The sequence below is a fragment of the Modestobacter marinus genome (assembly GCF_011758655.1).
Taxonomy (GTDB): Bacteria; Actinomycetota; Actinomycetes; order Mycobacteriales; family Geodermatophilaceae; genus Modestobacter; species Modestobacter marinus.
This window is the reverse complement of the sequence record NZ_JAAMPA010000001.1, coordinates 3,191,125-3,248,619: the sequence shown is the minus strand read 5'-3', so window position 1 is coordinate 3,248,619 and position 57,495 is coordinate 3,191,125. Positions and strand designations below refer to the sequence as shown.

The following is a 57,495-nucleotide window of genomic DNA, read 5'->3' as shown; positions in this document are numbered from 1 at the left end:
GTCCTCGCGAAGCGGACCCGGTGGGTGAACTCGATCTCCGCCACGGAGCCACGGGCGCCGGTGGCGACGCCGATGACCCCGGTCGAGCCATCCGGTGCCAGCCGCGGGACGTCGCCGGTCATGAGGCTGATCCGCACCCGGTGGCCCTCCGCGAAGCGCCAGTGCGCCGGCTGGGTATCGATGACGAAGGTGGCCTCCTCACCGGGGGTGACGGGGACGCTCTGCTCGTGCCCGAAGCGGTGGCTGGCCCGGAGCCAGCCGGCGGCGACCTCGGTGACGCGACCGTCGGGGGCGACGTCCATCACCTTGGCCACGAGGTTGCCGTCGCTGTTGGGCAGGGTCGCCTCCAGCGTGACCTCGGCCTGCCCGGCCAGCACGGCGTCGTGGACCAGCGGGCCGGACGTGAACGTCAGCCGCCCCTCGTCCGCCGCGGCGTTGTCCGCCGCCGGGTCCGTCGGCCGCGGGCAGCCGACCAGGCAGGTGGTGGCCGGACCGTCGTCCGGGTCGATCGCGAGATCGAGGGTGCCCGGCTTGCCGGGCCGCCGGTCCAGCTCACGGTCGGTGCCGAGGGCGAGTTCCGTGCCCTCCCCGTCTGCCGGCCAGTCGGCCAGCTCGACCCAGCGCCCCCCGGTGGTGCCCTCGACCTCGTAGCTGGTCACCGGCGCCGCCGGCAGGGGTGCGTCGGGGTCCTCGCCCAGCCAGTGGTCGAACCAGGCGAGGGTCGCGCCGATCGGCAGGGGCTCGGCCTCCTGCTCCCAGGTGTCCGCATGGGTCCAGGGCCCCATGACCAAGCGGACGTCGTCGTTGCCGGCGTCCCGCAGGCCCTGGTAGTTGCCGATGGCACCGGCCCGGAAGACGTCGAACCACCCGCCGGTGAGCAGGACCGGCACCTCGATGTCCTCGTGCACGTTCGCCACGTTCTGGACGTCCCAGTACTCGTCGTAGGTGGGGTGTGCCCGGAACGCCTCGAGCTGCCGCTGCTCGAAGGTGGGGTCCGCCACGTCGGGGCTGCCGACCCAGAGCCAGTCCGCTGCCGCCGGCGCGCCGCCCGGGTAGAAGATCTCGGCGTAGTTCTCCATCGGCGAGACGTTGGGGGCGATCGCCGCGAGGTGCGGCGGTTGCTGTGCCGCGATCTCCAGGGTCGTCTGCCCGCCGTAACTCGTCCCGGACGCGCCGACCTTGCCCGTGGAGTACGACTGGTCGGCCAGCCACTCCACCGCATCGTGGCCGTCCCTGCCCTGGATCGGCCAGCGGGCCTCGAAGCCCGGCGCCGGGGAGATCCCGGTGCCGCGGATGTCGCAGGACATCACGTTGTAGCCACGTTGGCTGAAGAAGGTGGCGAACGCGCCCTCGGCCTCCGCCACGGCCCTGCCGTACGGCGTGTAGCTGCGGAGGATCCCGGGGAACTCCCGGCCGCCGGCTCACCGCCGACCGCGGGCCGGGCGATGGTGCACCCGAGCTCGAAGCCGTCCCGCATCGGCACCTGCAGCCGCTCCACGACGGTGTCGTAGGCGGCCGGCCGGTCGTAGTCGAACCAGTCCGGCTGGACGGCGTTGGTGGCGTCGGCGGGGCGGCCGGGGTGTGCGGCGGCCGGTGGTGCCAGCACCCCCGCCACGACCGCGCCGGTGATGGTGCCGATCACGCCGAGACGACGGCGCTGTCTGCTGAGCACGCTTCCTCCACGGGGAACTGGACGGCGAACGGGATGGAGAACGGCACGGCGCCCAGGGACGCCGGGAGTGTCGGCACGGGGCCGGGCACGCGGGGTGCCCGGCGCCCGTGCCGGACTGCGGTCGCGGTCAGTAGCGCGGTGGGCCGAACGCGCCACCGCGGTCGCCCAGCCACTCGGCCGGCCGGTAGTCGCAGAGGATCTCCGACGGACCGAGGCCGAGCTCCTCAGCCGCTGCATCGAGGGTGCGGGGATGGGCCGCAGAGCCCCAGCGCCCGGTGGCGACCCGCTCGTCGAGGGCCTCGACGGAGGCGACCAGCTCGGCCGGGGTGAACTGGCAGTGGCTCAGCCGGTGCACGAAGGCCTGGCGCAGCAGCCTGTTCGCACCGGCCTGGCGCACCGTCTCCGCGTACTCCTCCTCGACCTGCACCGGGGCCAGGACGTCGTGCGTGGTGTGCAGGCTGAGCACCGGGACCTGCAGCTCCCCGGTGAGCTCGGAGGTGGCGCGGGCGGTCTGCAGCGCCTGCTCGTCAGGCGTCACCGACGCCGTCGCGGTCAGCCGGTCGAGGTCGGCGTCGAGATCCAGGCCGGCCGCCCGGTACAGGGCCTCCACCTGCCCCCGCTCGTCCGCGTGCTGCAGCAACGTGCGGTAGTCGACGCCTGCGTTCCAGGAGGGGTTCCCCCCCACCGTGTTCTCGATGTCGACCCGCGCCGGGTAGGTGAAGCCCAGTGCGGACGTGAACTGGGCGACCTGCGCGTCGACCTGCGCCTCGTGGTCCCGCGGACCGGGCTCGGCCTCACCCGGGGCCCAGCGCGGCAGGTGGTAGAGCGCGGCGGCGAGCGCGATCCGCGCCCTGCCCTCGGGGTCGTCCTGCGCGGCCACCACGGCGTCGGTGAGGGTGCTCGCGGCCGCGTTGACGGCGGCGAGGTCGCCCTCGTAGTCGGCCAGCCGCACCTCGGTGCCCGCTGGGACGAGCAGCTGGGCGATCGCATGGGCACCGTCGAGCTGGTAGTTGAGCAGGTCCACCCCGCCGTGCACGAGCCCGCAGGTCGGCAGGGCACCGTCGACCGGGGTGCCCGGGAGCTCGGCCAGCTGACCGGTCACCAGGCCCCCCATGGAGGTCCCGACGGCGAGCACCCGCGACGGCTCGCCGACGGCGACGGAGAACGCCTCGAGGGTCTGCAGCTGGTCCTCCGCAGCGGTGTCCAGCGTCCATCCGCTGCGCTCGTAGGAGGAGCCGACGAGGGCGTACCCCCGGTCCAGCAGGGCCTGCCGGGTCACGTCGTCCGGCGCGTTCTCCGCGGTGTGCGGGATGGGGAAGAAGCTGGGCCGGTAGCCGTGGCTGTACAGGAGCACGGTGCCGTTCCAGTCGGCCGGCACGTCGGCGACCCAGGCGGTGGCCCCGTCGTCGACCGTCCCCTCGACGTGCCGCGGGCCCGAGGGCTCCCCGGCTGCGGCGGGTGAGGCGGCGGCGAGCGAGACGGCCAGCGCGCAGGCCAGGCCGGGGACGAGGGATCGGGGGGACATCAGCATCCTCACAGGGGCTCGGGTGCCGGTGACGCTAGGCCCGGACCGAACGGGCGTCAACGAGTTGCCGACCTTTTCTGTGAGCTGCGCCACGGCATCCAGCTCACCGTCTGGCGCGTGCGTCTCTCACCAGGTCGGCGAAGGCCGCCTGCGCCCGCGCCTCCAGAGCCGTCACGACGGTGCCGTACACGGCCGCCGACCGGCGCCCGGGCCAGTCCTCGCCCAGGTGGCGCTCGGGCAGCACCGGGTCGCTGCGGAGCAGTCGGATCCAGTGGGCGCCGAGGAGGGTGAAGAGGGCCAGCGGGTCCTCGCCCCGAGGGAGGGGCCGGTCCCACCTGCGGAGGAACTCCTCGTGCTCCCAGCGCAGGGCATCGAGGTCCCAGGCCCGCCGGACGAACCGGGCGACGTCCGTGCCGGCGGCCGGAGCGGCGACGAACCCGTCGATCGACAAGCCCCCCACGTCGGCACCCACGGCGATGATCGAGTCGAGGTCGACGCGGCCCGGCGCGATCCACAGCCCGTCGCGCAGGCAGCCGAAGCCGGCCCAGGTCAACCGGGACCGCAGCCGACTCCGGACGTCCCGCTGCGACTCCGGCAAGGAGAAGCTCAACAGCGTCCAGTCACTGCTCGCCTGGTGGAACGGGTCGGGCGTCCGCACCCGCCGCCGCCCCTCCCGCAGGACCCTCCGCGAGGTCTCGGTCAGCCCGTAGCTGGCCACTCTCCCGTCCTGGTGCCGGGTCAGCAGGCCGCGCTCGGTGAGCCGGGTCAGCACCGACCTGGTGGCGTCAGCACTGACGCCCACGGAACCGAGCACGTCGAGGAACACCCGGGTGGGCAGGGGGTCCTCGTACGTGTCGAGGATGAGCGCGCCGCCCAGCGCCAGCAGGAGTTCCTGCGGCTTGAAGCGCAGCTCGGTTGCCTGGTCTGTCATCTGCCCTCCCGATCCGGCCCGGCACCCACACCACCGGGCCCGGGGGCGTCTGCCCGACCCCCCCTCCGCGCCGACAGCCGCAGCACCGGTCGTGCGACGCCGGCGCCGCGACCCGCCTGCTCGATCGCGGCGCGCCGGCCCCCAGGGGCCCACGACGCCCTCACACTGCCAGGTCGGCTCACGGACGCGGGTGCTCGCCCGCAAGGCCCCGTCGACCCAGGGGACCCGGCGTCCTGGCCGGGACCCGGTCGCCGGTCAGGCCGATGACCGACCGATCACCGGCCCGCAGGACGACCGGGGACGCCGGTCGACCGGCGCAGGATGAGCTCCGAGGGCACGACCAGCTCCGGGGCCAGATCCCGCGGCTGCTCCATCGAGTTCAGCAGGATCTCCACCGCCGCCCGCCCGACGTCGGCGTGCGCACCGCCGAGCGTGGTCAGGGTCGGGGTGCACAGGTCGGCGGCGAAGATGTCGTCGAACCCGACCACGCTCACGTCCGCCGGCACCTGGACGCCGCGGTCGGCCAGGCGCCGCATGACCCCGATGGCCAGCAGGTCGTTGTGCGCGATGGCCGCGGTCGCGCCGGTGGTCAGCGCCGCATCGGCGGCCGCGCCCCCGCTCGCCACGGTGGGCGCGAACGGCCCCATCCGCTGTGCGCGCAGACCCAGCTCCGCCGCGGCTCCGCGGATGGCCGCCCAGCGGCTCGCCGCCATCCAGGAGCTGCGCGGGCCGGCGAGGTAGACGACCGACTCGTGCCCGAGGGACGCCAGGTGGGCGACCATCTGCCGGCACCCCTCGGCGTGCTCGAGCACCACGCTGGCCAGGCCGGGCACCCGGCGGTTGACCACGACCACCCGGTGGTTGGCCGCCAGCTGCAGGAGATCGTCGGCGGGCTGGCGACTCGCGGCCAGCAGGAAGCCGTCGACCGACCGGGTCAGCCGGTGGACCTGCTCGAGCTCGATCCGCGGTGACTCCTCCGCGTTGACCAGGACGAGGGTGTAGCCGGAGGCCTTCGCCCGCATCTCCGCGCCCCGGATGAGCTCGAAGAAGTGCGGGTTCGTGATGTCGGAGACCACCATCGCGACCGTCCGGGTGCGGCGGGACACCAGCGCCCGCGCGTGCGGGTTGGGCTGGTAGCCGAGCCGGCGGGCGACCTCCAGGACGTGCTCCCGGGTCACCGCCCCCACCCGGTCGGGGTTGCTGAAGGCCCGCGACACCGTCGAGGTCGCGACGCCGGCGGCCTTGGCGACGTCGTAGATCGTCGAGCTCGTCATCTGCACATCACGGTCAGGTTACGAGGGTTTGGCAACACATGGCAACCGTTTGCCGCCCGACCTCCGACCTTCGTACCGTCCCCCGTGCTGTGACCGGCAGCACAGAGGCGGAGAGAGGACGGCGATGACCGGAGCCCACGAGGCGACCACCGCACGGCGCAGACCCAGGTGGATCTCGGTGATCACGAAGGTCGAGCTCGGGCTCGCCGCGACGGCGCTGGCGGTGCTCTTCCTGCTGGTGCTCGTCCAGGCGGCGCAGCGCTACCTGCCGGTCGCCGGCTGGTCGTGGACCGGTGAGCTGGCGCGGTTCTGCCTGGTCTGGGTCACGTTCACGGTGGCCGGCGTGCTCGTCACCACCGACTCCCACATCGCGCTGCAGCTGGTCGACAACGTGAAGAACCCGAAGGTCGTCCGGTTCGTGCGGGTCCTGGCCAGCGCGATCGTCGCCGTGATCGGCGCCGGTTTCGCGGCCGAGGCGTGGGAGCTGATGTCCTCCCAGGGACAGCTCAGGTCGCCGTCCCTGCGCATGCCGCTGACCTTCCTGTACCTCTTCCCCTTCCTCGGTTTCCTCAGCACCGCCATCCGTGGCGCCGTCGCCGCCGTGCTCTTCGCCGTCCGCGGGGTGCCGGCTCCGGTCGGGACGACGGAGGTGCGGCCGGCATGAGCCTGCTGCTCCTCACCATCGCGATCGTCGCCCTGCTCTTCGTCCGGGTCCCGGTGGCCTTCGCCTTCCTGGGCCCCTCGCTGGCCTACATGCTGCTCACCGGGCAGTCCCTGGGCCTGAGCCTCCGGCTGATCGTCAACGCGACCGCGAGCTTCCCGCTGCTGGCCGTGCCCCTGTTCATCCTGCTCGGCGTCATCGCGAACCGCGGCGGCATCGCCGACCGGCTCTTCGACTTCGCCCTGGCACTGCTCGGCCGGGTGCGCGGCGGCCTCGGCTACGTGAGCGTGGGCGTGAGCCTCGGCTTCTCCTGGATGAGCGGCTCCGCGGTGGCCGACGCCGCCGCCCTGGGCAAGATCCAGATCCCGGCCATGGTGCGCAACGGCTACCCGCTCCGCTTCGGGCTCGGCGTCACCGGCGCCGCCTCGCTGATCGCCCCGGTGATGCCGCCGAGCATCCCGGCGGTGATCTTCGCCGGGCTGGCCGCAGTCTCGACCGGCGGACTCTTCGCCGCCTCCGTCGTGCCGGCCCTGCTGATGGCCTTCGGCCTGTGCGTCGTCGTCTTCTTCCTGGTGCGGAAGCAGCCCGACATCGTCCGCACCGACTTCTCGATGCGCCGGCTGGTGGTCACCGGACGACGGGTCATCGGCCCCATCCTCGCCCCGGTGATCATCCTGGGCGGCATCCTGGGCGGCTTCTTCACGCCCACCGAGGCCGCCGCCGTCGGCGTCGCCTACATGCTGGTGCTCTGCCTCGCCTACCGGAGTCTGTCCGTCCGGGAGCTGCCCAAGGTGCTCACCGAGACGGTGACGACGACCGGGGCGATCATGCTGATCGTCTCCTCGGCGTCGCTGTTGGGCTACATCCTGGCCCGCGAGCGGGTCCCCCAGCTGCTGGCCGAGAACGTCTTCGGGTTCACCGAGAACGCCACGGTGTTCCTGCTGATGACCGCGGTGCTGATGCTGGTCCTGGGCACGGTGGTCGACCCCACCGCCGTCCTGGTGCTGGTGGTGCCCATCCTGCTGCCGATCAGCGCGAGCTTCGGCGTCGACCCGATCGTGCTCGGCGTCCTCATGATCGTCGCGCTGATGATCGGGCTGCTCACCCCGCCGGTGGGCACCGTGCTGTACGTGCTCAGCTCGGTGGCCGAGACCAAGGTCAGCGAGGTCTTCCGCGGGTGCCTGCCGTTCATCGTCCCGCTGATCGTCATCCTCGGCCTGATCATCGCCTTCCCCGACGCCGTCCTCTGGCTGCCGGAGGTGCTGGGCCTGTGACCGCCTCCGCACCGCCGCCGGCTGCCCGCCGGTCCTTCCTCGCCGGGCTCCTCGGCCAGGGCATCGGGCCGTCGCTCTCCCCCGAGCTGCACGAACGGGAGGGCGCACGGCAGGGCCTGCGCTACACCTACAAGACCGTCGAGCTGCCGGACGACGCCCTGCGGCCGGACCACCTGCGGGGCCTGCTGCGCGCCGCGGTCGAGCTCGGCTTCGACGGCCTCAACGTCACCCACCCGGTCAAGCAGGTGATGGCGCCACTCGTCGACGAGCTGGCTCCGGAGGCCGCCGCCATCGGCGCGATCAACACGATCGTGGTCGAGGACGGTCGCACCCGGGGTCACAACACCGACGTGACCGGCTTCGCCGCCGCCCTGCGGGCCGGGCTGCCGGGGGTCCCGCTCGAGCGGGTCGTCCTGATCGGCGCCGGCGGCGCGGGGGGCGCCGTCGCGCACGCCCTCGCCGGCCAGGGCGTGGCGCACCTGTCGGTGGTCGACCGCGACGCGGTCCGCGCCCAGCAGCTGATCGACGCGCTCGCGGCAGCCGGCAACCAGGTGTCGACGACGGTCTGCGCGCCGGAGGAACTGCCCGACCTGCTCGCCGAGGCGTCCGGCCTGGTGAACGCCACCCCGATGGGGATGGCGGCCCACCCCGGCAGCCCGGTGCCCGCCGGCCTGCTGCGCGAGGACCTCTGGGTCGCCGACATCGTCTACCGGCCGCTGCTGACCGAGCTGGTGAAGGAGGCGACCGCCCTGGGGTGCCGGGTGATGACCGGCGCCGGGATGGCCGTGAACCAGGCCGCGGACTCCTTCGAGCTCTTCCTCGGCCGTGCGGCGGCCCGGCCGGCCATGTTCGCCGACTTCGACGAGCTCGTCGCCGCCGAGATCGACGGCGACGGGCTGCCGTCCGGCACCCGACCCGCACACCGCCCGACCGCCCGACCGACCGAGCACTGAGAATCCCGACGAAGGGAAAGACCATGACCCACCGTCCCCTCCCCACCCGCCCGCTCCTCGCGGCCTCCGCCCTCCTCCCGCTCCTGCTCGCCACCGCCTGTGGCGGCGACGACGCCGGCGGCGGAGAGGCCGGTGGCGGCGGCGGCGAGGTGGAGCTGACCCTCGCGCACAGCTACACCGAGCAGCAGCCGCAGCACCGGTGCGGTGCGCAGGTCATCGCCGACGAGCTCGAGGCCGCCGACGTCGGCGTGACCGTGGAGATCTTCCCGAGCAGCCAGCTCGGCGGCGACGCCGACCGCATCCAGTCGGTCATCTCCGGCGACGTCGACCTGGACATCCAGGGCGCCTCGGCGCTCGGGGCGGTGTACGAGCCGATGAGCGTCGTCGACGCGGCGTACGCCTTCGACGACGGGGAGCACCTGGCCACCTTCTTCGGCAGCGACGCCTCCGACGAGCTGACCCAGGGCTTCGCCGACGCCACCGGCGCCAGCGTGCTCGGTGCCTGGTCCGCCGGCGCCCGGCACTTCACCGCCGGCCAGCCGATCCGGGAGCCCGGCGACCTGGAGGGCCTGCGGATGCGGTTCCCCAACTCGCCGCAGTACCTGATGAACGCCCGCGCCCTGGGCGCGGAGCCGACCGAGGTGGCCTACGAGGAGCTGTACCTGGCTCTCCAGCAGGGCATCGTCGACGGCCAGGAGAACCCGATCGTCAACATCGACGCCCAGAACCTCGGCGAGGTGCAGGACTTCCTCAGCCTGTCCGCCCACCAGGAGAACTCCAACCTGGTGATCGCCGGCCCGGGCGTCGAGGAGCTGTCCGACGAGCAGCGCGAGGCCCTCGACGCCGCGGTCGCGGCAGCCGTCGAGCAGGTGCCCGAGTGCGTCGCGGAGGACGAGCAGCAGGTCCTCGACGAGTGGACCTCGGGCGGTGAGTTCGAGGTCGTGGAGGACGTGGACGTCGACGCCTTCCGCACCCAGGCCGAGGAGTACCTGCGGGCCAACCTGAGCGAGGAGCAGCTCAGCGTCTACGAGGCCATCCGCGACTCGGCCGAGTGACCGACGCCCTCCGCACCCAGCCCCGGGGCGACTCCGCACAGGAGCGCCCCGGGGCGGTGGTGCAGACCTTCCGCGGCCCGGTGCACCCCGAGCAGCTCGGGACGACGCTGGTCCACGAGCACGTCTTCGTCAGCAGCCCGGAGCTCGACCTCAACCACCCGCACCCGGAGTGGGAGCCGGCCACCGCCGTCGACCGGGCCGTCACCGCGCTGACCCGGTTGCGCGACCTCGGCGTCCGCACGGTGGTCGACCTGACCGTGCTGGGCCTCGGCCGGGACGTCGCCCGCCTGGTGCCCGTGGCCGAGCGGGTGCCGGTGCACCTGATCGCCTCGACCGGCTACTACACCGCCGACGTGCTGCCGCCCTACTTCGGCACCCACGGGCCGGGGCTGCTGGTCGGCGGCCCCGACCCGCTGATCGAGTTCTTCCTCGCCGACATCGAGGAGGGCATCGCCGGCACCGGCGTCCGGGCCGGGATGCTCAAGGTCGTCACCGACGAGGCGGGCATCACCGAGGACGTCGCCCGGGTGATGACCGCCGCCGCGGTGGCCGCCCAGCAGACCGGCGTCCCGATCACCACGCACAGCCGGCCGGCCCTGCGCAACGGGCTGGACCAGCAGGCGTTCCTGCGGAAGCAGGGCGTGCCACTGGACCGGGTGGTCATCGGCCACTCCGGGGACACCGAGGACCTCACGTACCTGCGGGTGCTGATGGACGCCGGGTCGACCATCGGCATGGACCGGTTCGGCATGGAGCACGTCCTTCCCGACGACCGCCGCGTCGCCACCGTGCTGGCGCTGCTGCGGCTGGGGTACGCCGACCGGATGGTGCTCTCCCACGACGCGGCCTGCTTCAGCCGCGTCACGCCACCGTCGTGGCGGGCCCGCCACGCACCGCACTGGCGCTTCGAGAACATCCCGACGCGGGTGGTCCCCCTGCTGCTCGCCGGCGGGGCCACCGAGGACGACGTCCACCAGATGACGGTGGTCAACCCGGCCCGACTGCTCACCCCGCATCTGACCTCGTGAGCCCGAGCACCCCTGGGCGTGACCGGCCTCGCCCGGCCGGGCCGGCCGCCGCGCCGGTCGCGGCCCCGGGTCAGCCGGCGGCCAGCCGGCGGGCGCGCGCCCGGGGGTGTTCGAGCATCTGGTCGACCAGGCCGTGCAGCCGGTCCAGCCGGGCGGTGGGGTCGTCGGTGAGCACGCCGACGGAGTCGTCGCCGCCGAGCGCGACCGGGACGTGCGGCGGGAAGGTGGCGAGCAGGCCGGCGGTGACCTCACCGGCCCGTTCGACCTGCCGCGCGCTGAGCCGGACGTAGCCGAGGGACTCGCCGAGCACGTCGACGGCCGCCTCGACCCCGGCCGGCGTGCAGCTGCCGACCGGCACGTCCAGGACGACGCCGCCCCCGCTGGGACGCACGACGGCCGCCGCGCCGGCGAGCAGGTCCGGGCGGTCGACCGGCAGCGGCGCGAGCAGCGGCAGCAGCCGGTAGGGGCGGGCCTGCTCGACCAGCCGGCCGAAGACGTCGACCTGCTCGGCCAGCTCCTGTCCGGCCGCGGTCGCCGGATCGAAGCGCGCCGTGACGTGGCGGGCACCGAACCGGGCGCCCAGGTCCAGCACCCGCCCGTGGGCGGCGTGCACGTGGTCGTCGGGCAGGGTGCCGCCGAGCTGCACCCGGCCGACGTCCAGCACCGTCACCCGCGTCTCGAGGAGCTCGTCGACGAGCCGCTGCAGGTTGCGCTCCCCCGCGCCACCGGACCACCACGGCTCGACCTCGGCCACGGCTCCGACGTGCAGGCCGATCGAGTCCCAGCCGGTGCCGGCCAGCAGCTCGGTGAGCTCGACGGGGCTGCGCGGGTGCACCACCGACTGGTGTACGGCCAACCGGTTCACGACACGTCCGTCCTCTCGATGTCGGCAGAGCCGGCCGGTGTCACCGGGACACCGCCGCGGCGCGCCGCTGACGGCGGTGGGCGGCCATCCGGACCGGCGCATCGGCATTGCCGTACCCGTCGTAGCCCCCCAGCCGCTGCACGACCACGACGAAGAACCGGTCACCGAGGACCTCGGTCGCCAGCTGCAGGCAGGCGCCGTGCACGTCCTCCTCGTACATCAGCCCGTGCTCGCGGATGGCGGCCAGCAGGTCGGCGGGGAGGTCGAACCGGGCCTCGAGGTCGTCGGCGTAGTTCTCCGGCAGCCGCAGCAGCGGGGCGCCGGCGGCCCGCAGCCGCTCCGCCGTCGCCACGACGTCGTCGGTGGCGAAGGCGAGGTACTGCGGTTCGGGGACCCGGGGAGCCCAGCCGCCGCGGCGCAGGGAGGAGGCGGAGAGGGTCAGCCGCACCGCGCGGTCGGGGCCGGTCACCGCCCGGGTGCGCACCAGACCGAAGGGTGCGGCCAGCTCGGTGACCTGCTGCGGCTCCAGGCCGAGCACCGCGCGGTAGAACAGCCCGGCCTCGTCGAAGGCGTCGAAGGGCTGCGCGAGAGCGACGTGGTCGATGCCGGTGAGCCCGGCACCCGCCGCGGGTGGGGCGCCGGTGGGCAGGAAGTCGGCCGGCCAGCCGTCGGGCCCGGTGCGGGTGAAGAACACCTCCGTGCCGTCGGGGGCCGCGACCGCGGACAGCTCGGCCTCGGTCGCCCCGCGGGTCCGCGGGAGCACCGGTGCGCTCATCGCCTCGGCACGGACGGCCGAGCGCTGCGGGTCGCTGCTCTCCAGCCCCAGCGCGGAGACCGCGGCCTCCCCCGGCGCGCCGGCCCGGACGACGGAGGCGTTGAGCAGCACCCGCGCCGCCTCCTGCTCCCACAGCTGCACCGGCTTGGAGCGGTGCTGGCCGGTGTGGGTGAACCCCAGGGCCGCGAGCGCCTCCCCGACCTGCGGGCCGGAGACGCCGTCGACGGCCAGCTCGGTGAACGACCACCCGGACAGCTGCGGTGCGGCCGGCGGCCGGTGGAGCCCGGCGGCGGGGTCGGCCAGGGCGAGCGCCTCCTCGAGCCACTGCAGCGAGCGCATGGCGTCCACGGCGGTGCGCGCCGGGTCGGACTGGCGGTACACGTCGTTGAACACCTCCAGCGACAACGGCCCGCGGTACCCGGCCGTGAGCACGGCGCCGAGGAAGCCGGGCAGGTCGAAGGCGCCCTGCCCGGGGAAGAGCCGGTGGTGCCGGCTCCACTGCAGCACGTCCATGGTCAGCTGCGGGGCGTCGGCCAGCTGGAGGAAGAACAGCTTCTCCCCCGGCACCGCGGCGAAGCCGGCCGGGTCACCGCCGCGGGAGAGGACGTGGAAGCTGTCCAGGCACAGCCCCAGCGCGGCCGAGTCGGCCCGGCGGACGGCGTCCCAGGAGACGTCCCAGGTCGAGACGTGCCGGCCCCAGGCGAGCGCCTCGTAGGCGATCCGCAGTCCGCGCAGCTCGGCCCGCGCCGCGGCGGTCGACAGCTGCTCGGCGAGCTGGTCGACGTCGGCCACCGCGTCCGGGGCGACGGAGGAGCAGACCAGCACGGTGTCGACGCCGAGCGCGCCCATCACGTCGAACTTCCGTTCGGCGCGGCGCAGGTTGGCGGCGAAGCGCACGGGGTCGGTCGAGTCCAGGTCGCGGAAGGGCTGGTAGAGGTCGATCGACAGGCCGAGGTCGGCACAGCGCACCGCCAGCTCGGCCGGCGACCACGGGGAGGCGATCAGGTCCGGCTCGAACACCTCGATGCCGTCGAAGCCCGCGGCCGCCGCGGCGGTGAGCTTGTCCTCCAGCGTCCCGGACAGGCACACCGTGGCGATCCCCCGGCGAGGCCGCGCGGCGGGCACGGCGCCGTCCGTCGGCTGCGGTCGGCGGGCTGGCGGCATGGACCCTGCTCTCGTATGTACCAAATGGTGAGTTACCGACAGCCGACCACATCGGACGACGGCGCGCCAGTCCCCCCGCCGGAGCCCCGTCCCGGTCCCGGGGCCCGCGCGGGCCGCGGTGTGCATAGGCTCCGCCGGACCGTCCGTCCACGCAGGAGGAGACCGTGACCGCGCGCCGCCCGGACAGCGAGCCCGGCACCGAGGAGCCCCCGGTGCGCCCGGTGGAGCGCACCCGGGACGCCGACCGGACCCGCGCGGAGATCCTGGCCGTGGCCACCGCGGAGTTCGCCGACCGCGGGTACGCCGGGGCCCGGGTCAACGAGATCGCCGACAAGCTGAGCACGACCAAGCGGATGATCTACTACTACTTCGGCGGCAAGGAGCAGCTCTACGTGGCTGTGCTGGAGCAGGCCTACGGCCGGATCCGCGCCCTGGAACAGCAGGTGGACGTCGAGCACCTCGAGCCGGTGGCCGCGCTCCGCGAGCTCGCCGGGCTCACCTTCGACCACCACGAGGCGCACCCGGAGTTCATCCGGCTGGTGAGCATCGAGAACATCCACCGGGCCGAGCACCTGGCCGGCTCACCGGCCCTGGCCGGGCTGGCCGCCCCGGCCGTCGACGTGCTGGGCGCCATCCTGCAGCGCGGCCGGGACGACGGGCTGTTCCGCGACGACGTCGACGCGCTCGACGTGCACCAGGTGATCAGCGCGTTCTGCGTCTTCCGGACCGCCAACCGGCACACCTTCCGGGCCATCTTCGACCGGGACATGCTCGACCCGGCGACCCGCGCCCACCAACGGGAGCTGCTGTGTGACCTGGTCGTCGCCCACCTCACCACGCGGTGAGTCCGGGTCGGTGCGAGGCTCCCGGGGACACGATTGACCACCCCGGCGACCACCTGCGCGGGCGCGTCAGCGCCGTGCGCCACCGACAGGAGACCCTTCCCAGATGACTGCACCAGCCCGGCCCCGGCAGGCCCTCGTCGTGGGCGCGACGGGGATCGTCGGCCAGAACCTGGCGGAGCGGCTGACCGCCCAGGGGTGGGAGGTCCACGGGCTCTCCCGCAGCGGGCGGGCGCCCGGCGAGGGCGTGCACCCCGTGCAGGCGGACCTGGCCGACCCTGCGGGGCTGTCCACCGCGCTGGCGGGCCTGACCCCCGAGCTCGTCGCCATCACCGCCTGGACCCGGCAGGCCACGGAGGCGGAGAACATCGCGGTCAACGGCGCCGCCGTCCGCAACGTGCTCCAGGCGCTCGAGCCCGCCCGGTCGGTGCGGCACGCGGCGCTGATGACCGGCCTGAAGCACTACCTCGGCCCCTTCGAGGCCTACGCGCAGGGCGAGATGCCCGACACGCCGTTCCACGAGGACGAGCCCCGCCTGGACGCGCCGAACTTCTACTACGCGCAGGAGGACGAGCTCTTCGCCGCCGCCGCCCGCGCCGGGTTCACCTGGAGCGTCCACCGGTCGCACACGGTGTTCGGCTTCGCCGTGGGCAACGCGATGAACATGGTGCTGACGCTGTCGGCGTACGCCGCGATCTGCCGGCAGACGGGGCGCCCGTTCGTCTTCCCCGGGTCGAGCACGCAGTGGGACAGCGTCACCGACGTGACCGACGCCGACCTCCTTGCCGACCAGATCATCTGGGCCGCAGCGACCGAGGCGGGGCACGACCAGGCCTTCAACACCGCCAACGGCGACGTCTTCCGCTGGCGCTGGCTGTGGCCGCAGATCGCGGACCACTTCGGCCTGCCGTGGGAGGGCTACGAGGGACGGATCCGCCCGCTCACCGAGAACATGGCCGGCACCGAGGACGTCTGGGCCGGCATCGCCGCCGAGCACGGGCTGGTCGAACCCGACCTCGGCCGGATCGCCTCCTGGTGGCACACCGACAGCGACCTCGGTCGGGAGATCGAGGTGCTGACCGACATGAACAAGAGCCGCCGGGCCGGGTTCACCCAGAGCCGGGACTCCCGCGACAGCTTCTTCCGCTACGTCGAGCGGTACCGGGCGGCGCGGATCATCCCCTGACCGGACCGGCGGGCGTGGCACGCAGCACGGTGCGGACGGCGGTGGAGACGAGGGTGCGCCGGGCCGCGGGTGGCAGCGCCCGGGCGACCCGCAGCATCGCGGCCGCGATGGACGTCGGGGCGGAGCCCACGTCGAGGTAGGCCACCCACGCGGACTCCGGGAGGCTGAAGAAGGTCTGGAAGAAGGTGTCGGTCTCCGCCTCGTCCAGCTCGAGGAGCACCTCCCGCCCGAGCCCGAGCAGGCCGAGGCTCGCGCGCTGCCGGGCGCCGCGGACCAGCGCCCGCACCGCGGCCGCGTCGGCGCCGGCCAGCAGGGCGTCGGCGACGGTGCCGCCGGCCCGCAGCGAGGCGGCGACGCTGTACCCGGTCGCCGGGTGCACCAGCCCGGCTGCCGCCCCGACGGGCACGCCGGCGGATCGTCGGACGGCGGCGTCCAGCGGGATGGCCACCCGCTCGGGTCGGTCGACGATGCGCAGCCCGGCGTCGGCGACCAGCCGGTGCAGGCGGTCGCGCAGGTGGGGCAGCGCCACCGGCGGGCGGGCGGCCAGGGAGGTGGCCTCCAGCAGGGTCGTGCCGTCGTCCAGGGCCATGCCGTAGAGGAAGGCGGGCGGCTGCGCGACGCCGTCCTCGCGCAGCGCCGCCCAGTCCATCAGCAGCGCGCCGCCGTCGGGGACCAGGCCGGCGAGGTCCCCGGTGACCTGCTCCCCCCAGGCCCGTTGCTGGGCGCTGCCCGGGCCGCCGCCGCGGGCGTCGACGACCGTCCGGCCGGTGAGGGTGGTGCCGTCGGCGAGCGTCACGACCTGGCCGGCGGCGTCCTGGTGGACGGCGGCGACCGATCCCCGGCGGGTCTCCCCACCACCGGCGCGCAGCTGATCGAGCAGGAGGCCGTGCACGACGTCGTTGTGCAGCCGGGCGTAGCCGCGACCGATGTCCCGCTCCCCGGCGGTGGTGCGGACCACGGTGACCGGGTACCGCCGGCCCAGCGGCGGCGTGCGGGAAGCGGGACCACCGAGCAGCGTCGCGGAGACGGCGTCGAGCTCGTCGGCCCACATGCCGTAGGTCTGTGGCCACGGCCTCAGGTGCGGGGCGACCACGACCACGCCCATCCCCCGTGCGGCGCAGGCGGCGGCCACCGAGAGCCCGGCCGGCCCGGCACCGGCGACGACCACGTCCCAGTGCGATCGCGGCGCGGTCACGGGGTCGGGGTGTGCGGCGACGCGACCGGGCGGGACCGGGCACATGCGTCCCGTCGCTCACGACGGTGGGCGGCACGGCAGGGCGGCCAGCGGGTCACGGGTGGTCTCGTCTCCTCGGGAGGAGGACACGGTATCCGCGCCGCACGCGCCCTCGGGTACGACCACCGGCGGCCGGACGGTGCCCCGTGCGTTCGCCGGACGGCGTCGGTCCGGTGAGCTGCTCCCTACGCTGACCGGATGTTCTTCCTCTTCGGCTTCGGTACCAAGCGCAAGGAGCTCGGCCCGGGCGAGACCCGGACCTGCCCGAACTGCCACAACACCTCCCGGTGGGCCCGCGTGCGGCAGTACCGGCAGTTCTCGCTGTTCTTCGTGCCGGTCGCGCGCTGGAAGCGCCGGCAGCTGGAGGTCTGCGGCATCTGCGGCACCGCCGTCGCGGTCTGAGGCCGCTGCCCACCCGGCCGGGAGCCCCGTACCGGACCGTCATCCCCCGGGCGCCGGGAACACGACCCGCACGCTGAGGCCGCCGTCCGGCGGCGCGGACAGCTGGAGGTCCGCACCGTGGACCTCGGCCACGCGGGCCACGATGGCCAGGCCGAGCCCGCTGCCGGGCGGAACGGGGTCGCCGCGCCGGGAGCCACCGGGCGACGTCCGCCCCACGCCCCGGACGAAGGGCTCGACCAGCGTGGCCACCAGGTGCGGGGCGACCACCGGGCCGGTGTTGACCACCCGCAGCTCGGCCGTGCCCGCCTCCGTCGTCCCGGTCGTGACGTGGACGCGACCGCCCGGTCCGGTGTTGTGCCGGATGCCGTTGAGCACCAGGTTGGTCACCAGCTGACGGACCAGCGCGGGCACACCGTCCAGGTCGCCCTCCCCCAGCTCCGTGGAGACGGTGAGCCCGGCCTCGTCGGCCAGCGCCCCCAGGTCGGACACGACACCGGCGGTGAGCTCGGCGAGGTCCACCGGGGTGCGGACCGGGAGCCGGCCCTGGTCGAGGGCGGTCAGGGCGAGCAGCGCCTCCACCGTCTCGGTGCCGCGGCGGTTGGTCTCGTCGAGCCGGCGCAGCAGCCGCCCGACGTCGACGCCATCGGGGTCCGCCAGCGCCACGTCGAGCATGGCCCGTTCGACGGCGTAGGGGGTGCGCAGCTCGTGGGAGGCGTTCGCGGCGAACCGCCGGTGCTCGTCGAAGGAGGCCTGGAGCCGGTCGAGCATGGTGTCGAAGGTGTCCGCGAGCTCCCGGAACTCGTCGCGGGTGCCGCGCAGGTGCGCCCGGTGCGCGAGCGAGCCGGCCGCGACCTGCTGCGCGACGGCGTGGATCAGCTGCAGCGGACGCAGCATGTGGCCGGCGAGCAGCCAGCCCCCCACCAGCCCGAGCACCGCCAGCAGCGCGAGCACCACCGCCAGCTTCGGCAGCAGGGCGTCCAGCAGGTCGCTGCGGTCGGGGACGGGGCGGCCCCGCTCGTCGCTGAGGTTGCCGTCGGGGACGAAGTGCAGGACGTAGGCCAGCAGCGCGACGGTGCCGCAGCCGGCCACGAACAGGTAGCCGGCGTAGCTGAGGGTCAGCCGCAGCCGGGCGCTCACCGGGACCCGGGACCCCTCGTGCCGTCGGCACCGGTCGCCGGTCCGCCGACCCGGTACCCGGTGCCCGGGACGGTGTGGATAAGCCACGGGTCGCCGAGGCGCTTGCGGAGGGAGGAGATGGTGATCCGGACGGCGTTGGTGAACGGGTCGGCGTTCTCGTCCCAGGCCCGCTCCAGCAACGACTCCGCACTGACCACCCCGCCCCGGGCGGCCATCAGCACCTCGAGCACCGCGAACTGCTTGCGGGTGAGCCCCACGTACCGGCCGTCGCGGTACACCTCCCGGCGGAAGGGGTCGAGGGCGAGGCCGGCGAACTCCACCACCGGCGGCGCGCCGTCCACCGGGCGGCGGCCCAGGGCCCGCAACCGCACCACCAGCTCCCGCATGGCGAAGGGCTTGGTGAGGTAGTCGTCGGCGCCGAGCTCGAAGCCGGCGACCTTCTCCTCCAGCCGGTCGGCCGCGGTCAGCATCAGGATCCGGCACGGCCGGCCGTCGGCGACGATCCGCCGGGCCACCTCGTCCCCGGAGGTGCCGGGCAGGTCGCGGTCGAGCACGACGACGTCGTAGCTGTTGACGGCCAGGTTCTCCAGCGCACTGTCCCCGTCGTGGACGACGTCGGAGGCGATCGCCTCCAGCCGGAGACCGTCCCGGACGGCGTCGGCCAGGTAGGGCTCGTCCTCGGCGATCAGCACGCGCATGGGGCGAGGGTAGGGAGCCCGCCGTATCGGCGGCGTATCGCCGCGCGTGCCGGGTCGGGGGCGACCGCGCCGGGCGGGCACCCGGCGGCGTTCCCGGGCCTCGACGGCCAGTTGCCGGGCGGCGACGACGCTGGCCGGCTCGCTGTGCGGGACCACCCGGTCAGCCGGCGGTGGGGTCGGCGGCCGGCGCGGGGCACTGGCCACCGCGCTCGACGGCCAGCTCGAAGTGCCACATCTCGTTGCCGTAGGTCTGGCACAGGCCGTAGTCCGACCCGTGCTGGGCGAGCCAGCTCATCGCGTCCGTGGGGCCGATGTCCACGGCGTCGCCGGTGACGTGGGAGGACTCCTCGGGCGTGAGCACCCACTGCCGGGCCGCCTCGGCGCTGCCGTACTGCGCGACCGCGGCGTCGAACAGCGACTGCTGGTAGGCAGCACTGCGCCACCCGCTGGAGACGTGGAAGTCCACCCCGTCGGCCGTCGCGTCCCGGGCGGCGTCCTGGACGGCGGTGCGCAGCGCGCCGTCGAGCCCGGTGACGGCCGGGACGTCGGCGAACGCCGACAGCTCCTCGCCGTCGGCCACGTAGCCGTCCGCGACGGTGACGGCGCCTCCGGCCCGCGTGCCGGTGTCCACCCGGTCGGGGGGACCGGCAGCAGCGACGGGGCGACTGGACGAACAGCCGGCCACACCCACCAGCAGGGGTGCGGCGACCAGCAGGAGGAGCAGCCCCCGCCGGAGACGCCGCGCCCGCGCCCGCCCGGGACGGCGCAGCGCAGCCAGGGCCACGGCGGTGAGCGCGACCCCAGCGACCGTGCCCGTCGTGTTGGCGGCCACGTCGACGACGTCGGGCACCCGGCCGGGCAGCGCGGACTGCACCAGCTCGACCAGCACCGACCCGGCGGCGCCGAGCGCCACCGGCAGCACGGGGCCGCAGCGCCGGAGGAACAGCGCGGCCAGCGCACCCACCGGCACGAAGAGCAGCACGTTCGCCAGCGCCTCGATCTCGGCCCGGTGCACGCTGCCCGGCCACGGCGCGGCGAGCACCTCGACCCCGGCCACCACCGCGCGCCGCGCGTCGGCGACGAGCCAGGCCGGGCCGAGCGTGGCCCAGCCGACCGCGAGCAGCACCGCCACCGTGGCCAGCCCGAGGCGTCCCGGTCGTGGCGTCCCGGGTGCCCGGCGGTCTCGGAGTCGAGTCGGGTGGTGGGTGGGCGTCATGGCGGACTCCTCACCGCCCGGCGGCGCCGGCGCGGGTCGGGGACGGGTGGACGGGTCCACTGCAGCCGGCCGCCGGTTGCCCCAGCGTCTCCGCGTCCGCATACACGGACGACACGTGCACTCCGCCGGGTGCCACCGCAGCCCCTCGGCCCGGGACGCGCCGGGGCGGCGTCCCGGCGTGTCCGCGCGAGCACTTGCCGAGCGGCGGGATGGGGTGCACGTTGTGTCACACCTCGGTGACGGGCGTTCCTGCCGCCGCCGGGTCGCTCGACGCGGAGACCGGGGCGGGGAGAACCGGACCCGGCCGTCCCGCCGTCCGGCCGTGCCGCACGTCGTCCGGGAAGGAGCCGTCCGCACCGCAGCGATCCGGACGCCAGCGCCTCCGGGTCGGCGGGCCCACACCGCCGTGGGCCCCTGGAGAGACCCGGGGCAACGACGCCCCGGACCGACCACAGGATCGAGTCGCCATGCACCGCACCACCTCCTCCCCACCACGCGCCCGGGCCGTCGGACGGGGCCTGCTCGTCGCGGGTCTGGTCACCGCCTCGTGGGGCGCCACCGCCTCCGCGGTCGCTGCCCCCGCCCCCGAGCCGGTGACCACCCCGGCCGAGGGCGGCGTGGAACGCACCGAGGGGCCGCTGCCGCAGGTGAGCGACCCGCTGCCGGTCAGCGACGAGTCGCACCCCTTCGGCGGCGCCGCCTACCAGGAGGTGCCCGAGGACCTCGGCGCCGTCGGGTACACCGAGGAGGAGTTCCTGGTGAGCGGCACGTCCAACGTCTACAGCTGGCCGGAGGACGCCCCCGCCGTGGTCCGCACCGCGGACGCGCCGTACACCACCCGGGTGCTGGTGCGCCGTCCCGCCGACGCCGGCGAGTTCAGCGGCACCGTCGTCGTCGAGATGCTCAACCCCTCGAACCTGTTCGACCTCAACATCGGCTGGGCGCTGGCCCGCGAGGAGATGATCGACAACGGCGACGCGTGGATCGGCATCACCGCCAAGCCGGTCGCCGTCGACGCCCTGAAGACCTTCGACGCCGAGCGGTACGGGTCCCTCTCCTTCGCCAACCCCCTGCCCGTCGACGACCCGGCCAACTGCTCCGTCGTCGACGCCGACGCGGACCCGGCCACCGAGCCGACGCCGCTGCCGGCCGACACCACCCAGGCCACCGAGAACGGGCTGGTGTGGGACATCTACACCCAGGTCGGCAACTGGCTGCGCAGCGACGAGGCCTCCAACCCGCTGACCTACGGCACCGGCGGAACGGCGGTCGAGCGCGCGTACGGCTTCGGCTACTCCCAGACCGGCGGCTACCTGGTCAACTACATGAAGGCGATCCACCCGCTGGTGGTCGCCGAGCAGGGTGCGCCCACCTACGACGCCTACCTGGTCGGTGTCGCCGGTGGCGGGTTCGCCGGCGCCTACCCGATGAACCAGTGCGAGCCGGCGCCCCCGGTGGACGACCCGCGGCGCGACCTCTACGGCATCGGCGTGCCGGTCGTCCAGGTGATGTCCCAGTCGGACTACCTGCGCGGGATCGGCTCGCGCCGCCCCGACAGCGACGTCGCCCCCGACCAGTTCCGCCACTACGAGATGGCCGGCGCCGGGCACGCCACGCCCTTCGAGCTGTACTACTCGGCGTCCTCGGCGGACATCGTGGCCGCGGGTCGCGAGGTGCCACCGCAGGCCTGCAACGAGGGACCGCGGAGCCGGTTCCCCAGCTCCATCCACTTCAACGCGGCGCTGGACAACCTCGACCGCTGGGTGCGTGACGGCGTGGCACCGCCCCGGTCCAACCCGATCGTCGTCGAGCGCGGCGAGCCGGTGCTCGACGAGTTCGGCAACGTCCTGGGCGGGCTGCGCTCACCGTTCGTCGACGTGCCCACCAGCACGTGGTTCGGCACGGCCACCGGCGCCTCGTTCTGCTTCATCGCCGGCTACGAGGTGCCCTTCGAGCAGGCCCGGCTGGACGAGCTGTACAGCAGCCACCGCGACTACGTCACGCAGGTGACCGACAACGTGGTCGAGCTCCAGGCGGCCGGCTTCCTGACCTACTACGACGCCTACGAGCTCATCCGCCAGGCGAAGGAGGCCGACATCCCCTGACCCCCGCGCTTGCCCGGCGATCCCGGTGGCCTCCACCACCGGGACCGCCGGGTCACCCGGGAACGACCACAGCCGGCGTCACCGGCTCACCGCCGGGCCGGGAAGCGGGGCAGAGTGGAGCACCATGACCTCTGACCCGGAGTCGGCCGCGGACGGCGGGGAGCGCCGCGCCGTGACCTACGAGGACTGCGGCCACGTCGCGGGCCCCTTCTTCCACGGCACCAAGGCGACGCTCGACCCAGGCACCGAGCTCGTGCCCGGCCGGGGTTCGAACTTCCAGCAGGGGCGGGTGTCGAACCACGTCTACTTCACCGCGGCCGTCGAGACCGCCGTCTGGGGTGCGGAGCTGGCCACGGCGCTGGCCGGGACCGAGGAGCGGGGGCACGTCTACGTCGTGGAGCCGCTGGGCCCCTTCCAGGACGACCCGAACGTGACCGACAAGCGGTTCCCCGGCAACCCGACGCGCTCCTACCGCACGCGTCACCCGCTGCGCGTCGTCCGCGAGCTGGAGGACTGGACCGGGCACGACCCGGCGACGCTGACCGGCATGCTGGAGAGCCTCGCGCGGCTGCGCGAGCAGGGCCTGGACGTCATCGAGGACTGAGGCCGGGAAACACGGACGCCCGCGGCGGTGTTGTGGCAACGACGTCCGAACGAAGAGGAGAGACACGTTGAGCACTGAGACCGCGATCCTCGCCGGGGGCTGCTTCTGGGGCGCCCAGGACCTGCTGCGCAAGCGCCCCGGGGTGATCTCCACCCGGGTCGGCTACTCCGGCGGCGACACCCCCAACGCCACCTACCGGAACCACGGTGACCACGCCGAGGCCGTCGAGATCGTCTTCGACCCCGCGGTGATCTCCTACCGCGAGCTGCTGGAGTTCTTCTTCCAGATCCACGACCCCTCGACCAAGGACCGGCAGGGCAACGACGTCGGCCGCAGCTATCGCTCGGCGATCTACTACACGTCCGAGGAGCAGCAGCGCGTCGCCCTGGACACCATCGCCGACGTCGACGCCTCGGGCATCTGGCCGGGCAAGGTCGTCACCGAGGTGGAGCCGGCCGGCGACTTCTGGCAGGCCGAGGAGGAGCACCAGGACTACCTGCAGAAGATCCCGTTCGGCTACACCTGCCACTTCGTGCGGCCGGACTGGGTCCTCCCCCGCCGCGAGGCGCACACCGCCTGAGCACGGTGACGGCGGCCGACCCGACCTCCTCGTCGGGTCGGCCGCACTGTCACGCGTGGACCGCCACCCGTGGCCCGGCGGGGCGGCGCGGGGTCAGGCCAGGGTCGCGGTGTCGATGACGAACCGGTAGCGGACGTCGGAGGCCAGCACCCGCTCGTAGGCCTCGTTGACCTGGTCGGCCGGGATGACCTCCACCTCGGCGCCGATGCCGTGCGCGGCGCAGAAGTCGAGCATCTCCTGGGTCTCGGCGACGCCGCCGATCATCGAGCCGGCGTAGGTGCGCCGCCCGCCGATCAGCGACATGGCGTTCAGGCTCAGCGGCTCGGCCGGGGCGCCCACGTTGACCAGGGCGCCGTCCACGGCCAGCAGCGACAGGTACGCGTCGACGTCGATCACGGCGCTGACGGTGTTGACGATCAGGTCGAAGCGGCCCGCCAGTTCGCTGAAGGTGTCCGGGTCGCTGGTGGCGAAGTAGGCGTCGGCACCGAGCCGCAGGCCGTCCTCCTGCTTCTTCAGCGACTGCGACAGCACCGTCACCTCCGCACCCAGGGCGTGCGCGAGCTTGACCGCCATGTGCCCGAGCCCGCCCAGGCCCACGACGGCGACCTTCTTCCCCGGGCCGGCGCCCCAGCGGCGCAGCGGGGAGAAGGTGGTGATGCCGGCGCAGAGCAGCGGTGCCGCGGACGCCGAGTCGATGCCCTCGGGCACCCGCAGGACGAAGCCGGCGTCGACCACCACGTGGGTGGAGTAGCCGCCCTGGGTGCTGCTGCCGTCCCGGTCGGTGACGGCATAGGTGCCGACCATGCCCTCGAGGCAGTACTGCTCGTCGCCGGCCCGGCAGTTGGCGCAGTGGCCGCAGCTGTTGACCATGCAGCCGACCCCGACCCGGTCCCCGACCCGGTGCGTGGTGACGTCCGGCCCGACCTCGGCGACGGTGCCGACGATCTCGTGGCCGGGGACGACGGGGAAGGGCTGCGGGCCCCAGTCGCCGTTGACGGTGTGGATGTCGGAGTGGCAGATGCCGGCGTGCGTGATCGCGATCAGCACGTCGTTCGGGCCGACGTCCCGGCGCTCGATGGTGGTGGGGGCGAGCGGCTGTCCGGCGGCGGGGGCGGCGTAGGCGTTGACGCGCATGACGTGCTCCTTGTTCAGGTGGGTGGGTGGGTGGGTCAGGCGACGGCGACAGCGACGACGCCGGTGGACCAGTCCGCCGGGCCGGGAACGGTGTCGACGGAGCTGCGGGTGATCTGCACGGACGTCCTCCTCGGTGCGCAGCGGGTGTCGACGTCCACCGAACGCCTGCGGGCGTGCACGTGGGAGGGCGGGCCTGTGGGGGGTACCAGCTCGACCCCCCACGGCAGCGGCCCGCACGTAACGTCGGGTCCGTGGACAACCGCTCGGACATCCGCGACTTCCTGACCAGCCGCCGGGCCCGGATCACCCCGGAGCAGGCCGGGCTGCTGCCGGGCGGGGGCCGGCGGCGGGTGCCGGGCCTGCGGCGCGAGGAGGTCGCCGTCCTCGCAGGGGTCAGCACCGACTGGTACACCCGGCTGGAGAAGGGCCACATCTCCGGCGTCTCGGAGGACGTGCTGGAGGCAGTCGCCCGGGCGCTCCGGCTGGACGACGCCGAGCGGACGTACCTGTTCGACCTGGCCCGCGCCGCGCGGCCGGCCCGGACGCCGCAGCGCCGGAGCCGCGCGCAGCTCCCGCCGTCGGTGCAGTGGATGCTGGACTCGATGACCGGCTCGGCCGCCTTCGTCGCCAACCGCCGGCTGGACATCGTGGCCAGCAACACCCTGGGCCGGGCCCTGCACGCCCCGCTGTTCGACCCGCGGGGAGCGGCGAACTTCGCCCGGTTCCAGTTCCTCGACCCGCGGGCGCACGACTTCTACCCCGACTGGTCCGGGGCGGCCAACGTCACGGTCGCGCTGCTGCGCGCCGAGGCGGGCCGCCGGCCGAACGACACGCAGCTGCGCGAGCTGGTCGGTGAGCTGTCGACGGTCAGTGCCGAGTTCCGGACCCGGTGGGCCGCCCACGACGTGCGCATCCACCACGAGGGCGCGAAGCAGTTCCGCCACCCCGTCGTCGGCACCCTCGACCTCACCTACCGGACCTTCGAAGTCCCCACCGGTGACGCGTCGGACCCCCGCCTGACCATCTACACCGCCGAGCCGGGGTCGGCCTCCGAGGACGCCCTCAAGCTGCTGGCCAGCTGGGCGGCCACCGCCACGGCTCCGACGGCCGAGGCCCCCGCGACCGACCGGCACTGACGAGGCCGGCGCCCAGCGGGAGAGACGGGCTCAGGTCGCGACCAGCACGAAGAAGACGAAGCTCAGGAACGACGTGCGGCCCTCGAACTGCGGGGGCAGCAGCTCGGCCGGGGTGTCCGGCGACCACGGCGGCTCGCTGATCCGGGCGAGCTGGAAGCCGGCGGCGGAGAAGGCGTCGGTCATGGCGTGCAGCGGCCGGTGCCAGTAGGTCAGCACAGCGTGCTGACCGGCGAAGTCGTACTCGTCGGACCACTGGGCGAGCGCGAAGTAGTCGGTCTCGGGGTGCAACATCTTGTACAGGCTCGGGTGGTTGACCGACAGCACCAGCCGGCCACCGGGCCGCAGCACCCGGCGCAGCTCGGCGAGCGGCGCCGTCCAGTCGCGCAGGTAGTGCAGGACGAGGGACGCCGTCACGTCGTCGAACCCGCCGTCGGGGAAGGGCAGCGGCGCGGACAGGTCGGCGACCTGCACGTCGGCGTCCTCGCCGAGCCGCTCCCTCGCCAGGTCGACCATGACCGGGCTCGAGTCGAAGCCGGTCACCACCGCACCCCGGTCGCGCAGCGCCGCAGCGAGGGGGCCCGAGCCGCAGCCGGCATCCAGGACCCGGCGGCCGCCCACGTCCCCGAGGAGGTCCAGCATCGCGGGTCGTTCGTAGTGGGCGTTGAGGAGGTTGACGTCGTTCTCCGCCGAGTACGCAGCGCCGAAGCCGTCGTAGTCGTTGACCGTCACGTGGGCCTCGTCTCCGGTGACCGAGCGAGCGGTCAACGTAGCCCGGACCACCTACGCGGACCACCCAGGAGGACGACGAGCCGATCCCGGTGCCGCAGCGGGCAACGCCCTCGGCAGCGGTCGGCGAGCTGGGCCGTGCAGCTGGACCTGTCCTGCGGCGGGACGGTCGAGGAGTGGACTCCCCCGCGGGGAGAGGGTGCAGAGTGCACGCGTGCTGTCGATCGGTGAGTTCTCGCGGCTGACCCACCTGAGTGTCCGGACCCTGCGCCGCTACCACGACGCCGGCCTGCTGGAGCCGGCCAGCGTGGACGACGCGACCGGCTACCGGTACTACGGTGCCGAGCAGATCCCGACCGCCCAGGTCATCCACCGGCTGCGCCAGCTCGACGTCCCGCTGCCGGACGTCGAGCGGATCCTGCGCTCCCCCGACCCGGGCACCCGGGCAGCGCTGGTCGCCGAGCACCTGCAGCGGCTAGAGGCCGAGCTGGACCGCACCCGCGCCGCGGTGGTGTCGCTGCGCCGGCTGCTGCACCCGGAGCCGGCCCGCCTGGACGTCGAGCTGCGGGCGGTGGCAGCGACCACCGTGGCCGCCGTCGAGAGCGAGGTGGGCCACGACGACGTCCTCACCTGGTACGCCGGCGCCATGGCCGAGCTGGACGCCGTGGTCGAGGAGCGCACCGGCGCCCCGGGCGGGCTGTACGACAACGCGCTGTTCGAGGACGGCCGCGGGCACGTGCTGGTGTACCGGCCGGCGACCGACCCCCCGCGCAGCGGCCGGGTGCACCCGGTGACGCTGCCGGCCGTCGAACTCGCCGTCACCGTGCACGCCGGGGAGCACGACGACATCGACGTCACCTACGGCGAGCTCGGCAGGTGGGTGGTGGCCAACGCGCTGGCGGTGGCCGGCCCGGTGCGCGAGACCTACCTGGTCGGACCGCGCGACACCCCTGACCCGGCCGCCTGGCGCACCGAGATCGGCTGGCCCGTCTTCCGGATGGCCAGGCGGTGAGTCAGCGCAGCTGACCGGCCGTCGCGGCAGGCCGGGTCGCGGCCCGGGACGTGAGGGCACGCAGGGCCTCCCCCAGCGTGGCGACGTCGGCCAGTGGCGTGGCCGGGCTGCAGCTCACGCGGACGGCGCCGGGCAGCCGGTCGGCCCGCCCTGCCCGGGCGTCGTCGTGGAACTGCTGCACCTCGGCCGGGGTGAGCCCGAACAGCCGGCTCAGGTACGGGTGGGCGCAGAAGCACCCGCTGCGCACGCCGATGCCGTGCTCCTGCGCCAGCCGCTCCGCGACCTCGCCGTGCGGCATCCCGTCGAGGACGAACGCGGCCACGGGCAGGCGGTCCCCGGAGGTGGGCCCCAGGCGGCGCAACCCGGGGACGGTGGCGAGCTCGTCGTCCAGCGCGCGGACGAGCAGGTCCTCGTGCCGCCGGTTCCGCTCCCCCGCCGCGAGCAGCTCCGCCGCGGCGGCGGCCAGCGCCACGACGCCGATGACGTTGGGCGTGCCCGCGTCGTCCCGGTCGGGGGTGTCGGCCCAGACGACCTCCTCGTGCGAGACCGCCTTCACCGCCCCGCCCCCGACGAGGAACGGCTCGCCGTCGGCGAGCAGCCGTCGGTCGACGACCAGGCCGCTGGCGCCGAAGGGTGCGAACATCTTGTGCCCGGACCACGCCAGCACGTCGATGCCGAGCGCGGTCATGTCCACCGGCCGGTGCGGCACCAACTGCGCCCCGTCGACCACCACCAGCACCCCGCGGTCCCGTGCCGCCGCGGTGATCGCGGCGAGGTCGGGCAGCCAGCCGGTGACGTTGGACGCCCCGGAGACCGCCAGCACGCGCGGCGTGGGCCGCTCGTCGAGGGCGGCGACGACGGCGGCGGCGTCGTAGGTCCCGGACTCGTCGACGTCGACGACCCGCAGCTGCGCGTGCCGCTGCCAGGGCAGCAGGTTGGCGTGGTGCTCCACGGCGGTGGTGACCACGACGTCGTCCCGGGTGAGGCCCAACCGGAAGGCGACCAGGTTGAGGGCCTCGGTGGTGTTCCGGGGGAAGAGGGCCACGTGCGTGGCCGGGTCGGCGCCCACGAACCGGGTCAGGGTCTCCCGGGCCTGCTCGTACCGGGCGCTGGTGACCTGCGACTTCGCGCCGGCGCCCCGGTGGACGCTGGAGTACCACGGCAGGAACTCCTGCACGGCCCGGACCACACCCGCCGACGCCGACGTGGTCGCCGCGGCGTCCAGGTCGACGTACCGGCGGGGCTCACCGCCGACGGGGACGCGCAGGTCGGCCCCGACGAGCGGGTGCAGCAGGGACAGGTCCCCGGTGCCGAACGAGGACGTCATCGCCTGTGAGCTCCCGTCATGGCCGGTCACCACTCCGGCGACCGCACGGGAGCCTCTCACCGCCGACCGGCCACGACGGACGGCGACACGGCCTCGGTCTCCGTCCCGGGTCGCCGGCCTGCTCGTCGGGTCGACGGCGACCGCCTGCCGGCGGACCCGACCCGCGCCGTGCTGGACGTCGTCCAGCACAGCCGGACGCGTGCGCCGGCCCTGTCCGCGCACCGTTAGCGGCGCGGCGGGACCACCGCCGACAGGCCGGCCGTCGCACCCCCGTCGACCACGAACTCGCTGCCGGTGGAGAAGGTGGCCTCGGCCACCACGAAGGCGACCATGCGGGCGACCTCGTCCGGTTCGCCGAAGCGCTCGATGGGCTGCCCCGCGATGGTGTCGGCTCCCAGCCCGGCGGTCATCGGGGTGCGGATGGGACCCGGGTGCACGGAGCAGACCCGGACGCCGTCCGGCGCGAACTCCAGCGCCGCGGCCCTCGTCAGCCCCCGCAGCCCCCACTTCGCGGCGACGTAGGCGGCGATGCCCGCGTAGCCGGTGAGGCCGGCGGTCGAGGAGATGTTGACGACCACCCCGCCGCCGGCCCGCCGCATGCCGGGCAGGACGGCCCGCATGCCGAAGAAGGCACCGACCAGGTCGATGTCGAGCACCCGTCGGAAGACCTCGTCCGACGAGCGCTCGATGGAGGCGAACTCGACGACGCCGGCGTTGTTCACCAGCACGGTGACCGGGCCGAACGCCGACTCCGCGGCCATGACGGCGGAGTGCCACGCCGCGCTGTCGGCGACGTCCAGGTGCTGGTACCGGGCCGCCGCCCCCAGGGTCGAGACCAGCTGCTCCCCCTCGGCGGCCAGCACGTCGGCGACCACCACCTGCGCGCCGCGGGCGACGAGCACCCCGGCCACCGCGGCACCGATGCCCCGGGCACCTCCGGTGACCAGCGCCACCCGCCCGTCCAGCTGCTGTCCTGACTCCACGGCTGCTCCTCCTCGTCGACGCGTGCCCCGCCAGCAGAGTCCGGGCCGGCCCCGGGGACGACGGTCCGAAGAGCGCGGTGGACAGGGTCGGACGTCCCTCGCGCAGCGACCGGCGGTCGACCGCCCCCCGTCGACGTGCCGCGACCGGCCGTCCAGTCGGCCCCCGGGCGCGGGTCGCCAGGGTCCGCTGGTGCCCGGCCGCAGCAGGCCCGCCGGGGCGCTCCGCGGCCACCATGCGGTCGCCCGGCCTCGGGCGGACCTGCCCCAGCCCTCCCCGGGCGGGACCTCGGTCCCACTCCGGTCGAGTGCGCCCCACTGCAGCCGAGCGCGCCGAAGGTCCCTCCCGTCAGGGCCGATGGCCCAGGGACCACGGCCCCCGGCCGACCTAGCGTCGGCATCGTCCCCCGTGCGGACGAGCGAGGAGGTCCCGATGACACGCACCGGAGTGCTGTTGGTCCTGGCGCTGGCGCTCTCGGCGGTCGGCGTCGTCGACGCCGTCCGCGCCCAGGACGACGACCTGGCGGTGTTGCTGGCCGCCGTCGGGCTGCTGGTGGCCGCAGCGCTGGGCACCGAGACCCGGCGTCGGTCCGCGGTGCTGCTGCGCCCGGACCTGGCCCGGTGGCTGGAGCTGCGGGCCGCGACCACCGGTGAACCCGTCGACCGGCTCGCCGACCGGTGCGTGGCCGCGTGCCGGGCCGGGCTCGTCGAGGACGGCGCCGCCGCGGACGGCCGGCGATGAGCGCGCCGGTCGTCAGCGCCGACGTCGTCCGGCTGACGCCCGGTGCGCCGTGCCCGCGTGAGGAGCTGGGCGGCAAGGCGGCTTCGCTGGACCGGATGGTGCAGGCCGGTTTCCCGGTGCCCGACACCGCTGTGGTCACCGCCGCCGCCTACCGGTCGGTGGCCGGGCAGCCGGAGCTGGCCGGCCTGCTGGCCCGGCTGCAGGCCGGCGACGTCGTGCCGGCGGCCGAGGTGGACGCGGCGTTCGACCGGGTGCCGGTCCCCGCCGCGCTGGCCGACCACCTGGTGTCCGCCGCCCGCGAGGTGGGCGGCGGTGGCCGGATCGCGGTGCGCTCGTCGGCGACCGTGGAGGACATGGCCGGGGCGTCCTTCGCCGGGCAGTACCGGTCCAGCCTCGACGTGCCGCCGGACCGGGTCGTGGCCGCCGTCCGCCGCACCTGGGCCTCGCTCTGGCACCCCGCCCCCTGCGCCTACCGGCGCGCCTGGGGCATCAGCAGCGACGACGTGGCGATGCCGGCGGTGCTGATGCGGATGGTGCCCGCCCGGTCGGCCGGGGTGGTCTTCACCGTCGACCCCGGCGGCACCCCCGGCGCCCTCCGGGTGGAAGCAGTGCCCGAGCTGGGCGAGGCGCTCGTCTCCGGCGACCGCACCCCGGAGGTCTGGCTGCTGCCCCGCGGCGGCGACCCCCGGGCCGACGTCCCGCCGCAGGTACGGGAGGCCGCCGCCCTGGCGCTGCGGGCGGAACAGGCGGTCGGCGGCACGCCCCAGGACGTCGAGTGGGCGTGGGACGGTGCGACGACGTGGCTGGTGCAGGCCCGCCCCATCACCACCGGACCGGCTCGCACCGACGACGGCAGCGACACCGAGCCGGACGGCGCCGAGCTCACCACCGCCGGCATCGGCGAGACGCTGCCCGGGCTGCTGCCCCCGCTGGTGTGGGACGTCTCCTCCTTCCTGGTCGAGGAGGCGCTGCGCACCGGGCTGAGCAGGCTCTGGGAGCTGCCCGGCGACCGGTGCGGTGCGCACGAGTTCGTCCGGCGGGTGCAGGGCCGGGCCGCGCTCGACCTGGACCTGCTGAAGGCCGCGGCGAGGGCCGTGCCCGGTGGCTCGGAGGCAGAACTCGAACGCCAGTACTTCGGCGCCGCGCTGCCCGGGGCGGACGAGGGCGTCCCGGCCCGCTGGTGGCGCACCGGGCGGGTGCAGCTGCGGGGCGCCGCGGCCCGCCGCGCGGCCATCGCCGAGGCAGCGGTCGTGGTGCCGGCGGTCGACGCGGTCCTCGCGGCTCCCCCGGAGCTGTCCGAGCTCGCCGACGGTGCGGTCCTGGCCTACCGGCAGCGGCTGCTCGACCTCGGTGCCCGGGCGATGACCGCGGAGTTCGCCGTCGCCTCCGCAGCGGTCGCGGCCTACCGCGAGCTGGAGCGGACGCTCGCCGGCCACCTCGGGGAGGAGCCTGCGGCCGCAGCGGTCCAGCGGGTGACGACCGGAGCGGGGCGGGCACGGAGCCGGTCGGCCACCGCCAGCGCCGCCGTCTTCGCCGGGCCGACCTGGGCCGAGCGCGGGGTGGCCGCGCTGCCGGCCCAGCCCGGTCGGCGGGACGAGCGGGACCGGGCCCGGCGGGACCTGGAGGCGGAGCTGCAGTCCCGGCCCGCGTGGCGGCGGGTGCGCATCCTGACCGGCCAGGTCGTCGACGTCCGGGTGCACGTGCTGCGCCGGCTGATCACCGACGCCACCGACGGCCTGGCCCGCCGGGAGCAGGTCAAGGCGGCGGTCCTCGCCCTGGGCGGTGAGGTGCGCCGGGTCCATCTCGAGCTGGGGAGCCGCCTGGTCCGGGCCGGGGTGCTGGAGACCGCGACGGACGTCGACCTGCTCAGCGCCGCCGAACTGCCCGCCGCCCTGCGCGGCGGGCCTCCCCCACCGGCCGTCCTGGCCCGCCGGCAACGGTGGCTGCGCCAGCGCGCCGGGGACGTGCCGCTGCCGGTGCGCTTCACCGGCAGCCCGAGCACGAGCCCCGCGGAGCCGCCGTCCGGTGACGTCCTCACCGGGTGGGCGGCCAGCCCCGGCCGGCACACCGGCCGCGCCCGGGTGGTCCGCGAACCGGTGCCCGACCGCCTCCAACCCGGTGAGGTCCTGGTGGCCGCGGCGACCGACGCAGGCTGGTCGCCGCTGTTCCTGCGGGCCGGCGCCATCGTCGTCGAGCGCGGCGGCCCCCTCTCGCACGCCGCCATCGTCGCGCGGGAGCTGGGCCTGCCCGCCGTGCTGAACCTGGCCGGGGCGACCACCGTGCTCGACGGGCGCTGGGTGACCGTGGACGGGGACACCGGCGTGGTCACGGTGCACGCCGACGGACCGGGGCGGCAGGCATGAACCGCCGGCGGGTCAAGGAGGACTGGTGGGCCGACACCGACGTCGACCGGGCGCAGATCTTCGTGCCCGCGATCGTCGGCGTCGGCGTGCTGGTCTCCGGGTTCACCCTGCTCCGGGACGCCGTGCACGGGCGGCAGCGGCGCGGCCGGGACCGGCGGACGACGCTGGAGGCCCGCGCGACCGCCGCGTTCGTCGCGACCGGTGCGCCGCCGGACGCCGCACTGCTGGCCGGCCTGCGCCCGCGGGTGCACTACCTGCTGCTGGCGCTCAGCACCGGCTCACTGGCGGTCTACGGCGCCCGCGGCGCGACCAAGAACTACGCCCAGCCGGCGGCGCTCTTCGGCGGCGAGGTGGGCTGGCTGTACGCGGTGCTCCTGCTGGCCGCCGCGGCCGCGGCCGTCGTCGCCGGGGTCTCCGCTCTCCTCACCGTCACCTGGCCGGCGCCTCCGCGCGTGGTGCGGCCGCTGCTGGCCCGCACCCCGCTGGGCCAGCTGCCCCCGCCCGCCGGCGGGGAGCGGCGGCGGCTGGCCGTGCTGCTGCTGGGCTGGGCCGCGGTGCTGACCGGTGCCGCGGCCGCCCAGTTCACCTTCACCACCGCGGGGGCACCGCAGCTGCTCGGCGAGTTCGACGACGAGGTCACCGCCGCCAGCGGCACCGCGTTCCGCTGGGAGCTGCTGGGCCAGGTGCCGGTGGCCGTCGCGGTCTCGGCCGTGCTGGCCCTGCTCACCGTCCGCTGCGCCCCGTTCGCGCTCGGGCAGCTCGCCGTGGTGCTGGGCTCGCTGATGGCGACCGCCTGGTTCACCGACGTCGTCCAGCGTGCCCACCCACCGGACGGCCCGCTGGCCGGCCTCACCGACTCGCTGCCCAGCGGCCCGGTGCTGCAGACGACGCTGGCCGCCGGGTTCGTCCCGCTGGCGGTCTGGGTGCGGACCCGGCGGCGCCGGCCGGCCCTGACCACCCTGGCGCTCACCACGACCGTCCTGCTCGTCGTCACCGTGGGCACCGTGCGAGCCCGGGTGTCCTGGCCCTCCGACGTGGTCGCCGGGTCCCTGGCCGGGCTCGCGCTCGTGCTGACCACGTGGTGGGTGCTGGAACACCGCCGGCTGCACGAACGCTGCGCCGGGTGCCCGTGGGCACCGGCCGGACGCGCGGAACCCCTCGGCCTGCTCCCGCTGGACCCGCCGCTGCTCGCCGGGATCCGGCGGGCCAGCCGGCTCGGCGTGGTCGCCGTGCTGGTGGTCTTCGTCGGCCTCGCGCTGGTCGAGGGGCTGCCGGTGAGCCCGGAGGGCGAGGCCATGGGGCCCACCACCTCACGGACGGTCCAGCTGGCGCTGCTGGGCCTGGCCGCCCTCGCGTGGCTGGTCGCGTTGCGCTGGGAGGCGACCGGCGCCGCACTGGTGGCCGTGGCCGGCCTGGCGCTGGCCGTGTTCGCCGCGGTGGCCTACCAGCCGTGGGTCAGCGTGCTGGTCGCCGTGGCCTTCCTCGCCCCGGCGGTCGGGCTGTGGCTGCACTGGCAGCACCGCCGGACGCTGCGGTCGGTCACCGTGCTCGCCGTCGTCACCGCCACCCTGCTGGCCGGCACCTACACCGCGGGCGCCGCGGTGCACGACCGGCTCTACGGGCCCGCGTCCCCGCTGTCGGGGCAGGTGGCGCTACCGGTGGACCGGGTGAGCTGGGTCTGGACCGGCGGCGTCACCGACCGGTCGGCGCGGGCGGTCGCCCAGGTCGAGCCGGGCAGCGCGGTCCGGTGGCTGCTCACCGGCCCGGACGGCGAACGACACCGGTCGGCGACCGTGGCGACGGCGGACGACGGGGTGGCCCGGCTGTCCGTCGACGGGCTGGCACCGGCGACCCACTACTCCTTCGCCGTCGAGGTCGACGGCACCGCCGACCGGGAGCGCGGCGTCGGCGGCTTCTCCACGATGCCCGACGGGCCGGCCTCCTTCACCCTGGCGGTCGGCGGCTGTGCCCGCACCGGCTCGAGCAGCGCGGTGTTCGACGCGATCCGCGCCGTCGACCCGCTGCTCTACCTGCAGACCGGTGACCTGCACTACGGCAACGTCACCCGGTCCGACGTCGAGGTGTTCGGCGACCGGTACGCCGACGCCCTCACCGCCCCGGCCCAGGCAGCGCTGTACCGGCAGGTACCGGTCGCCTACACCTGGGGCGACCACGACTACGGCGGCAACGACTCCGACGCCACGTCGCCGGTGCGCGCCACCGCCCGCGCCGCCTACGGCATGTACGTCCCCTCCCATCCCCTCGCCGAGGGCCGCCCGGGCACCATCAACCAGGCCTTCGACGTGGGCCGGGTGCGGGTGCTGCTCACCGACACCCGCTCCGAGCGCACCGCGGACTCCATGCTGGGGGCCCGGCAGCTGGCCTGGCTGGAGGAGGAGCTCGTGCGCGCCTCCCGTGAGCGGGCACTGGTCGTGTGGGTCAACCCCGACCCCTGGGTCGCTCCGGACGAACCGGGCCGCGACGACTGGGGCGGCTTCGCCGCCGAACGGCGGCGGATCGCCGACGTCATCGCCGCGAACGACATCGAGGACCTCGTGATGGTCAGCGGCGACGCGCACATGGTCGCCGTCGACGACGGCACGAACACCGACTACAGCACCACCGGCGGCGCCGGCTTCCCGCTGCTGCACGCGGCGGCCCTGGACCGGCCGGGCTCGGTGAAGGGCGGCCCCTACAGCGAGGGCGCCTTCCCCGGCGCCGGGCAGTTCGGCACGCTCCACGTACGGGACGACGGCGGCGCCACGATCGGGGTCGAGCTGACCGGCCGCAGGTGGGACGGGGAGGTCCTGGTCTCCTGGGCGACGACGGTCGCCGCCGGCTGAGGACGCCGGGACCACCGGGCCGCGCGCGGGGGCCGGAAGACCCTGCTGACCACGGCCCGGGGCGCGGTGCACTCAGGGCATGGACGTCCACGTGCTGCCTCGACGGCAGACGCCCGCAGCGGAGCTCCCGGCTGCCCCGGCACCGCCCCGGCCGCAGCGGCACGTCGGCGACCTGGTGCGGGTCGGGCTCGGGCTCGCCGTCCTGGGCACCGGCTTCCTGATCGCCCGGCGAGGCGAGATCTCGCTGGTCGAGCGGGACCTGTTCCGCCTGGTCAACGACCTGCCCACGCTGCTGCTGCCGGTGATCTGGCTGGTCATGCAGATGGGCAACGTGGTGGCCGTGCCGACGCTGGCGGCGGGAGCCGCGCTGGCCGGGCGGTTCCGGCTGGCCCGCGACCTGGCGATCTCCGGTGGCCTGGCCTACGTGGCCGCGGACCTGGTGAAGGGCGTGGTGCAGCGCGAGCGGCCGATCGGCCTGCCGGTGGGCGACGTGCTCAACGAGCAGGTGACCGGCCTGGGGTTCATCTCCGGTCACTCCGCCGTCGCGGGGGCACTGGCCACCGCTGCCGCCCCCTACCTCGCCCGCCGCCCCCGACGGGTCGTGTGGGCGCTGGCCTGGACGGTCGGGCTGGCCCGCATCCACGTCGGCGCGCACCTGCCGCTGGACGTCGTCGGGGGCATCGCGGCCGGGTGGGCCATCGGCTCGCTGGTGCACTGGGTGCTCGGCGTGCCGCGGTGGGACCCCCCGGTCGCCCGGGTCGCCGCGCTGCTGGACCGCTTCGGGCTGCCGGTGGCCGACCTGCAGCCCGCCCGGGTCGCCGCGCTGAGCTCCCACCCGTTCACCGGCACCGTCGAGGGACGCCCGGTCTTCGTCAAGGTGCTGGACCCCGACCGGTACGAGCGGGACTGGCTGTTCCGGGTGTTCCGCTGGGTGGCCGTCCGGGACGTGAAGGACGCCGACGCGCTGGCCCCGCTGGGGCAGCAGGCCGAGCACGAGGCGGTCGCCGCCCTGACCGCCCGGCAGCGCGGTGCCCGGGTGCCGGCGGTGCTGCTGGCCCGCGGCGACGACCGGGGCGCCGTCGTCGTGCAGGAGCGGCTCGCCGGCCGGCCGCTGGACGAGCTGACGCCGGCCGAGCTGACCCCCGAGCTGCTGGGCCGGGTCTGGGAGCAGGTGGCGCTGCTGCGCCGGGCCCGGATCGCCCACCACGACCTGGTCGCCTCCAGCGTGCTCGTGGACGGCGACGGGCAGCCGTGGCTGCTGGACTTCGGCAACGCCGAGGTGGGCGCCGGCGCCGAGGCGCTGGCCGGCGACGTCGCCGAGCTGCTCGCCTCGCTGGCCGGCACCACGGACGTCCCGGTGCTGGTGTCGGCCGCGGTGTCCGCGCTGGGCGCCGAGGCGGTGGCCGACGCGCTGCCCGGCCTGACCCCGCTGGCCCGGTCTGCCGCCACCCGGCACCAGCTGCACCGGCGGGGCACCGGGCTGGCCGAGCTGCGGGCCGCGGTGCGCGCCGAGCTGGACCTGCCGCACCCCGACCGGCCCGGCACCCTGGTCGCCGGCACCCCGGCGCGACTGGCCGCCATCGGCTCGGCCGTGGTGGTGTTCGTCGGGCTGACCCTCATCGCCGGCCCCACCGGCGTCTTCGAGTCGGTCGAGCGGGGCGGCTGGCGGTGGCTCGGCGGGGCCCTGGCGTTCGCCGTGCTGGGCCGGGCGGCGATGGCGGCCGCGGTGCTGGTCAGCGTGGAGCGGCGGATCGCGCTGGGCCGGGCCTTCGGCGCGACGATGTCCAGCGACTGCGCCAGCGTGCTGCGTGGCCGGCCCGGCGGCCGCCAGGTCGCCTCCCGCTTCCTCGAGGACGCCGGTGTGCCACCCGCGACGGCGGAGCGGGCGACCGTGCGGGCAGCCCGGGGGGCGGCGCTCGGGTCGGCGCTGGTCGCCGTCGCCGCCCTGGTGCTCGGGCTGGTCGAGGGCCGGCTGTCGCAGTGGCAGGCCCCGCAGTCCTCGCTGCCGGTCGTGCTGGTCGGGGCGGGCGCGCTGCTGCTGGTGGTCCTCGGCCAGTTGCTGACCCGGCACGGCGTCCGGTCGGCGCCCGGACCTCGCGTGCTGGGCCGGCAGGCACCCCACCCGCCGGGCAGCGCCCCGGAGGCGGTGCGCTGGGTCGCCCTGACCGGCTGGTCCGCGGCGGGGATCGCGCTCGAGGGGGCCGCGCTGGCCGCCGCGCTGCACGCCGTCGGCGCCGACGTGCCACTGCTGGCCAGCACCGCGGTCTACGCGGTGCTCCGCCTGCTCTGGGTCCTCGTGCCCGAGCTGTCCCTGCCCGGGGCCGGAGAGGTGCTGCTGCTGCTCGCGCTGACCTCGCTCGGGGCGCCGCTGGCCGATGCGTGCGCCGCCGTGCTGCTCTACCGGTTGCTCGCCTTCTGGCTGCCGGTCGCCGGTGGTGCGCTGGTCATCCGGTCCGCGCGCCACCACGCCGTGCGGTGAGCGGCCTCCGGCGGGCACTCACCGGCCCCGCTGCCCGGGCGACGCTGAGCCTGCTGGTCGTCGCCGTCGTCTTCGCCGGGGTGCTCCCGCACGTCGGCGACTACTCGGCGGCCTGGGGCCTGGTGCGGGACCTGACCTGGGCCGAGACGGCGGTGCTGGCGTCGGTGGCCGTGGTCAACCTGTGCTCCTACGCGCCGCTGTGGGCGATCGCGCTGCCCGGCCTCGGCTGGGGACGGGCGCTGCTCACCGACCAGGCGTCGACCGCGATCAGCAACACGGTGCCGGCCGGCTTCGCCTTCGGGGTGGGCACGACGGCGGCGATGTACCACTCCTTCGGGCACGCCCCGGCGGAGATCACCCGGGCGGTGGTCGTGACCGGCGTCTGGAACAACTTCGTCAAGCTCGGGACGCCCGTGGTGGCGTTGCTGGCCCTGGCGATCACCGGCGATGCGACCCGCGCGCTGATGCTGGCGGCGGTGGCGGGCACGGTCGTGCTGGCCCTGGCGGTCGGCGCGCTCGCCGCCGTCCTGGTGCACCGGGAGGCCGCGATCGGCCTCGCCGGCACCGCCGAGCGCATCGCCGGGTGGTCGGCGGACCGGTTCCACCACCGGCCGCCGCACCGCTGGGTCGAGCGGGTCGACCGGTTCCGGGCGGACTCCCGGACCCTGCTGCAGCGGCGGTGGGTCCCGCTGACGCTCGCGGCGATCGGCAGTCACGCCGCCCTGTTCCTGGTGCTGCTGACCGCGCTGCGCTGCGTGGACGGCGGCACCGTCCCCTGGGCCCGCGTGCTGGCGGTGTTCGCGCTGACCCGGCTGGTCACGCTGGTGCCGGTGACGCCCGGGGCGCTGGGGGTGGCCGAGCTCAGCTACGTCGCCGGGCTCACCGCGGTGGGGATGGGCGCCGCCGCGGCCACCGGGGGCGTGCTGCTCTTCCGGTTCCTCACCTGGTTCCTGCCGATCCCCTCCGGCGTGCTCGCCTGGGTGCTGTGGCGGCGGGGCGCCGGCCGGCTGCCCGGTCCGGCGGGCGCGCCTGCGCTGTCGGCCCGGTGAGCGGACGCGTCCACCGCCGGGGCCGGGACGCCGCGACCGCCGCGGCCGTGGCCGGCACCGCGGTGTGCTGGGGTGCTGCCCCGGCCGGCACGCGCTGACGGTCCCGGCCGGCCGGGACCTCCTCCTCTCCCCCGGCCGGCTCGACCTGCGCAGGCTGGACGGGGTCCGCCCCCGGAGCCCGAGGAGTCGTGGTGCCCACCGTCCCCCTCGACCGCGCCACCGCGCGCGCCGCGATCGCGCTGGCCAACCGTGCGCCGTCGGTGCACAACACCCAGCCGTGGCAGTGGCGGCCGGGTGCCCACTCGATCCACCTGTTCGCCGACACCACCCGCGCGCTCCCGGCCACCGACCCCGACGGCCGGGACCTGCGGATCAGCTGCGGGGCGGCGCTGCACCACCTGCGCGTGGCGCTGCTGGCCGCCGGCTGGTCGACGCGGGTGCACCGGCTGCCCGACCCCGCCCACCCGGAGCACCTGGCCGCGGTGGAGGTGTCCCCCGGGCGGGTGCCGCTGCCCGAGGAGCTGATGCTGGCCGCCGCCATCGAGCACCGGCGGTCCGACCGCCGGGTGATGTCGACGTGGCCGGTGCCCGCACCGCTGCTGGACGAGCTGAGGCAGGCCGCCGCGGCCCAGGGCGCGGTGCTGCAGCCGCTGGAGCGGGACGCCGACCGCAGGCGGGTGGCGGCCCTGGTCGCCCAGGCCGGCGTGCAGCAGGCGCTGGACCCGGCGCTCGCGGCGGAGGCGGCGGCCTGGTCCGGCCGCGGCCGGGCGGCACCCGAGGGCGTGCCCGCCGTCAACGTGCCCCGGCAGCCCGACGGCGCCGTGCCGGTGCGGCACTTCGCCGCCCGGGAGCAGGCCCAGGTCACCCTCGGCCGCGAGGAGACCGACGGCACCGTGCTGCTGTTGCTCTGCACCGCCGCGGCCTCGCCGTCGGAGGAGCTGGCCTGCGGTGAGGCGCTGAGCTCGGTGCTGCTGACCGCGACCCGCTGGGGCGTGGCGACCGACCCGATCAGCCAGCCGCTGGAGGTGCCGGCCACCCGTGCCGAGTTGCGCGCGGAGCTCCTCGGCGGTGCGGGCGAGCCCCAGCTGCTGGTGCGGCTGGGCTGGCCCGCGATCAGCGCCGAACCGGTCCCGCGGACCGGCCGCCGCCCGGTCGACGACACCATCCGACCGCTGGACGCCCCCTGGGGGTCACCGGCCCCCGGCTGAGGAGTGCCCGCTCAGGGCGCCGTCCGGTGGTGCTGCCCGAGCACGAGCACGTCGGCGTCCTCGGACGACGCGGTCAGCACCTCGGCCACCGGGCCGGTCAGCAGCTGCACCCGGGTGCGGCCGTGCCCACCGGTCTCCTCGACCGCCTCCCGCACCCGGGCCACCAGCTCGGCCGCCCGCCCGGCGTGCCCGGCCGCGCTGCCACCGGGCCACCCGGTGACCGCCGGCACCGTCCCGTCCCGCCGTGCCGCCTCGCGCGACGCCCACCGCGGCGCACCACGGCCCTCCGCCGTCGGGCCGACCCCGACGACGAGCCAGGGGCGGCGGGCGCGGGGCGCGCCGGGAGGGGCGGCGGGGGCGGAGCGGGGCGCACGGAGCCAGTGCAGGCCCGCGACGGGTTGCGTGACCAGGGCCGCTGGTCACGCTGATCAGCAGCCGGAGGACCTTCCCCTGGCCCGGTCACCGGAGCACCGTCGTCGGGCATGACCGCGGTGATCTCGGTGTCCGGCCTGGTCAAGACCTTCGGCCGGACCCGCGCCCTGGACGGGCTCGACCTCGAGGTACGGGCCGGGGAGGTGCACGGCTTCCTCGGCCCGAACGGGTCGGGCAAGTCGACGACGATCCGGGTGCTGCTGGGGCTGCTCCGGCCCGACGCCGGCCGCGTCCAGCTGCTCGGCGGGGACCCGTGGCGGGACGCCGTCGCGCTGCACCGGCGGCTGGCCTACGTGCCGGGCGACGTGACGCTGTGGCCGACGATCAGCGGTGGCGAGGTCATCGACCTGCTCAGCCGGCTGCGCGGCGGGACCGACCCCCGGCGGCGGGCGACGCTGCTGGAGCGCTTCGAGCTCGACCCCCGCAAGAAGGCGCGCACCTACTCCAAGGGCAACCGGCAGAAGGTCGCCCTCGTCGCCGCCCTCGCCTCCGACGTGGAGCTGCTCCTCCTCGACGAGCCGACCTCCGGGCTCGACCCGCTCATGGAGGCCACCTTCCAGAGCTGCATCCGGGAGGCCCGCGACGAGGGGCGCACCGTGCTGCTGTCCAGCCACATCCTGGCCGAGGCCGAGGCGCTGTGTGACCGGATGAGCATCATCCGGCTCGGGCGCACCGTGCAGACCGGCACGCTCGGCGAGCTCCGCTCGCTGACCCGGACGTCGGTCACCGCCGAGACCGTGCACCCGGTGACCGGGCTGGACGGGCTCCCCGGTGTGCACGGCCTGCGGGTCAGCGACGGCCGGGTGAGCTTCGACGTCGACGGCGACCAGCTGGACGGCGCCGTCCGCCGGCTGACCGCGGCCGGCCTGCGCAGCCTGCTCAGCGCGCCACCGACCCTGGAGGAGCTGTTCCTGCGCCAGTACGGCGACGAGCCGGCCGCGACCGGAGGGGGGCAGCTGGCCGGGAGCCGGTCGCCGTGAGCGGGGCCACGCTGGCCGGCACCACCGAGCTCCTGCGGTTCGCGGTGCGCCGCGACCGGCTGCGGCTGCCGATCTGGCTGCTGGCCGGCGGGGCGTTGATGGCCACCCAGTCCACGTCCAACCAGACCTTCTACCGGACGCCGGAGGCCCTGGCGGCCTACCGGGCGTCGGCCGGGAGCAACGCGGCGAGCATCGCGTTCTCGGGGCCGCCGGTGGGGCTGGACACCGTGGCCGGCACGGTCGCCTTCGAGATCTCCACCTCGCTGGTGGTGCTCACCGTGCTGATGGCCATGTTCACCACCACCCGGCACACCCGGGCCGACGAGGAGGCCGGCCGCACGGAGCTGGTCCGCTCGGCGCAGGTCGGGCGGCACGCCCCGCTGGTCGCCGCGACGGTGCTCGCGGCGCTGGCCTGCGCGGGGATGGGCGTGGCCATCGCGGCGGGCGCCGCGCTGACCGGCCTGCCGGTGCAGGGGTCGGTGCTGCTGGGCAGCGCCACCGCCTCGGTGGGGCTGGTGTTCACCGGGGTCACCGCGGTCTGCGTCCAGCTGACCGGGGTCACCCGCGGGGTGTACGGACTGGTCGGCGGCGTGCTCGGGGTGTCGCTGGTGGTGCGGGCGATCGGTGACATCACCGGCAGCGGGCTGTCCTGGGGCTCACCGGTCGGCTGGGCCCAGGCCACCCACCCGTGGTCGGCCGACCGGTGGTGGCCGCTGCTGCTGCCGCTGGCCGGCACGTCGGTGCTGGTGCTGGCTGCCCGCCGCCTGCTCGACCGCCGCGACCTGGGCGCGGGTCTGCTGCAACCCCGGCCCGGCGCGGCCACGGCGCCCCGGCAGCTGTCCAGCGCGCTGGGCCTGGCCTGGCGCCTGCACCGTGGCGCGCTGGCGGCCTGGGCGGTGGGCATCAGCCTGCTCGGCCTGGTCTACGGCGGGTTGGCCGAGTCGGTGGAGACGCTGATCGGCGACAACCCCGATGCCCAGGTGTTCTTCCAGACGAGCTCGACCACCGACCTCGTCGACGCCTACCTCGGCGTGACGTTGCAGATGACCGCGCTCATGGTGGCCGGCTACGCCGTCTCGGCCACCATCCGGGCGCGGTCCGAGGAGACCTCCGGCCGCGCCGAGCCGGTGCTCGCCACCGGGGTGAGCCGGCTCCGCTGGCTGGGCAGCCACCTCACCGTCGCCCTCCTCGGTGCCACCGCCCTGCTCGGGCTGGGCGGCCTGGCCACCGGGGTCAGCCGGGCGGTGGCCACCGGGGACGCCGGCGCCGTGCTCCGGCTGGCCGGCGCGGCGCTCGGCTACACGCCTGCGGTGTGGGTGGTGGCCGGGCTGGCGGCGGCGCTCGTCGGCGCGGTGCCCTCCGCCGCGGCGCCCACCGCCTGGACCGTCTTCGGACTGCTGCTGGTCATCACCCTGTTCGCGGAGTCCTTCGACTGGCCGGGCTGGGTCGGCGGCCTCTCCCCGCTCGCCCGGACCCCGACCGTGCCGGCCGAGGAGTGGGCCGCTCCGCCGTTGCTCGTGCTCGGCGGTCTGGCCGGGGCGTTGCTGGCGCTGGGGCTCGGCGCGTTCCGCCGACGCGACCTCACGACTGCCTGAGCACCAGCCGCTCCCCCTCGCCAGGACCCGCTCGCCAGGACCCGCTCGCCAGGACCCGCTCGCCCGGACCCGCTCGCCGGCGGCGAGGTGCCCCAGGGCCCGAGGTCCCGACAGCAGCGGTACCCAGGACCCACGGCGGCGGTGCCTCCCGCCGGTGGCCCGGGCCCGGAGTGGGCGGGACCGTCAGGTCATGGACCTGCAGCCCCCGGGCAGCCCGCACCGGGACGGACGACCGGTGGTGGTCGGCGTCGACGGGTCGCGCCCGGCCGCCGACGCGCTGCGCGCCGGCGCCCGGGCAGCCGCGGCGCGTGGAGCCGCGCTGGAGGTGGTGCTGGCCTTCCCGTGGAGCGAGGCCGACGTCGTGCCCGCACCGGAGGGCTTCGACGGGCTCGCCGTCCTCCGGATGGCGGCGGAGCAGGTGCTCGAGGAGGCCGCCACCGCCGCCCGCACCGCGGCACCCGGGCTCTCGGTGGCCACCCGGATCGAGGTGGGACGCCCGGTCGACGTCCTGGTCCGCGAGTCCGACCGGGCGCAGCTGCTCTGCCTCGGCACGACCGGGCGCGGGTTGGTCACCGACCTGGTCATCGGCTCCACGGCCGCCGCGCTCGTCCAGCTGGCGCACTGCCCCGTGCTGCTGGTGCCGTGGACGCCGCCGTGGAGCACCCGCAGCCGGTCCGGCGTCGTCGTCGGGCTGGCCCCCGGCGAGCTGGACCCCGCCGTCGCCGCGTTCGCCTTCGCCGAGGCGGCGTCCCGCGGGTGCCAGCTCGTCGCCGTCCGCGCCTGGGCCCACACCGTGCCGGGCGCGGCCGGCCTGCTGGAGCCCTTCGTCGACGCGGCCACCGCGCAGCGGCGGGAGGAGTCGGCGCTCGACGACGCCCTCACCGAGGCGTCCGCGCAGCACGCCGGGGTGGTCGTGCAGCAGGTGGCGGAGCGTGGGTCCGCCGCCCGGCTGCTCCTGGCGGCCGCGCTGACCGCCGAGCTGGTCGTGGTCGGCCACCGGCACCACCGGCTGGCGCGGCTGGGGTCGGTGGCCTCGGCCGTGGTGCACCGGGCCGGCTGTCCGGTCGCCGTCGTCCCGCTGCTGGACCGCCCGGCGCCGGTGCCGGCCGCCCCCGTCACCAGCGGCTGAGCCGGCGGGGCAGGACCGGCCGGCTCGACCCCGTGCCCGCACGTCCAGGGCCGCCCTCCCCGTGCGGCCCCGGCGGGAGCAGGGCGACCACCGCGCACGGCACCGGCCCGTCCACCGTCGACGACCGACCCCGGCCGGCCAGGCACGCGTGGTGCCCGAGCAGCGGGGCCCCAAGGGCGCTGGCATGCACGACGAAGGTCCCTGCCCCCGGACGCGCGGACGGGGCGAAGGTGGAGGTCCGTTCCCGACCACCGAGGAGGACCGATGAGCACGTTGCAGCACCACACCGAGGGGCACGGCCCCGCGCTGTCCCCGTTCGCCCGGCTGGACCGCATGTTCGACGAGTGGATGCGGACCATGCCGATGCGCCGCGCGTTCGGCCCGGCGTGGGAACCGCAGGGTGAGGACGTGATCAGCGTCGACGAGTACCGCGACGGCGACACCCAGGTGATCCGCGCGGAGCTGCCCGGCATCGACCCGGACCGCGACGTCCAGCTGACCGTCCAGGACGGCGCGCTGCGCATCCACGCCGAACGCACGGTGGAGAGCGACACCGAGGACAAGGGCTACGTCCGGCACGAGCTCCGGTACGGCACCTTCTCCCGGGTCCTCCCGCTGGCCGACGGGGCCGCGGAGGCCGACATCCGGGCCAGCTACAAGGACGGCATCCTCGAGATCCGCGTGCCCGTGCCGCAGCGGCCGGCGGCGCAGGAGCCGACCACCATCCCGATCACCAAGGACTGATCCGGACCGCCGCGACCTGCCCGCACCGAGCGGGTCGCGGCTCCCGTCGTCCCCGCCTCCCCGAGGAGCCCACCGTGACCACACCCGCCCCCCGGCCGACGATCGTCGTCGGCGTCGACGGCTCCGCGTCCGCCACCCAGGCGCTCCGCTGGGCACTCCGCCAGGCCGAGCTGACCGGCGGGGACCTGCACGTCGTCAGTGTCTGGCACCTGCCCACCACCGCTGGATGGGAGACCGTCCTGGACGCGATCGACTGGGCGGCCAACGCCCGGCTCGCGCTGGACACCGCACTGGCGGACGCCGCTCCTGACGGTGCACCGCACGTGCACCGTCACGTCGTGGAGGGCCACGCCTCCCGGGCGCTGGTCGAGGCCGCCGCGGACGCCGACCTGCTGGTCGTCGGGAACCGGGGGCGCGGTGGCTTCTCCGGGATGCTGATGGGCTCGGTCGGACTGCACGTGCTCGCCCACGCCCCCTGCCCGGTGGTCGTCGTGCACGGTGACCGGCTGCCCAGCGGGCACCGGCCCGCCGCGGACGCCACCACCGCGAGCGCTGCGGTCCCGTGACACGGCGGGCGGACACCGACGGCACCGGCACGACCCTCCTGGTCGACGCGGTACGCGCCGCGCTGCCCGGGGGTCACCGCCGGGCGACCGGGACGGGCTGCGTCCGGTACCCGCGGCGGTGGCAGGACCTGACGCCCCGCCAGCAGACCGCGGTCCTGGTGCTGGGCTCGGTGCAGCTGTCCCTGGCGGCCACCGCCTGGGCGGACCTGGCGGCCAGCCCCGCCGAGCAGGTCACCGGGAGCAAGCTGCGCTGGGCCCTGGCCATCGCGGTCAACTGGGTCGGGCCGCTGGCCTGGTTCCGCTGGGGCCGCCGCGACCGCCGGGCGGGGTACTCCCGCGGGTGACGGTCGACCGGACTCGGCAGCCGGGCGATGCGCCCCCGCGTGGCGGGCCGGCTGCGGGCTGTCGGCCCGCACCGTCCCCGCGTGCCGAGCCCGGCACGGAGGGGGCCCGAGCGGGGGGCGGGGCTGGTGCGGTGTCTCAGCCGGCTGTCGCGCGGGCGGCCTCGGCGATGAGGCCGGCGACTACGCCCGGTCGGGACACGGCGACGGCGTGCGAGGCGTCGACCTCCACGACCGTCGAGTGCGCGCGCTGGGCCATGAAGGCCTGCGCCTCGGCCGGGACCGCGAGGTCCTGGCGCGTGACCAGGGTCCAGGACGGGATGGTCCGCCAGGCCGCCGCCGTCGCCTTCTCCTCCAGCGCCTCGCTGGTGATGGGCCGCTGCGTCGCGATCATCAGCTCGGCGACCTCCGACGGGACGTCGGCGGCGAACACCTGCCGGAACTCCTCTGGCCGGATGTAGAGGTCGGTGACCGTGCCGCCGTTGCCGTCGGGGACGGGGACCGGGTCCAGCGCCGACCCGAGTTCGTTGCCGGGGAACCTCCCGGCCAGCTCACCGGTGCTCTCCCCCTCCTCCAGCAGGAAGCTGCCCACGTAGACGAGCGCACGGACGCCGGGGTGCCCGTCGGCGGCCACGCTCATCACCGAGCCGCCGTAGGAGTGGCCGACCAGCACGATCGGGCCGCTCACCTGGTCCAGGACGCTGCGCAGCTGCAGGGCGTCGTGGCGCAGGCTCCGGAGCGGGTTGGCAGCGGCTATGACAGGGAAGTCGTCGCTCCTGAGCTGCTCGATCACCCCGTTCCAGCTCGCGGACTCGGCGAAGGCGCCGTGCACGAGCACCACCGTGGGCCTCTGCTGGGCCGGCCGGACTTCGTCGGTGTCGATGGTCATCGTCGTTCCTCTCGGTGCGTGGCGACCTGGACGACCGGATCGGCGCCTCGGCCCCTCATGGCGCGATGACGAGCTCGGAGATGGAGTCGCCGGCCAGCACGAAGCGGTAGCGCAGGTCGACGACGCCACCGGGGAAGTCCCCCTCGAGGTGCTTCGTGGCGACCCAGCGCGCGTCATCGGTGTGGTCCACGGCGACGAGGGTGCTGGTGTACGTGTACTCGGTCCCGGCCTTGGCCAGGAAGCGCCGGATCTCCTCGGTCCCGCGGTAGGTGACGCCGTCGTCGACCACCACGGCGGTCGGCGTGAAGGCGCGCAGCGCGGTCTCCGCGTCGCCGGCGTCGTGCGCCGCGAGGTAACCCCGGATGGTCGCGGGGAGCTGGTCGGGCTGGATGTCGCTCGGTGCGGTCATGGCACCACGGTGCGGCCTCCCGCAGCGGGAGGGTCAAGCGCTGGACCCTCCCCCGGGGAGAGGGGGCCGAGTGCACGCGTGCTCGCGATCCGGTGCTGGATCAGCGGGCCGCAGGCTGCACGGGCACCCGGGCGTCCGGCCAGGCCCCGGCGATCGCCACGACGTGCCGGGTGTCCGTGCCGCAGCAGCCGCCCACGACCGCCAGCTGCGGAAGAGCCCCCGCGAGGCGGCCGTGGCGGCGGCCGAGGTCGGCGGGGCTGTCCGGCGACTGACATGGCGCCGCAGTCTCACGATCCGACCTCTCGGTCGGCGGGCCCGAGGCGGACCGTTGCCGCCACTGACGCACAGGCCCGCTCAGCCGAGCGTGTCGGAGGCCATAGCCTGACCTGCATGCGTGCTGTGCAGATCACCCGCTTCGGCGGCCCCGAGGTCATGGACGTCGTCGACCTGCCCGACCCGGTGCCCACTGAGGGCCAGACCCTCTTCGACATCTCCTCCGCCGGCGTCAACTTCGCCGACACCCACCAGACCGAGGACAGCTACCTGGCCAAGCAGGAGCTGCCGCTGATCCCGGGCGCGGAGTTCGTCGGCACCCCGGCCGGTGGCGGCCAGCGGGTCGTCGGCCTCCTGCCCGGCGGCGGGTACGCGGAGAAGGTCGCCGCGCACTCGCGGCTGACCTGGCCGGTGCCCGACGGCGTCACCGACGAGCAGGCGCTCGCCGTCGTCCTGCAGGGCGCCACCGCCTGGCACCTGCTGCGCACCTCCGCCCACCTGGCCGAGGGCGAGTCCGTCGTCGTCATCGCCGGCGCCGGCGGGGTCGGCACCCTGGCGATCCAGCTGGCCAAGCGCTGGGGCGCCGGCCGGGTGATCGCCACCGCCTCCAGCCCGGAGAAGCGGGCGCTGGCCGAGGAGCTGGGCGCCGACGCCACCGTCGACCCGGCGCTGGCGGACGACGACCCGAAGGCCTTCGCCGCCGCCCTCCGCGAGGCCAACGGCGGGAAGCGGGTCGACATCGTGCTGGAGATGACCGGCGGCAACGTGTTCGACGGGTCGCTGTCGGCGCTGGCGCCCTTCGGCCGGCTGGTCGCCTACGGCATGGCCGGGCGCGAGGCCCCCGCCACGGTCGCCGTCCCCGCGCTTATGGGCACCAGCCGGGCCGTCATCGGGTTCTGGCTGGCGCACTGCATGACCCGGCCGGAGATGATGGACGCCGCGATGACCGACCTGCTGTCGATGGTCGCCGACGGGACCCTGACGCCGGTCGCCGGCGGCCGGTACCCGCTGACCGCCGTCCGCGAGGCCCACCAGGACCTGCTCGCCCGCCGCACCACCGGCAAGCTCGTCCTCGACCCCACCCGCTAACCGGTCGGCCGACGTCCCCACTCCGAGGGGGCGTCGGTCACCCGGCCGGTGCACGCCTGTCCCCCACTGGCGTGACGGTGCGTGACCTCGGCGGCACTGCTCCTTACGTTGGGTGCAGATCGCTCGAGGACGTGGCCGACGCCGTCCCCCTTCCGCGCGGTCCTCCAGTTGACCGCGCGGCTGCTGCCGCAGGAAGGGGTGTGCCGGGTGTCGGCCACACGACTCAGGAGGGGCCTCCTCGGGGCCACGACAGCACTGCTGCTCGGTGCCGGTCTGGCCGGCTGCCAGCTGCCGGACGTCGGCATGAGCCCGGGGCTCACCGCCCAGGCGGCCGAGAGCACGGACGCCGGGAGCAGCACGGCCGCCCCCTCGGTGACGCCCGTGCCGGCCGCCGAGGTCGCGGAGCTCCGCCCCGCCGGTGACCTCGACACCGGCTCGATCACCCACTCGGTCGCGGCCGGTGACCGCAGCGTGGTCATCGACTGGTGGACCGGGGAGGACGCGGCCACCTGGACCGCCGACGGCGCCAAGACCGTCCAGCTCTCCGCCCACGTCGAGGGCGGGAGCAGCAGCCAGGCGATCACGGTGACCCGCTTCGTCGCCACCTCCGACGACGGGACCGCTCGGACGACGGTGGCCGAGGACCGCGGCGAGTTCGTGCTGACCCCGCCGTTCAGCTACACCACCGCCCTGAGCCTGACGTCGTCGACGGCCGGGGCCACCGACCTGACCCTCTACGCCCAGTTCGACCTGCTCGTCGAGACCGAGCCGGGTTCGGGCGAGTTCTTCCGCCAGACCGTGCTGGACAGCATCCAGCTCCCGCTCCTGCAGGAGGAGACCCAGTGACCGAGCTCGTCGTCCACGGCATGCGGCGGGCCACCGACCGCGTCCAGCTCCTGGCCCGCGGCACCGAGGTGCCGCCGGACATCTCCTCGCTGCTGCCCGACGACTGGGCCGAGCAGGCCTCGACCAGCGAGCGCCGCACCGCCACGATCAGCTGCATCATCCCCGCCTACAACGAGGAGGGGACGATCGCCGACGTCCTCACCTCCCTGCTCGCGCAGACCCGGCTGCCCGACGTCATCCACGTGATCATCAACAACACCGACGACGACACCCCGGAGATCGCCCGCAGCTTCGAGGGGCCGCACGAGCGGACGGTGAAGGGCGAGCTGTTCCGCACCGTGGTGCACGTGCACGACATCGGCGAGAACCCGGACAAGAAGGTCGGCGCGCTCAACGTCGGCTTCTACCTCAGCCGCGGCTTCGACTACATCCTCGGCGTGGACGGCGACACCACCCTGGACCGCCGGTGCGTGGAGTGGCTGGAGAAGGAGATGGTCACCGACCCCCGGATCGGTGGGCTCTCGGCCATCTACAGCTTCGACAAGACCAAGCTCTCCGGGGCCATGTCCCGCTTCCTGGTGTCCGGGCAGCGCGCCCAGTTCGCCGGCTTCAACATGGACAACCTGGTCCGCGGCCGGAACATGGCCGTGCTCGGCGGGCAGTGCAGCCTGTTCAGCGTCCGGGCGCTGGAGACGGTCATGTACCGCCACCACCAGTCCGCCCCCTGGGTGCGCGACTCCGAGGTCGAGGACTCCAAGCTCTCCCTGCAGATCAAGGACGCCGGCTTCAACACCAAGATCAGCGCACGGGCGCGTGCCTTCGTCGGGCCGATGACGAACCTGCGGGCGCTGCACGGCCAGCAGGTGAAGTGGAACTTCGGCGGCATCGACCTGCTCTGGCCGGGCCAGCGCGGCGACAACAAGGGCCAGCCGCTGCACCCCAACCTCCGGCTGCGCTGGTACGAGAACATCGCGATGCTGTTCAACATCAGCACCCGGATGGCGTTCGTGCTGCTGCTCGCGGCCGCCCTCTCCATCGACGCGTTCGTCTTCAACCCGGTCTGGCTCATCCCCCCGGTCGTGGCGACGCTGCTCAACCTCCGGATCGCCGCGTCGATGCACGACAAGAGCGCCTCGGACATCTTCTACGCCCTGCTGGTCGCCCCGGCCGAGCTGTACATGTGGATCCGGATGGGCCACTTCGTGTCCGCGTGGGTGCAGTTCCTGGCCCGGGTGGAGAAGGACAACTGGGCGGCGCAGGCAGCCGCCGAGCGCGGCCGCGGCTCGGCCTACGTGATGCCCGCCCTCTGCGCCGTCGCCACGTTCCTCGTGCTGATCTTCGCGTGGAGCCAGCAGAGCATCTCCGTGCAGTCCGCGATCCTGTCGATCGGCTGGCCGGTGCTCTACCTGGTGACCGTCCTGCAGACGCTCTTCATGATCAAGAAGCTGGTCCGCCGGCAGCGCGGCTTCAGCGTGTGAGGGCCGGACCCCACGCCACCCGGGTGCAGCGTGGGGTCCGGCAGGCACGCGCCGATCAGAGCAGCCGGTTGGTCCAGAGCAGCGACGCGACGACACCGAGGAAGGCGAACAGGACGCCGCCGCGGACGAACCAGGGGCTGATGTCCTGCGGCTCGGTGGTGTAGCCGATCTGGCTGCCCAGGTCCTCGAACACCTCCGACAGCTCCTCGGCGCTGGCCGCCTCGCTGTAGCTGCCGTCGGTCTCCTCGGCGATCTGCTCCAGCGTGGCCCGGTCGACCGGCACCGGCACCCGCTCGCCGTTGATGTCCAGCGTGCCGTAGTCGGTGCCGAACGCGATCGTGGAGACCGGGACCGAGGCGGCGTTCGCCGCGTCGATCGCCTGGGTCGCCTCCCGGCCCACGGTGCTGTACCCGTCGGAGAGCAGCACGATCCGGGCCGGCGGCGCCTCCATGCCCTCCGAGGCCAGCGTCGCCTGGTAGTTGCTGATGGCGGTCAGCGAGGTGAAGATCGCGTCCCCGATCGCCGTCGCCTCGGCCAGTTCCAGGTTCTCGATCGCGGTGCTCACCTCGTCCCGGTCGGTGGTCGGGGTGACCAGGGTGGCCGCCGTCCCGGCGAAGGCGACCAGCCCCAGGTTGATCCGTTCCGGCAGCACCTCGACGAACTCCTGGGCCGCGACCTGCATCGCCTGGAACCGGTCCGGCTCGACGTCGCTGGCCCGCATCGACAGCGAGACGTCGACGGCCATGACCACCGTGGCGCGTTCCCGGGGCACCCGGACCTCGGTGCTGGGCTGGGCCAGCGAGGTGACCAGCAGCGCCAGGCCGGCGGCGACGAGCCCGAACGCGACGTGCCGGCGCCAGCCGGGGCGCTTGGGCACCAGCGAACCGAGCAGCGCCACGTTCGTGAAGCGGGCCGCGTACCTCGCCCGGCGGCGCTGCAGCACCACGTAGAGGCCGACGAGGGCCACCACCGCCAGCAGCGCGGCCAGCCACCACGGGGACTGGAAGGTCATCGGGAGGCCCCTCCGCTGCCGGCGCGCCGGCGGTCGGCGACGTAGCGGACGACGTCGGCCAGCCAGTCGCGGTCGGTCTGCAGTCTCAGGTGCCCGGCGCCGGCCCGGCGCAGGGCGGCGGCGATCTCCCGCCGCTGGGCGGCCGCGCCCTCGGCGAACCGGCGGCGGACCTCCGCGTTGCCGGTCGGCACCTCGAGCGTCTGGCCGGTCTCCGGGTCGACGACGGTCAGCAGCCCGACGTCGGCCAGCTCCAGCTCACGCGGGTCGACCACCTCGATGGCGAGCAGGTCGTGCCGCGCCGACAGCCCCCGCAGTGGGCGCTCCCAGTCGGCGGTGCCCTGCGCGTCCGAACCGAGGAAGTCCGAGATCACCACGACCAGCCCGCGGCGCCGCGGCGGCCGGCGCAACGACTCCAGCGCGGCAGCGAGGTCACCGCGCCGGCCGGCGCCGGCCCGCGGGGTGTCCACGACGGACCGGAGCAGCCGGTCGGCGGCCAGCCGTCCGGGGCTCGCCGGGTAGCGGTCGACCCGCTCGCCGGTGGTGACCACGGCGCCCAGCCGGTTCCCGCCGCGCACGGTCAGGTGGCTGACCGCGGCCAGCCCGGCGATCGCCAGGTCCCGCTTCTCGCACGCGGCGGTGCCGAAGTCCAGGCTGGCGGAGAGGTCGAGCACCACCCAGGTCTCCAGCTCCCGGTCGGCGATGGTCTCCCGGACGTGCGGCACCTGGGTGCGCGCGGTCACCGGCCAGTCCATCCGGCGGACGTCGTCCCCGGGGTGGTAGGTCCGCGAGTCGCCGGGCTCGCTGCCCGAGCCGGGGACGAGCCCCAGGTGGTCGCCCTGCAGCAGGCCGTCCAGCCGCCGCCGGACCGTGAGCTCCAGGCGGCGAAGCAGCACCGCGGAGTTGCTGCCGGGCCCGAAGTGCGGCGGTGCGCCGCCTGCCGCCGCCCGTCCGGTGTCGTCCGGGCCGGTCACACCGGCTGCGGGCCGAAGCCGCCGTCGGGACGGCCGCCGCCCTGCGGAGCACCGTTCGGGCCGCCCTGCGGCGGGCCGAACGACGGGCCACCGAAGCCGGGCACGGACGGGCCACCGGGGGAACCGGGCCCGTAGCCGGCGGCGCGCTGCCGCGGGGTGACCTGCGGCAGCGGCACGGTCTGCACCACCCGCTTGACGATGTGGTCGGCCGGCACGCCGTCGGCCAGCGCGTCGTAGGAGAGCACCAGGCGGTGCCGCAGCACGTCACCGGTCACGTCGAGCACGTCCTGGGGCAGCACGTAGTCGCGCCCGCGGATCAGCGCCAGCGCCCGGCTGGAGGCGATCAGGCCCAGCGAGGCGCGCGGGCTGGCGCCGTAGGAGACCCAGCTGGCGACGTCGGGCATGCCGTGCTCCTGCGGCGCCCGGGTCGCCACCACCAGGCGGACGACGTAGTCGACCAGCGCGTGGTGCACGAACACCTCCGACGCGGTGCGCTGGAGCCGGCGCACGTCCTCGGGACCCAGCACCGGCTGCGCCTCCGGCGGGGTCGACCCCATCCGGTAGATGATCTCGCGCTCCTCCTCCGGGCTCGGGTAGTCGACGAGCACCTTGAGCAGGAAGCGGTCGCGCTGGGCCTCCGGGAGCGGGTAGACGCCCTCGTTCTCGATCGGGTTCTGGGTGGCCAGCACCAGGAACGGGTCGGGCAGCGGGTGGGTGACGCCGCCGATGGACACCTGCCGCTCGGCCATCACCTCCAGCAGCGCCGACTGCACCTTGGCCGGGGCCCGGTTGATCTCGTCGGCGAGCAGGAAGTTGGCGAACACCGGCCCGAGCTCGGTGGCGAAGGTGTCCTGACCGGACTTGTAGATCCGGGTGCCGATGATGTCGGCCGGCACCAGGTCCGGGGTGAACTGCAGCCGGGAGAACCTGCCGCCGACGACGGTGGCCAGGGTCTCCACGGCGAGGGTCTTCGCGACGCCGGGCACGCCCTCCAGCAGCACGTGGCCCCGGGCCAGCAGCCCCACGAGCATCCGCTCCACCAGCCGGTCCTGACCGACGATGACCCGCTTGATCTCGAACAGCGCACGCTCCAGGCGCGCGGCGTCGACCGAGGGTGGGGTGGGCTGTGCGGGGGCGGGCGAGCTGCCTGCGGCGGTCACGCGTCGAGTGTCCTACACCTGGCTGTGCAGGCCACCGTGCCTGCGTGGTCCGATGGCCGGCGACACCCCGTCCGGGGTGTCGCCGGACCCTGCCCGGACGACGGCAGGACTGCTAGCCTGACGCTCGCGTCGGGCAGCTCCCCCCGTGGCTGCCCGACGCCTCATGCCCTGACCTGGCCGGCGTCAGGCGGTGGGGCGCACGGCACCGAAGTAGTCGCTGCCGAACCACATCGTGCTGATCCGGACGACGTCCCCGCTCTGCGGAGCCTGGATGACCTTGTTGCCGCCCAGGTACAGCGCCACGTGGTAGATCGAGTTGTAGTTGCTGCCGCTCCCCCAGAACACCAGGTCGCCGGCCTGCAGGTCGTCGCGGCCCACCGTCCGGTCGCTGAACCGGGCCCACTGCGCCCGGCTGGTGCCACCGATGGCGATCCCGGCCTGGGCGTAGGCGTACTCGGTCAGCCCCGAGCAGTCGAAGCCCCAGATGCCCGTGTCCGGCGGGATGCCGTAGCTGGGGCCGCGGCTGCCACCACCACCCCAGGAGTAGGGCAGGCCCTGCTGGGTCTTCGCGGCGGCGATCGCGGTCTGCACGGCCGACGCGGAGGGCGCGCCGGCGTTGTCCTGCACCGGAGCTGGGGCCGGGGCCGGCCGGGGAGCCGTCACCGGGGCGGGCGCGGGCCTGGACACCGGAGCGGGCGCCGGAGCGGGAGCCGGAGCGGGTGCCGGGGCCGGGCTGCCGCCGCCGGACGAGGACCCGGAGCCACCGGAGGACGACGACGGCGCCGGCGCGGGCGCCGGGGCCGGGGCGGGGGCCGCTGCCCGCTGGGCGGCCGCACGCTCCTCGGCCGCCTGGCGCGCGGCCTCCAGACCGAACAGCGTCTGCTGCGCCTGCGCGAGCTCGTCCTCCACCTGGTCCTGCTGGGTGGCGAGCGCGACGGCCTGCTCCCGGGCGGCGACCTCCTGCTCCTGCGCGGCGGCCAGCAGCTCGGCGGCCTCGGTCTTCAGCGTCTCGGCCGCACCGACCGCCTGCTGGGCGGCCTGCTCGGCGACGGTCGCCTGCTCCTGCAGCACGGTGAGCTCGGTGACGACGTCGACCCGGTGCTCCCCCACGGCGGAGAGCAGCGCCGCACGCTCGACCAGCTCGGCCGGGCCGCCGGAGGTCATCAGCGCCCGGGCACCCGGGTTGGTGCTGCCCTGCATGTAGCTGTCCCGGGCGAAGGCAGCGACCTCGCCCTTGCCGACCGCGACGTCGGCGGCGGCCTGGCCGGCAGCTGCCTGGGCCGCCTCGGCCGCGGCGCGCGCCTCGTCGTAGGCGCCCTGGCGCTCCTCGTAGTCCTGCAGCGCGATCTGCGACCCGATGCGGGCCTCGTCGACGGCGGCCTGCGCGCCGGCGAGCTGACCGGTGATCACCCCGACCCGGGCGGCGGCCTCCTCGCGGGCCCGCTGCGCGGCGGAGATCTCGCTGTCGCTGGGTGCCGCCGCAGCCGTGCCGGGGGTGACCACCAGGCACGCGGCGACGACGGTGCCGGCGGCGAGCGCACGCTGCACCCACCGGGCACCCGCTCGTCGTCCTGTGCTGACCTGCGTACCGACCTGTGCGTGCACGAACCCGACTCCTCCGTTGCCCGGCGCCAGGTTGTGCGGCGGCGCCGGTCTCGACCAGTCCCGGCACACCCGTCGGGGTGTGCTCTCGCGGGGTCATCGACCGGATCGGGTGAACTGCTGAGGACCGGCGGAGGGACCTCCCCCCACGGGGTGAGGCCGGCCGGCACGCACGGTGAGCAGCGGACGGGCGCCCGCCGGGGCCCGCCACGAGGGCGAGGCGTCGAGGGCCCCGTCCCCGAGGGGACGGGGCCCTGCGTCAGTTGACCTGGCGTTCCGCGTCGGACCAGAAGGACTCGCGCAGCTTGAACTTCTGGATCTTGCCGGTGGCGGTGCGCGGGATGGCGTCGCGGAACTCCACCCGCTTGGGCGCCTTGAAGCCGGCCAGCGTCGTCCGGCAGTGCGCGATGATCTCCGCCTCGGAGGCGGTGGCGCCCTCGGCGAGCACGACCAGCGCGGTGACCAGCTCCCCCCACCGGTCGTCGGGCACCCCGATCACCGCGACCTCGGCGACGGCGGGGTGGCTGAAGACGGCGTCCTCCACCTCGATCGAGGAGACGTTCTCCCCGCCGGTGATGATCACGTCCTTCTTCCGGTCGGAGATGGTCAGGACGCCGTGCTCGTCGACGGTGCCGCCGTCGCCGGTGTGGAACCACCCGCCGTCCAGGGCGTCGGCGGAGGCCTGCGGGTTCTCCCAGTAGCCGGCCAGCACGGTGTTGCCCTGGGCGAGCACCTCACCGGACTCGCTCGTGCAGATCCGGGTGCCCAGCGCCGGTGCCCCGGCCCGGGACAGCGCCTTCGCCCGGGCCTGCGGGTCGAGCCCGTCGTACTCGGCGCGCGGCCGGTTGATCGTCAGCAGCGGCGAGGTCTCGGTGAGGCCGTAGATCTGGTTGAACTCCCAGCCCAGCTCCTCCTCGACCCGTGCGACGGTGCGCGAGGGCGGTGGCGCCCCGGCGACGATGATCCGCACCCGGTCGCGGCCGGGCACCGGCCCGTCCCAGTCGGCGGCGGCGTCCAGGACGGCGTTCCAGACCGCCGGTGCCCCGGCCATCAGCGTCACGCCGTGCCGGTCGACGCGGCGGAGGATCTCGGCGCCGTCGACCTTGCGGAGGGCGATCTGCGTGGCCCCGACCCCGGCCGCGGTGTAGAGCAGCCCCCAGCCGTTGCAGTGGAACATCGGCAGCGTGTGCAGGTAGACGTCGCGGTCGCTGACCTGCATGTGCATGCCGAAGGTGACCGCGTTGACCCACACGTTGCGGTGCGTGATCTGCACGCCCTTGGGCCGCGCCGTCGTCCCGCTGGTGTAGTTGATCGTGGCGGTGGCGTCCTCGTCGGGCTCGGCCCAGGGCCGCGGCTCGGCGTCGGGGCGGAGCAGCCCGGAGTCGTACTCCTCGCCCAGGGTGAACCGGTGCCGTGCCCCCACCGAGGAGAGCATCGGCTCCAGCTCCGGGTCGACCAGCAGCACGCTGGCCCCGCAGTGGTCGACGATGTAGCGCACCTCGTCGGGCTGGAGCCGGAAGTTGATCGGCACCAGCACCCGACCGGAGGAGGGGACGGCGTAGAGCAGCTCCAGCAGCCGGGCGGAGTTGTGGCTGACCACCGCCACCCGCTCCCCCTCGGCGATCCCCAGCTGGTCGAGACCGGCCTGCACCGCCCGGGCCCGCCGGGCCACCTCGCGGTAGGTCAGCTCCCCCAGCGAGGGCGCCGGCTGGGTCGGCTCGTCGACGACCCCGAGCCGGTCGCCGTAGACCAGCTCCGCCCGGTCGAGGAAGTCACGGGTGGTCAAGGGCACGCGCATG

The 57,495-nt window shown here is 75.2% G+C and carries 49 protein-coding genes and 1 pseudogene (1 of these 50 only partly in view); 28 read left to right on the top strand and 22 right to left on the bottom strand.

Annotated elements, in window-relative coordinates:
* The 4 genes and pseudogenes from FB380_RS15210 to FB380_RS15195 form a co-directional block, all read right to left on the bottom strand.
* Positions 1–1,406, bottom strand: a pseudogene (locus FB380_RS15210) (CocE/NonD family hydrolase) (its annotated part extends 13 nt beyond the left edge of the window); the annotation flags it as partial.
* Between the two features lie 393 nt (positions 1,407–1,799).
* Positions 1,800–3,197, bottom strand: coding sequence for an alpha/beta hydrolase (locus tag FB380_RS15205; protein WP_166755769.1), 1,398 nt, complete (start codon positions 3,195–3,197; stop codon positions 1,800–1,802).
* A gap of 103 nt (positions 3,198–3,300) precedes the next feature.
* Positions 3,301–4,128: a PaaX family transcriptional regulator C-terminal domain-containing protein gene (locus tag FB380_RS15200; protein ID WP_166755768.1), complete on the bottom strand. Its 828-nt coding sequence runs from the start codon at positions 4,126–4,128 to the stop codon at positions 3,301–3,303.
* A gap of 275 nt (positions 4,129–4,403) precedes the next feature.
* A complete protein-coding gene (locus tag FB380_RS15195) occupies positions 4,404–5,402 on the bottom strand; it encodes a LacI family DNA-binding transcriptional regulator (RefSeq protein WP_166755767.1) in 999 nt (332 codons plus the stop codon).
* 178 nt (positions 5,403–5,580) lie between these two features.
* Between FB380_RS15195 and FB380_RS15190 the strand changes: the two genes are divergently transcribed.
* Genes FB380_RS15190 through FB380_RS15170 form a run of 5 tightly spaced genes read left to right on the top strand, consistent with a single transcriptional unit; the run spans position 5,581 to position 10,373 of the window.
* Entirely contained in the window at positions 5,581–6,066 is a 486-nt protein-coding gene (locus FB380_RS15190; RefSeq protein WP_166755766.1) for a TRAP transporter small permease, read from the top strand.
* Positions 6,063–7,337 carry a TRAP transporter large permease gene (locus FB380_RS15185; RefSeq protein WP_166755765.1) on the top strand — a complete coding sequence of 425 codons (1,275 nt, stop codon included), beginning with the start codon at positions 6,063–6,065 and terminating at the stop codon, positions 7,335–7,337. Before FB380_RS15190 ends, FB380_RS15185 begins: the two co-directional genes overlap by 4 nt.
* A complete protein-coding gene (locus tag FB380_RS15180; RefSeq protein ID WP_166755764.1) occupies positions 7,334–8,290 on the top strand; it encodes a shikimate dehydrogenase in 957 nt (318 codons plus the stop codon). Before FB380_RS15185 ends, FB380_RS15180 begins: the two co-directional genes overlap by 4 nt.
* 23 nt (positions 8,291–8,313) lie before the next feature.
* Positions 8,314–9,345 carry a DctP family TRAP transporter solute-binding subunit gene (locus FB380_RS15175; protein ID WP_166755763.1) on the top strand — a complete coding sequence of 344 codons (1,032 nt, stop codon included), beginning with the start codon at positions 8,314–8,316 and terminating at the stop codon, positions 9,343–9,345.
* Entirely contained in the window at positions 9,342–10,373 is a 1,032-nt protein-coding gene (locus tag FB380_RS15170) for a phosphotriesterase family protein (protein WP_208382869.1), read from the top strand. Before FB380_RS15175 ends, FB380_RS15170 begins: the two co-directional genes overlap by 4 nt.
* Before the next feature lie 70 nt (positions 10,374–10,443).
* Here the strand turns inward: FB380_RS15170 and FB380_RS15165 are convergent, their stop codons facing one another.
* Together FB380_RS15165 and FB380_RS15160 are read right to left on the bottom strand one after the other, a co-directional pair.
* Positions 10,444–11,238 carry a hypothetical protein gene (locus FB380_RS15165; RefSeq protein ID WP_166755762.1) on the bottom strand — a complete coding sequence of 265 codons (795 nt, stop codon included), beginning with the start codon at positions 11,236–11,238 and terminating at the stop codon, positions 10,444–10,446.
* A gap of 40 nt (positions 11,239–11,278) precedes the next feature.
* Positions 11,279–13,138 (bottom strand): sugar phosphate isomerase/epimerase and 4-hydroxyphenylpyruvate domain-containing protein, encoded by a 1,860-nt coding sequence (locus tag FB380_RS15160; RefSeq protein WP_229681903.1) that lies wholly within the window; start codon positions 13,136–13,138, stop codon positions 11,279–11,281.
* Between the two features lie 203 nt (positions 13,139–13,341).
* Between FB380_RS15160 and FB380_RS15155 the strand changes: the two genes are divergently transcribed.
* Entirely contained in the window at positions 13,342–14,022 is a 681-nt protein-coding gene (locus FB380_RS15155; protein WP_229681902.1) for a TetR/AcrR family transcriptional regulator, read from the top strand.
* A 103-nt stretch (positions 14,023–14,125) separates the two neighbouring features.
* Complete coding sequence (locus FB380_RS15150) at positions 14,126–15,205, top strand: SDR family oxidoreductase (protein WP_166755760.1); 1,080 nt, start codon at positions 14,126–14,128, stop codon at positions 15,203–15,205.
* Here FB380_RS15150 and FB380_RS15145 read toward each other — a convergent pair.
* Positions 15,195–16,400 (bottom strand): lycopene cyclase family protein, encoded by a 1,206-nt coding sequence (locus FB380_RS15145; protein ID WP_166755759.1) that lies wholly within the window; start codon positions 16,398–16,400, stop codon positions 15,195–15,197. The two genes, FB380_RS15150 and FB380_RS15145, sit on opposite strands and share 11 nt — an antisense overlap.
* Before the next feature lie 237 nt (positions 16,401–16,637).
* Between FB380_RS15145 and FB380_RS15140 the strand changes: the two genes are divergently transcribed.
* Positions 16,638–16,841: a zinc-ribbon domain-containing protein gene (locus FB380_RS15140; RefSeq protein WP_166755758.1), complete on the top strand. Its 204-nt coding sequence runs from the start codon at positions 16,638–16,640 to the stop codon at positions 16,839–16,841.
* A gap of 39 nt (positions 16,842–16,880) precedes the next feature.
* Here FB380_RS15140 and FB380_RS15135 read toward each other — a convergent pair whose 3' ends face one another.
* The 3 genes from FB380_RS15135 to FB380_RS15125 form a co-directional block, all read right to left on the bottom strand.
* On the bottom strand, positions 16,881–17,978 hold the full coding sequence (locus FB380_RS15135; RefSeq protein WP_166755757.1) for a sensor histidine kinase: 1,098 nt from the start codon (positions 17,976–17,978) through the stop codon (positions 16,881–16,883).
* Complete coding sequence (locus FB380_RS15130; RefSeq protein ID WP_166755756.1) at positions 17,975–18,676, bottom strand: response regulator transcription factor; 702 nt, start codon at positions 18,674–18,676, stop codon at positions 17,975–17,977. Before FB380_RS15130 ends, FB380_RS15135 begins: the two co-directional genes overlap by 4 nt.
* Before the next feature lie 160 nt (positions 18,677–18,836).
* Positions 18,837–19,892: a VanZ family protein gene (locus FB380_RS15125; RefSeq protein WP_166755755.1), complete on the bottom strand. Its 1,056-nt coding sequence runs from the start codon at positions 19,890–19,892 to the stop codon at positions 18,837–18,839.
* 467 nt (positions 19,893–20,359) lie between these two features.
* On the opposite strand from FB380_RS15125, the gene FB380_RS15120 reads away from it, so the two are divergent.
* The 3 genes from FB380_RS15120 to msrA all read left to right on the top strand — a co-directional run bounded on the left by FB380_RS15120 (position 20,360) and on the right by msrA (position 23,181).
* Positions 20,360–21,997 carry an alpha/beta hydrolase domain-containing protein gene (locus tag FB380_RS15120; protein ID WP_166755754.1) on the top strand — a complete coding sequence of 546 codons (1,638 nt, stop codon included), beginning with the start codon at positions 20,360–20,362 and terminating at the stop codon, positions 21,995–21,997.
* Between the two features lie 124 nt (positions 21,998–22,121).
* Positions 22,122–22,601 (top strand): NAD(+)--rifampin ADP-ribosyltransferase, encoded by a 480-nt coding sequence (gene arr / locus FB380_RS15115; protein ID WP_166755753.1) that lies wholly within the window; start codon positions 22,122–22,124, stop codon positions 22,599–22,601.
* Between the two features lie 67 nt (positions 22,602–22,668).
* Positions 22,669–23,181: a peptide-methionine (S)-S-oxide reductase MsrA gene (gene msrA, locus FB380_RS15110; RefSeq protein ID WP_166755752.1), complete on the top strand. Its 513-nt coding sequence runs from the start codon at positions 22,669–22,671 to the stop codon at positions 23,179–23,181.
* Positions 23,182–23,274: 93 nt separating this feature from the next.
* Here msrA and FB380_RS15105 read toward each other — a convergent pair whose 3' ends face one another.
* On the bottom strand, positions 23,275–24,315 hold the full coding sequence (locus tag FB380_RS15105) for an NAD(P)-dependent alcohol dehydrogenase (RefSeq protein WP_166755751.1): 1,041 nt from the start codon (positions 24,313–24,315) through the stop codon (positions 23,275–23,277).
* 251 nt (positions 24,316–24,566) lie between these two features.
* On the opposite strand from FB380_RS15105, the gene FB380_RS15100 reads away from it, so the two are divergent.
* Entirely contained in the window at positions 24,567–25,451 is an 885-nt protein-coding gene (locus FB380_RS15100; protein WP_166755750.1) for a helix-turn-helix transcriptional regulator, read from the top strand.
* A gap of 30 nt (positions 25,452–25,481) precedes the next feature.
* On the opposite strand, the gene FB380_RS15095 is transcribed toward FB380_RS15100, so the two are convergent.
* A complete protein-coding gene (locus tag FB380_RS15095; protein WP_166755749.1) occupies positions 25,482–26,180 on the bottom strand; it encodes a class I SAM-dependent methyltransferase in 699 nt (232 codons plus the stop codon).
* A gap of 211 nt (positions 26,181–26,391) precedes the next feature.
* Here FB380_RS15095 and FB380_RS15090 point away from each other — a divergent pair, with 211 nt between their 5' ends.
* On the top strand, positions 26,392–27,189 hold the full coding sequence (locus FB380_RS15090) for a MerR family transcriptional regulator (RefSeq protein ID WP_166755748.1): 798 nt from the start codon (positions 26,392–26,394) through the stop codon (positions 27,187–27,189).
* 1 nt (position 27,190) lies between these two features.
* Here FB380_RS15090 and FB380_RS15085 read toward each other — a convergent pair whose 3' ends face one another.
* Together FB380_RS15085 and FB380_RS15080 are read right to left on the bottom strand one after the other, a co-directional pair.
* A complete protein-coding gene (locus tag FB380_RS15085) occupies positions 27,191–28,516 on the bottom strand; it encodes an aminotransferase class V-fold PLP-dependent enzyme (RefSeq protein ID WP_166755747.1) in 1,326 nt (441 codons plus the stop codon).
* 224 nt (positions 28,517–28,740) lie between these two features.
* On the bottom strand, positions 28,741–29,499 hold the full coding sequence (locus tag FB380_RS15080) for an SDR family NAD(P)-dependent oxidoreductase (protein WP_166755746.1): 759 nt from the start codon (positions 29,497–29,499) through the stop codon (positions 28,741–28,743).
* Between the two features lie 430 nt (positions 29,500–29,929).
* Here FB380_RS15080 and FB380_RS15075 point away from each other — a divergent pair, with 430 nt between their 5' ends.
* From FB380_RS15075 to FB380_RS15050, 6 genes are all read left to right on the top strand, one after another.
* On the top strand, positions 29,930–30,238 hold the full coding sequence (locus FB380_RS15075) for a hypothetical protein (RefSeq protein ID WP_166755745.1): 309 nt from the start codon (positions 29,930–29,932) through the stop codon (positions 30,236–30,238).
* Entirely contained in the window at positions 30,235–32,601 is a 2,367-nt protein-coding gene (locus FB380_RS15070) for a PEP/pyruvate-binding domain-containing protein (protein ID WP_166755744.1), read from the top strand. Before FB380_RS15075 ends, FB380_RS15070 begins: the two co-directional genes overlap by 4 nt.
* A complete protein-coding gene (locus tag FB380_RS15065) occupies positions 32,598–35,444 on the top strand; it encodes an alkaline phosphatase D family protein (protein ID WP_166755743.1) in 2,847 nt (948 codons plus the stop codon). Before FB380_RS15070 ends, FB380_RS15065 begins: the two co-directional genes overlap by 4 nt.
* A 79-nt stretch (positions 35,445–35,523) precedes the next feature.
* Complete coding sequence (locus FB380_RS15060) at positions 35,524–37,923, top strand: phosphatase PAP2 family protein (protein ID WP_166755742.1); 2,400 nt, start codon at positions 35,524–35,526, stop codon at positions 37,921–37,923.
* Positions 37,920–38,972, top strand: a complete 1,053-nt coding sequence (locus FB380_RS15055; protein WP_166755741.1) for a lysylphosphatidylglycerol synthase transmembrane domain-containing protein — start codon at positions 37,920–37,922, stop codon at positions 38,970–38,972. The genes FB380_RS15060 and FB380_RS15055 overlap by 4 nt, the downstream gene beginning before the upstream one ends.
* 191 nt (positions 38,973–39,163) lie before the next feature.
* Positions 39,164–40,180 carry an Acg family FMN-binding oxidoreductase gene (locus FB380_RS15050; RefSeq protein ID WP_166755740.1) on the top strand — a complete coding sequence of 339 codons (1,017 nt, stop codon included), beginning with the start codon at positions 39,164–39,166 and terminating at the stop codon, positions 40,178–40,180.
* Positions 40,181–40,191: 11 nt separating this feature from the next.
* Here the strand turns inward: FB380_RS15050 and FB380_RS26015 are convergent, their stop codons facing one another.
* Positions 40,192–40,566, bottom strand: coding sequence for a universal stress protein (locus FB380_RS26015; protein ID WP_341800207.1), 375 nt, complete (start codon positions 40,564–40,566; stop codon positions 40,192–40,194).
* A 96-nt stretch (positions 40,567–40,662) separates the two neighbouring features.
* Here FB380_RS26015 and FB380_RS15040 point away from each other — a divergent pair, with 96 nt between their 5' ends.
* The 6 genes from FB380_RS15040 (at position 40,663) to FB380_RS15015 (ending at position 45,970) form a co-directional block, all read left to right on the top strand.
* Positions 40,663–41,592 carry an ABC transporter ATP-binding protein gene (locus FB380_RS15040; RefSeq protein ID WP_166755739.1) on the top strand — a complete coding sequence of 310 codons (930 nt, stop codon included), beginning with the start codon at positions 40,663–40,665 and terminating at the stop codon, positions 41,590–41,592.
* Positions 41,589–43,187: an ABC transporter permease gene (locus tag FB380_RS15035; protein WP_166755738.1), complete on the top strand. Its 1,599-nt coding sequence runs from the start codon at positions 41,589–41,591 to the stop codon at positions 43,185–43,187. Before FB380_RS15040 ends, FB380_RS15035 begins: the two co-directional genes overlap by 4 nt.
* A gap of 190 nt (positions 43,188–43,377) precedes the next feature.
* Positions 43,378–44,316 carry a universal stress protein gene (locus FB380_RS15030; RefSeq protein WP_166755737.1) on the top strand — a complete coding sequence of 313 codons (939 nt, stop codon included), beginning with the start codon at positions 43,378–43,380 and terminating at the stop codon, positions 44,314–44,316.
* 264 nt (positions 44,317–44,580) lie between these two features.
* Positions 44,581–45,060: an Hsp20/alpha crystallin family protein gene (locus tag FB380_RS15025; RefSeq protein ID WP_208382868.1), complete on the top strand. Its 480-nt coding sequence runs from the start codon at positions 44,581–44,583 to the stop codon at positions 45,058–45,060.
* A gap of 74 nt (positions 45,061–45,134) precedes the next feature.
* Positions 45,135–45,626, top strand: coding sequence for a universal stress protein (locus tag FB380_RS15020; RefSeq protein WP_166755736.1), 492 nt, complete (start codon positions 45,135–45,137; stop codon positions 45,624–45,626).
* On the top strand, positions 45,623–45,970 hold the full coding sequence (locus FB380_RS15015) for a PLDc N-terminal domain-containing protein (RefSeq protein ID WP_208382867.1): 348 nt from the start codon (positions 45,623–45,625) through the stop codon (positions 45,968–45,970). Before FB380_RS15020 ends, FB380_RS15015 begins: the two co-directional genes overlap by 4 nt.
* Before the next feature lie 136 nt (positions 45,971–46,106).
* On the opposite strand, the gene FB380_RS15010 is transcribed toward FB380_RS15015, so the two are convergent.
* Together FB380_RS15010 and FB380_RS15005 are read right to left on the bottom strand one after the other, a co-directional pair.
* Positions 46,107–46,856 (bottom strand): alpha/beta fold hydrolase, encoded by a 750-nt coding sequence (locus FB380_RS15010; protein ID WP_166755735.1) that lies wholly within the window; start codon positions 46,854–46,856, stop codon positions 46,107–46,109.
* Between the two features lie 55 nt (positions 46,857–46,911).
* Positions 46,912–47,265: a nuclear transport factor 2 family protein gene (locus tag FB380_RS15005; protein WP_166755734.1), complete on the bottom strand. Its 354-nt coding sequence runs from the start codon at positions 47,263–47,265 to the stop codon at positions 46,912–46,914.
* A gap of 390 nt (positions 47,266–47,655) precedes the next feature.
* Between FB380_RS15005 and FB380_RS15000 the strand changes: the two genes are divergently transcribed.
* The 3 genes from FB380_RS15000 to FB380_RS14990 all read left to right on the top strand — a co-directional run bounded on the left by FB380_RS15000 (position 47,656) and on the right by FB380_RS14990 (position 50,951).
* Positions 47,656–48,627 (top strand): quinone oxidoreductase family protein, encoded by a 972-nt coding sequence (locus FB380_RS15000; RefSeq protein ID WP_166755733.1) that lies wholly within the window; start codon positions 47,656–47,658, stop codon positions 48,625–48,627.
* Positions 48,628–48,834: 207 nt separating this feature from the next.
* Positions 48,835–49,473, top strand: a complete 639-nt coding sequence (locus FB380_RS14995) for a hypothetical protein (protein ID WP_166755732.1) — start codon at positions 48,835–48,837, stop codon at positions 49,471–49,473.
* The gene (locus FB380_RS14990; RefSeq protein ID WP_166755731.1) at positions 49,470–50,951 is read left to right on the top strand and encodes a glycosyltransferase family 2 protein; all 1,482 of its coding nucleotides are present in this window, start codon (positions 49,470–49,472) and stop codon (positions 50,949–50,951) included. Before FB380_RS14995 ends, FB380_RS14990 begins: the two co-directional genes overlap by 4 nt.
* A gap of 55 nt (positions 50,952–51,006) precedes the next feature.
* Here the strand turns inward: FB380_RS14990 and FB380_RS14985 are convergent, their stop codons facing one another.
* The 5 genes from FB380_RS14985 to FB380_RS14965 form a co-directional block, all read right to left on the bottom strand.
* Positions 51,007–51,963, bottom strand: a complete 957-nt coding sequence (locus FB380_RS14985) for a VWA domain-containing protein (protein WP_166755730.1) — start codon at positions 51,961–51,963, stop codon at positions 51,007–51,009.
* On the bottom strand, positions 51,960–52,856 hold the full coding sequence (locus FB380_RS14980; protein WP_229681900.1) for a DUF58 domain-containing protein: 897 nt from the start codon (positions 52,854–52,856) through the stop codon (positions 51,960–51,962). Before FB380_RS14980 ends, FB380_RS14985 begins: the two co-directional genes overlap by 4 nt.
* A gap of 74 nt (positions 52,857–52,930) precedes the next feature.
* A complete protein-coding gene (locus FB380_RS14975; RefSeq protein ID WP_166755728.1) occupies positions 52,931–54,094 on the bottom strand; it encodes an AAA family ATPase in 1,164 nt (387 codons plus the stop codon).
* Positions 54,095–54,277: 183 nt separating this feature from the next.
* Positions 54,278–55,699 (bottom strand): C40 family peptidase, encoded by a 1,422-nt coding sequence (locus FB380_RS14970; RefSeq protein ID WP_229681899.1) that lies wholly within the window; start codon positions 55,697–55,699, stop codon positions 54,278–54,280.
* A gap of 256 nt (positions 55,700–55,955) precedes the next feature.
* A complete protein-coding gene (locus FB380_RS14965; protein WP_166755727.1) occupies positions 55,956–57,494 on the bottom strand; it encodes an AMP-binding protein in 1,539 nt (512 codons plus the stop codon).
* Between the last annotated feature and the right edge of the window lies 1 nt (position 57,495).

Coding starts and splice junctions, on each gene's coding strand:
- FB380_RS15065 (WP_166755743.1), top strand. CDS start 32,598: ATGAACCGCCGGCGGGTCAAGGAGGACTGGTGGGCCGACACCGACGTC.
- FB380_RS15205 (WP_166755769.1), bottom strand. CDS start 3,197: ATGTCCCCCCGATCCCTCGTCCCCGGCCTGGCCTGCGCGCTGGCCGTC.
- FB380_RS15030 (WP_166755737.1), top strand. CDS start 43,378: ATGGACCTGCAGCCCCCGGGCAGCCCGCACCGGGACGGACGACCGGTG.
- FB380_RS15005 (WP_166755734.1), bottom strand. CDS start 47,265: ATGACCGCACCGAGCGACATCCAGCCCGACCAGCTCCCCGCGACCATC.
- FB380_RS15200 (WP_166755768.1), bottom strand. CDS start 4,128: ATGACAGACCAGGCAACCGAGCTGCGCTTCAAGCCGCAGGAACTCCTG.
- FB380_RS15025 (WP_208382868.1), top strand. CDS start 44,581: ATGAGCACGTTGCAGCACCACACCGAGGGGCACGGCCCCGCGCTGTCC.
- FB380_RS15070 (WP_166755744.1), top strand. CDS start 30,235: ATGAGCGCGCCGGTCGTCAGCGCCGACGTCGTCCGGCTGACGCCCGGT.
- FB380_RS15150 (WP_166755760.1), top strand. CDS start 14,126: ATGACTGCACCAGCCCGGCCCCGGCAGGCCCTCGTCGTGGGCGCGACG.
- FB380_RS15125 (WP_166755755.1), bottom strand. CDS start 19,892: ATGACGCCCACCCACCACCCGACTCGACTCCGAGACCGCCGGGCACCC.
- FB380_RS15140 (WP_166755758.1), top strand. CDS start 16,638: ATGTTCTTCCTCTTCGGCTTCGGTACCAAGCGCAAGGAGCTCGGCCCG.
- FB380_RS15040 (WP_166755739.1), top strand. CDS start 40,663: ATGACCGCGGTGATCTCGGTGTCCGGCCTGGTCAAGACCTTCGGCCGG.
- FB380_RS15185 (WP_166755765.1), top strand. CDS start 6,063: ATGAGCCTGCTGCTCCTCACCATCGCGATCGTCGCCCTGCTCTTCGTC.
- FB380_RS15010 (WP_166755735.1), bottom strand. CDS start 46,856: ATGACCATCGACACCGACGAAGTCCGGCCGGCCCAGCAGAGGCCCACG.
- FB380_RS15060 (WP_166755742.1), top strand. CDS start 35,524: ATGGACGTCCACGTGCTGCCTCGACGGCAGACGCCCGCAGCGGAGCTC.
- FB380_RS14965 (WP_166755727.1), bottom strand. CDS start 57,494: ATGCGCGTGCCCTTGACCACCCGTGACTTCCTCGACCGGGCGGAGCTG.
- FB380_RS14985 (WP_166755730.1), bottom strand. CDS start 51,963: ATGACCTTCCAGTCCCCGTGGTGGCTGGCCGCGCTGCTGGCGGTGGTG.
- FB380_RS15195 (WP_166755767.1), bottom strand. CDS start 5,402: ATGACGAGCTCGACGATCTACGACGTCGCCAAGGCCGCCGGCGTCGCG.
- FB380_RS15000 (WP_166755733.1), top strand. CDS start 47,656: ATGCGTGCTGTGCAGATCACCCGCTTCGGCGGCCCCGAGGTCATGGAC.
- FB380_RS15075 (WP_166755745.1), top strand. CDS start 29,930: ATGACACGCACCGGAGTGCTGTTGGTCCTGGCGCTGGCGCTCTCGGCG.
- FB380_RS15085 (WP_166755747.1), bottom strand. CDS start 28,516: ATGACGTCCTCGTTCGGCACCGGGGACCTGTCCCTGCTGCACCCGCTC.
- FB380_RS15175 (WP_166755763.1), top strand. CDS start 8,314: ATGACCCACCGTCCCCTCCCCACCCGCCCGCTCCTCGCGGCCTCCGCC.
- arr (WP_166755753.1), top strand. CDS start 22,122: ATGACCTCTGACCCGGAGTCGGCCGCGGACGGCGGGGAGCGCCGCGCC.
- FB380_RS15130 (WP_166755756.1), bottom strand. CDS start 18,676: ATGCGCGTGCTGATCGCCGAGGACGAGCCCTACCTGGCCGACGCCGTC.
- FB380_RS15105 (WP_166755751.1), bottom strand. CDS start 24,315: ATGCGCGTCAACGCCTACGCCGCCCCCGCCGCCGGACAGCCGCTCGCC.
- FB380_RS15120 (WP_166755754.1), top strand. CDS start 20,360: ATGCACCGCACCACCTCCTCCCCACCACGCGCCCGGGCCGTCGGACGG.